The organism is Clostridium thailandense, from assembly GCF_019207025.1.
Taxonomy (GTDB): Bacteria; Bacillota; Clostridia; order Clostridiales; family Clostridiaceae; genus Clostridium_AM; species Clostridium_AM thailandense.
In genome coordinates this window covers 1-47,106 of record NZ_JAEEGC010000050.1, presented here as the reverse complement: position 1 = coordinate 47,106, position 47,106 = coordinate 1, and the positions used below count along the sequence as shown (strand labels likewise).

The 47,106-nt window shown below is 30.9% G+C and carries 42 protein-coding genes and 1 other annotated feature; of the genes, 34 read left to right on the top strand and 8 right to left on the bottom strand.

What is annotated here, in order from left to right; all coding sequences use genetic code 11:
* Positions 1–194: 194 nt before the first annotated feature.
* On the bottom strand, positions 195–572 hold the full coding sequence (locus I6U48_RS11900; RefSeq protein ID WP_218320685.1) for a desulfoferrodoxin: 378 nt from the start codon (positions 570–572) through the stop codon (positions 195–197).
* 218 nt (positions 573–790) lie between these two features.
* Positions 791–1,300, bottom strand: coding sequence for a ferritin (locus I6U48_RS11895; RefSeq protein ID WP_218320684.1), 510 nt, complete (start codon positions 1,298–1,300; stop codon positions 791–793).
* A 641-nt stretch (positions 1,301–1,941) separates the two neighbouring features.
* On the opposite strand from I6U48_RS11895, the gene I6U48_RS11890 reads away from it, so the two are divergent.
* Entirely contained in the window at positions 1,942–2,292 is a 351-nt protein-coding gene (locus I6U48_RS11890; RefSeq protein ID WP_218320683.1) for a hypothetical protein, read from the top strand.
* Between the two features lie 205 nt (positions 2,293–2,497).
* Here I6U48_RS11890 and I6U48_RS30085 read toward each other — a convergent pair whose 3' ends face one another.
* Complete coding sequence (locus I6U48_RS30085) at positions 2,498–3,325, bottom strand: methyl-accepting chemotaxis protein (protein WP_281421815.1); 828 nt, start codon at positions 3,323–3,325, stop codon at positions 2,498–2,500.
* A gap of 137 nt (positions 3,326–3,462) precedes the next feature.
* Positions 3,463–3,779, top strand: a binding site (T-box leader).
* A 79-nt stretch (positions 3,780–3,858) separates the two neighbouring features.
* On the opposite strand from I6U48_RS30085, the gene trpE reads away from it, so the two are divergent.
* The 18 genes from trpE to I6U48_RS11795 all read left to right on the top strand — a co-directional run bounded on the left by trpE (position 3,859) and on the right by I6U48_RS11795 (position 27,105).
* A complete protein-coding gene (gene trpE / locus I6U48_RS11880; protein ID WP_218320681.1) occupies positions 3,859–5,289 on the top strand; it encodes an anthranilate synthase component I in 1,431 nt (476 codons plus the stop codon).
* The gene (locus tag I6U48_RS11875) at positions 5,289–5,879 is read left to right on the top strand and encodes an anthranilate synthase component II (protein ID WP_218320680.1); all 591 of its coding nucleotides are present in this window, start codon (positions 5,289–5,291) and stop codon (positions 5,877–5,879) included. Before trpE ends, I6U48_RS11875 begins: the two co-directional genes overlap by 1 nt.
* Positions 5,860–6,879 carry an anthranilate phosphoribosyltransferase gene (trpD, locus tag I6U48_RS11870; protein WP_218320679.1) on the top strand — a complete coding sequence of 340 codons (1,020 nt, stop codon included), beginning with the start codon at positions 5,860–5,862 and terminating at the stop codon, positions 6,877–6,879. Before I6U48_RS11875 ends, trpD begins: the two co-directional genes overlap by 20 nt.
* 62 nt (positions 6,880–6,941) lie before the next feature.
* Positions 6,942–7,721: an indole-3-glycerol phosphate synthase TrpC gene (gene trpC, locus I6U48_RS11865; protein ID WP_218320678.1), complete on the top strand. Its 780-nt coding sequence runs from the start codon at positions 6,942–6,944 to the stop codon at positions 7,719–7,721.
* 10 nt (positions 7,722–7,731) lie between these two features.
* Positions 7,732–8,388, top strand: a complete 657-nt coding sequence (locus tag I6U48_RS11860) for a phosphoribosylanthranilate isomerase (protein ID WP_218320677.1) — start codon at positions 7,732–7,734, stop codon at positions 8,386–8,388.
* The gene (trpB, locus tag I6U48_RS11855) at positions 8,388–9,563 is read left to right on the top strand and encodes a tryptophan synthase subunit beta (protein ID WP_218320676.1); all 1,176 of its coding nucleotides are present in this window, start codon (positions 8,388–8,390) and stop codon (positions 9,561–9,563) included. Before I6U48_RS11860 ends, trpB begins: the two co-directional genes overlap by 1 nt.
* The gene (trpA, locus tag I6U48_RS11850) at positions 9,563–10,360 is read left to right on the top strand and encodes a tryptophan synthase subunit alpha (RefSeq protein ID WP_218320675.1); all 798 of its coding nucleotides are present in this window, start codon (positions 9,563–9,565) and stop codon (positions 10,358–10,360) included. The genes trpB and trpA overlap by 1 nt, the downstream gene beginning before the upstream one ends.
* A 167-nt stretch (positions 10,361–10,527) precedes the next feature.
* Positions 10,528–11,454, top strand: coding sequence for a M15 family metallopeptidase (locus I6U48_RS11845; RefSeq protein ID WP_218320674.1), 927 nt, complete (start codon positions 10,528–10,530; stop codon positions 11,452–11,454).
* A gap of 48 nt (positions 11,455–11,502) precedes the next feature.
* On the top strand, positions 11,503–12,618 hold the full coding sequence (locus tag I6U48_RS11840; protein WP_218320673.1) for an amidase domain-containing protein: 1,116 nt from the start codon (positions 11,503–11,505) through the stop codon (positions 12,616–12,618).
* A gap of 145 nt (positions 12,619–12,763) precedes the next feature.
* Positions 12,764–13,582 (top strand): glycoside hydrolase family 25 protein, encoded by an 819-nt coding sequence (locus I6U48_RS11835; protein ID WP_246615306.1) that lies wholly within the window; start codon positions 12,764–12,766, stop codon positions 13,580–13,582.
* Between the two features lie 149 nt (positions 13,583–13,731).
* Positions 13,732–15,060, top strand: a complete 1,329-nt coding sequence (locus I6U48_RS11830; RefSeq protein ID WP_218320672.1) for an FAD-dependent oxidoreductase — start codon at positions 13,732–13,734, stop codon at positions 15,058–15,060.
* Positions 15,061–15,471: 411 nt separating this feature from the next.
* Positions 15,472–16,950: a 4-alpha-glucanotransferase gene (gene malQ / locus I6U48_RS11825; RefSeq protein WP_218320671.1), complete on the top strand. Its 1,479-nt coding sequence runs from the start codon at positions 15,472–15,474 to the stop codon at positions 16,948–16,950.
* A gap of 7 nt (positions 16,951–16,957) precedes the next feature.
* On the top strand, positions 16,958–19,333 hold the full coding sequence (locus I6U48_RS11820) for a glycogen/starch/alpha-glucan phosphorylase (RefSeq protein ID WP_218320670.1): 2,376 nt from the start codon (positions 16,958–16,960) through the stop codon (positions 19,331–19,333).
* Positions 19,334–19,474: 141 nt separating this feature from the next.
* Positions 19,475–20,296 carry a hypothetical protein gene (locus I6U48_RS11815; protein WP_218320669.1) on the top strand — a complete coding sequence of 274 codons (822 nt, stop codon included), beginning with the start codon at positions 19,475–19,477 and terminating at the stop codon, positions 20,294–20,296.
* A gap of 128 nt (positions 20,297–20,424) precedes the next feature.
* Positions 20,425–23,418, top strand: a complete 2,994-nt coding sequence (locus tag I6U48_RS11810; protein ID WP_218320668.1) for a diguanylate cyclase — start codon at positions 20,425–20,427, stop codon at positions 23,416–23,418.
* A 132-nt stretch (positions 23,419–23,550) separates the two neighbouring features.
* On the top strand, positions 23,551–23,715 hold the full coding sequence (locus tag I6U48_RS11805; RefSeq protein ID WP_218320667.1) for a hypothetical protein: 165 nt from the start codon (positions 23,551–23,553) through the stop codon (positions 23,713–23,715).
* Positions 23,716–23,855: 140 nt separating this feature from the next.
* Entirely contained in the window at positions 23,856–25,589 is a 1,734-nt protein-coding gene (locus I6U48_RS11800) for a sigma-54-dependent Fis family transcriptional regulator (protein ID WP_218320666.1), read from the top strand.
* Between the two features lie 265 nt (positions 25,590–25,854).
* Entirely contained in the window at positions 25,855–27,105 is a 1,251-nt protein-coding gene (locus I6U48_RS11795) for an NAD(P)-dependent oxidoreductase (RefSeq protein ID WP_218320665.1), read from the top strand.
* A gap of 276 nt (positions 27,106–27,381) precedes the next feature.
* Here the strand turns inward: I6U48_RS11795 and I6U48_RS11790 are convergent, their stop codons facing one another.
* Genes I6U48_RS11790 through I6U48_RS11780 form a run of 3 tightly spaced genes read right to left on the bottom strand, consistent with a single transcriptional unit; the run spans position 27,382 to position 29,722 of the window.
* Positions 27,382–27,996 (bottom strand): ABC transporter ATP-binding protein, encoded by a 615-nt coding sequence (locus I6U48_RS11790; protein ID WP_218320664.1) that lies wholly within the window; start codon positions 27,994–27,996, stop codon positions 27,382–27,384.
* Positions 27,997–28,008: 12 nt separating this feature from the next.
* Positions 28,009–28,752, bottom strand: coding sequence for an ABC transporter permease (locus tag I6U48_RS11785; RefSeq protein ID WP_218320663.1), 744 nt, complete (start codon positions 28,750–28,752; stop codon positions 28,009–28,011).
* The gene (locus I6U48_RS11780) at positions 28,724–29,722 is read right to left on the bottom strand and encodes an ABC transporter substrate-binding protein (RefSeq protein WP_218320662.1); all 999 of its coding nucleotides are present in this window, start codon (positions 29,720–29,722) and stop codon (positions 28,724–28,726) included. Before I6U48_RS11780 ends, I6U48_RS11785 begins: the two co-directional genes overlap by 29 nt.
* A gap of 464 nt (positions 29,723–30,186) precedes the next feature.
* Here I6U48_RS11780 and I6U48_RS11775 point away from each other — a divergent pair, with 464 nt between their 5' ends.
* From I6U48_RS11775 to I6U48_RS11755, 5 genes are all read left to right on the top strand, one after another.
* Positions 30,187–31,047 carry a sensor histidine kinase gene (locus I6U48_RS11775; protein WP_218320661.1) on the top strand — a complete coding sequence of 287 codons (861 nt, stop codon included), beginning with the start codon at positions 30,187–30,189 and terminating at the stop codon, positions 31,045–31,047.
* Between the two features lie 142 nt (positions 31,048–31,189).
* Entirely contained in the window at positions 31,190–31,690 is a 501-nt protein-coding gene (locus I6U48_RS11770; RefSeq protein ID WP_218320660.1) for an NfeD family protein, read from the top strand.
* Positions 31,691–31,742: 52 nt separating this feature from the next.
* On the top strand, positions 31,743–32,735 hold the full coding sequence (gene floA / locus I6U48_RS11765; protein ID WP_218320659.1) for a flotillin-like protein FloA: 993 nt from the start codon (positions 31,743–31,745) through the stop codon (positions 32,733–32,735).
* 6 nt (positions 32,736–32,741) lie between these two features.
* Positions 32,742–33,104, top strand: a complete 363-nt coding sequence (locus tag I6U48_RS11760) for a hypothetical protein (protein WP_218320658.1) — start codon at positions 32,742–32,744, stop codon at positions 33,102–33,104.
* A gap of 5 nt (positions 33,105–33,109) precedes the next feature.
* Positions 33,110–33,853 (top strand): LytR/AlgR family response regulator transcription factor, encoded by a 744-nt coding sequence (locus I6U48_RS11755; RefSeq protein WP_218320657.1) that lies wholly within the window; start codon positions 33,110–33,112, stop codon positions 33,851–33,853.
* 127 nt (positions 33,854–33,980) lie between these two features.
* Here the strand turns inward: I6U48_RS11755 and I6U48_RS11750 are convergent, their stop codons facing one another.
* The gene (locus tag I6U48_RS11750) at positions 33,981–35,390 is read right to left on the bottom strand and encodes a sigma 54-interacting transcriptional regulator (RefSeq protein WP_218320656.1); all 1,410 of its coding nucleotides are present in this window, start codon (positions 35,388–35,390) and stop codon (positions 33,981–33,983) included.
* 162 nt (positions 35,391–35,552) lie between these two features.
* Between I6U48_RS11750 and I6U48_RS11745 the strand changes: the two genes are divergently transcribed.
* Genes I6U48_RS11745 through I6U48_RS11730 form a run of 4 tightly spaced genes read left to right on the top strand, consistent with a single transcriptional unit; the run spans position 35,553 to position 38,586 of the window.
* The gene (locus I6U48_RS11745) at positions 35,553–36,131 is read left to right on the top strand and encodes a 2-oxoacid:acceptor oxidoreductase subunit gamma family protein (protein ID WP_218320655.1); all 579 of its coding nucleotides are present in this window, start codon (positions 35,553–35,555) and stop codon (positions 36,129–36,131) included.
* Positions 36,128–36,436: a 4Fe-4S binding protein gene (locus tag I6U48_RS11740; protein ID WP_218320654.1), complete on the top strand. Its 309-nt coding sequence runs from the start codon at positions 36,128–36,130 to the stop codon at positions 36,434–36,436. The genes I6U48_RS11745 and I6U48_RS11740 overlap by 4 nt, the downstream gene beginning before the upstream one ends.
* A 12-nt stretch (positions 36,437–36,448) precedes the next feature.
* Positions 36,449–37,630 carry a pyruvate ferredoxin oxidoreductase gene (porA, locus tag I6U48_RS11735; RefSeq protein WP_218320653.1) on the top strand — a complete coding sequence of 394 codons (1,182 nt, stop codon included), beginning with the start codon at positions 36,449–36,451 and terminating at the stop codon, positions 37,628–37,630.
* A gap of 14 nt (positions 37,631–37,644) precedes the next feature.
* Positions 37,645–38,586 (top strand): thiamine pyrophosphate-dependent enzyme, encoded by a 942-nt coding sequence (locus I6U48_RS11730; RefSeq protein WP_218320652.1) that lies wholly within the window; start codon positions 37,645–37,647, stop codon positions 38,584–38,586.
* A 165-nt stretch (positions 38,587–38,751) separates the two neighbouring features.
* Here I6U48_RS11730 and I6U48_RS11725 read toward each other — a convergent pair whose 3' ends face one another.
* A complete protein-coding gene (locus I6U48_RS11725) occupies positions 38,752–39,291 on the bottom strand; it encodes a methylated-DNA--[protein]-cysteine S-methyltransferase (RefSeq protein WP_218320651.1) in 540 nt (179 codons plus the stop codon).
* 226 nt (positions 39,292–39,517) lie between these two features.
* Between I6U48_RS11725 and I6U48_RS11720 the strand changes: the two genes are divergently transcribed.
* From I6U48_RS11720 to I6U48_RS11695, 6 genes are all read left to right on the top strand, one after another.
* Complete coding sequence (locus tag I6U48_RS11720) at positions 39,518–39,982, top strand: helix-turn-helix transcriptional regulator (protein WP_218320650.1); 465 nt, start codon at positions 39,518–39,520, stop codon at positions 39,980–39,982.
* 129 nt (positions 39,983–40,111) lie between these two features.
* On the top strand, positions 40,112–40,822 hold the full coding sequence (locus I6U48_RS11715) for a lysophospholipid acyltransferase family protein (protein ID WP_218320649.1): 711 nt from the start codon (positions 40,112–40,114) through the stop codon (positions 40,820–40,822).
* Positions 40,823–41,613: 791 nt separating this feature from the next.
* Positions 41,614–42,288, top strand: a complete 675-nt coding sequence (gene deoC / locus I6U48_RS11710) for a deoxyribose-phosphate aldolase (RefSeq protein ID WP_218320648.1) — start codon at positions 41,614–41,616, stop codon at positions 42,286–42,288.
* A 208-nt stretch (positions 42,289–42,496) separates the two neighbouring features.
* Complete coding sequence (deoR, locus tag I6U48_RS11705; RefSeq protein WP_218320647.1) at positions 42,497–43,456, top strand: DNA-binding transcriptional repressor DeoR; 960 nt, start codon at positions 42,497–42,499, stop codon at positions 43,454–43,456.
* A 207-nt stretch (positions 43,457–43,663) separates the two neighbouring features.
* Positions 43,664–46,093: an EAL domain-containing protein gene (locus tag I6U48_RS30315; RefSeq protein ID WP_218320646.1), complete on the top strand. Its 2,430-nt coding sequence runs from the start codon at positions 43,664–43,666 to the stop codon at positions 46,091–46,093.
* 258 nt (positions 46,094–46,351) lie between these two features.
* A complete protein-coding gene (locus I6U48_RS11695; protein ID WP_218320645.1) occupies positions 46,352–46,822 on the top strand; it encodes a hypothetical protein in 471 nt (156 codons plus the stop codon).
* The last annotated feature ends 284 nt before the right edge of the window (positions 46,823–47,106 follow it).

Here is a 47,106-nt window from a genome sequence, read left to right as displayed (position 1 = left end):
TAGATAACCACACCAGACACTTAACTTATACTCAGGGATATATTTACATTCTGGAAGACACATTTAAATACTTTTGCTACAAGTCTTAGCTTTTTCAAAAATATGGGCTTTAGACTTGTCAAAAGTATTTATGGTGCCGGAAGAATGCCAATATATTCTGGAGCATAAGTTAAGTGTCGGCTGTGTTTCCTACACTATTCTTTTTTCCATAATCCGTGTAAATTGCAATATGCTCTAGCGCATACTATATCTTCATCTGTTTTAAAAACAGCTTCTGGTTTTTCACCTGGCTTCAAATATTTTTTATAGGTACATTTGTCTGTTTGTAATTCGATCCACTCTATATAATGTTTTTCTTCCATTGGATGATCTACACTTCCAACCTTAACCAATACATCGTTTCCTGTCTTTTCTATTACAGGAATATGTTTTTCTTGTGATGCATCAACAGTATTTTCTTCTTGTAAAGTCATAGGTTGTCCACAACAAACTAATTGTCCTCCACTTGCATGAGTTACCTCTACAATGTTTCCGCATAAAGCACATTTGTACACTTGATTTAATTTAGTCATTTATATTACCTCCAAAAATAAAGTATTTTTATAATATTATAGCATTAAATGTCAAATAAATATATAGAAAATTTAGAATATATTGTGAATTTAAGATAGAATATTATTTTTATAGATAACTACACCAGATATTTAACATATCCCTGCGTATAAGTTAAATATCGACCGTTTTTGCCTATAAAACTGTTAACAGCCTTCAATTTATGTAACTATGAAATTTACGCTGTAACTGGTGGCACAAATACTCTTGCAGCTAATTCAGTATCTAACATGTATAGAGCTGCCATATCATTTTCTATTCTCTTCAGCTTTTTAATAACTGTATTGAGATTTCTCTCTTCTTCAACTTGTTCATCTATAAACCATCTTAATAGACTTAAAGTAGCATGCTCTCTTTCTTCCATTGCAATATCGGAAAGATTGTAGATTCTTTTACTTACAATTTTCTCATGCTCTAGTGATTTTTCAAAGGCATCTAAAGGTGAATCAAAGTATACAGGAGGATTTTCAAAGCCTTTTAGCAATACTCTTCCTTCCATTTCATTTACATAATTATAAAACTTCATTGCATGGAATTTCTCTTCTTCAGCTTGAACTGTAAAAAAATTTGCAAAACCATCTAGATCAACAGATGAGAAATAAGCTGCAACTGATAGGTAAAGGTGTGCAGAGTAGAATTCAAAATTGATCTGATCATTTAAAGCTTGTGCTAAGTTTTCACTAAACATATAATTTTCCCCTTCTTTCATTTATAGTAAAAATTATTTGAAAAATTTTTAAAGATATTAAATATTTTCTATCATGTCTATTTTTTATAATAATATTACAACAAAACGGTTAAATAGTCAATATCAATTAATAATTTTTATTAATTAATTGCTTTATCTGAACATTAGCCATTAGGAGAAAAATAGGTATGTATGTTTTTAAATTTTATAAGATTTTGTCAACTTTTCTTTTCTAGAAAAGTAAGTTCTTAATCTATATTTGGCAGAATAACTAGAAATTTTTTAACATTGTAATAATACTGGGTATTTTGTAACAATGTGCGATAATTAGTAATTGAAAATATTAGTTGGTAATAATATAATTAATATCAATACATGTATTAAAATTCAAAAAACTTATCTAAATAAATCATCTCGCAATAATCAGAATGTTCTAATAATGACGGATCTCACTTTTTATTTATAGCTTAATAGTTCTAGATTATAAAAATTAATAGTATAAATACTATTAAAAATTCAGGTATTTTAGTATAGATTTTCACTATTAAGAAAACATAAGTGGACAAAATGTGTATTCGAATAATTGAATTAAGTCCGAGCTAGAGGGGAGTGTTTTAAATAAGGAGAGGGAGGTATATAAAATGTTTAGATTAAAAGCAGATATAATTTTAAGAGGAAGATATAGTAAGTTTATTAATAAAAAAGAAATTAGTAAGTATTTGGAACATGTTTTTATGAAATCTGTAGATGAATCTATAGATGATTATAACGCTGGAATAGATAATAAAATAGATTTTATTATCTGCAAGGATAAAATTAATTGTCACATAAGTTGCAGCTCTTATGAGAAAGTTTTACAAATAGCTCAAGTGGTATTGAAGCTAGACAACTTAAATTTTTTAGATTATGAATTTGAAGTTAAATCATTAGAACTTAAGGAACTAGAAGAAACTGATATAAGTAATAGTATTGTTAATTTTGGAACATATTAGAACACGAAAAGAATATTGAATAGATTATAACAGATCTTTACTTATTTTCTTTATAATTCTTTAACTAAGCACTGGCATCGCTACCAGTGCTTTGCATGAAAAGAGTTGTAATGTTGCTAGGTTTTATTTCATTAGTATATCTATTATTATAAATAGCCATTGTTATGTTTGTGTTGCATTATTGTTAAATAAAAATATAATTTATCTATACATTGTCTATTTTTGTGCTATGTACAAGAATTTCTGCTGCTGCGGATATTTCTTCTGCAGCTGTAGCAAGTTCCTTAAACTTTGTGTATTGATTATGAGATATTTCTAAAATATTGTCTATTTGCTCTTTGATAAATTCTATAGATTTTTTCATTTCGCTTAACTCTATATATACGCTTTCACTGGATTCTTTGCTTGTTTGAGAAAGCTTTCTCATTTCTGAAGCTACAATAGAAAATCCACGTCCATGTTCTCCAGCTCTTGCCGATTCAATTGCTGCATTCAAAGCTAGTAAATTACTTTGTTGTGCTACATTTTTAATCATATTTATTGTTTTATCTGAATCTGAAATTTTTGTTTCGGTATCTTTTGCTGACTCGTTTATGCTGTTAATCATATTGGTTAACTTCTGAATATCTTCAAGAGATTCTTGAATGCTTGCAGTGGTTTCTTCAATTGCGCTATACATATTTTCTGATGCTTCACTAATTTTGAGGTCATCTTCAATGTTCTTTGCATATCCAATTGCCCCGATAACGTTTCCTTCTGAATCTGTTAATGGATAAGTAACTGCTTTAAAAGAAAATCCATAAACCTCTTTAGGAATTATTGCAGATATTATTCTATTTTCTTCTATTGTTTTTTTTAAAGGATCATTATCTGGTATAGACGAACCAATTTTTAGATTCATATTCATTCTATCTCCCGGAAAATAACCTATAAATTTTTCAGTATCAGTTATTGAAGTCATAACATCTTCTTGCACTATGTTCTTTAGATGTGGTAATACCTCCATAAATGATTCTAATGTTTTTTGTGTCATGTCCATCCCCCATTTCAACTTTTATCTACATATTTCAGGGTATATAAACAATATTTGCATATACCTATACTTTATTATATTACATAATTTTATTGTTGACAAAGCATAAAAAAGTGTATACAATTAAGAGCAAGTAGTTAAAGCCTATGACAAGAAAGAGTAAATATGGGAATTTAGTTTAAGCGAGTTTGGAGTGGTGTGAGCCAAATACTGTAGCCTGTGTTGAATGGGTCTTGGAGGTGTGATGCGAAATGATAGTAGCAGTAACCGGTAGTCTACCGTTAAAAAGACAGGGTATCGAGTAAAATCTGTACCCGGAAGAGATAGTTTTGTACTTAGGTGGTATAACGAAATTTAGCATTTCGTCCTTTGTGGATGAGGTGTTTTTTATTTCTCAAAATACACCATAAGTGCGAACTAATTTGGGTGGCACCGCGGTCATTTCGTCCCATTTTGTGGATTGAATGGCTTTTTTTGCATTTAAATTTACTTTGCTAGCATTAATTTTACTTGAAAAGAAGGAGGATATATAGATGATTAATATATCAGAGAAAGAATTTTATTATTATAAAAGTTTAAAAAAAGCCTTCCCAGTATTTAAAAAGATTAGTGGAGATGAAGTTACACCTATAAACATTTACTATAATCTAGAGGGAAAATACAAGTTTTTACTCGAAAGTGTATATTCGGAAAAGGAAATGGGAAGGTATTCCTTTGCTGGAGTGAATCCTCATAGGAAAGTAAAAAGCTATAGAAATAATATAACTATAGAAGATGAGAAGGGAGTAACAAACATACAGGGAAGGGTATTAGATCATATAAAAAAATATTTAGATATTCCCTATGAACCCCTTGGACTTTCTGTACCATTTACAGGAGGAGCTGTAGGATATGCAAGTTATGATGTAATAAGGCAATATGAAAAATTACCAAACGAAAATGAAGACACTATAAAGACTCCAGAAGCTTATATTATGTTTTATAAAACTTTTATTTGTTATGACCACTTTAAGCATGAAATTTATTTAATCTATAATGTGTTAGAAGATGAGGATGAGGAATATGAAGCTATAGTTATGGAATTAGAAAACTTAAAAAATATGATAATTACAGGAAGTATAATTCATAAGCTTCCAGAAGCAAATAGAGAAAAAGCTTTTGCCTCTAACGTTACAAAGGAAGAATACTGCAATATGGTAGAAAATGCTAAGGAATATATAAAATCAGGAGATATCTTTCAGGTGGTCTTATCACAAAGACTGCAGTTTAAAAATACATCAAAGTCCTTTGATGTATATAGGAGATTAAGAGCGAAAAATCCTTCACCATATTTGTTTTATATGGATTTCGAAGAGTTTCAAATAGCAGGCTGCTCACCAGAAAGTTTGGTATCAGTGAAGAACGGTAAGGTTATGACTAACCCGATAGCAGGAGCAAGGGCTAGAGGGAAGAGCTTAGAAGAGGATTTAAAATTAAAAGAAGAATTGCTTAGTGATGAAAAAGAAAGAGCAGAACACTTGATGTTGGTAGACTTAGGAAGAAATGATATAGGAAAAATAAGTGAGTTTGGTTCTGTAAAAGTAGATGAATTTATGAAAGTAGATTTTTATTCCCATGTTATGCATATAGTTTCTAAAGTTTCAGGAGAACTAAGAAAAGATTTAGGCTACTTAGATGGTTTAATATCTTGCTTGCCTGTGGGTACTGTATCAGGGGCTCCTAAAATAAGAGCGATGGAAATAATTGATGAGCTAGAAAACACTAGAAGAGGAATCTACGCAGGTGCAGTTGGATATTTTTCACTTAACGGAAATATGGATACTTGTATTGCAATAAGAACCATATTATTTAAGGATGAATATGCATATGTTCAGGCTGGAGCAGGTATTGTATATGATTCAGTTCCAGAAAATGAATATCAGGAAACATTAAATAAGGCTATGGCTATGATAGAGGTGATATAATGATACTTTTAATAGATAATTATGATTCTTTTACTTACAATCTTTATCAATATATTGGTGAAATATATGAAGATATAAAAGTCATTAGAAATGATCAAATATCTATAGAAGATATAAAAAAACTAAATCTAGAAGGGATTATATTGTCACCAGGACCAGGAATACCAGAGGATGCGGGTATATGTATAGAAGTAATAAAAAATTTTGGAAGCAGTATTCCAATCCTGGGTATATGTCTTGGACATCAAGCTATTGGCTGTGCTTATGGAGGTAGGGTAATAAGAGCCAATAACATAATGCATGGTAAAACCTCCTACATAGAAATTAAAAAAAATAAATTATTTGAAGACTTAAAAGATTCTATACAAGTTATGAGATATCATTCATTAATAATACAAAAGGATACATTGCCTAAAGAGCTCATGATAACTGGAGAAAGCTTAGATGACAGAGAAATAATGGCAGTTAAACACAAAGAATACGAAGTTTATGGACTTCAATTTCATCCGGAATCAATACTTACAGAGCAGGGAAAAACCATGATTAAAAATTTTGTGGAGGGGATATGTCATGTTGAAGGAAGCAATTAAAAAAGTTGCAATTAAGGAAAGCTTAACAGAAAAAGAAGCTTACTCCGTTATGAATGAAATAATGGAAGGGAAGGGAACAAATTCTCAAATAGGAGCATTTCTTATGGGTCTCAGAATGAAAGGTGAGAAGGTAGAAGAAATAACAGGCTTTGCAAAAGCTATTAGGGATAATGCTGTTCCTTTAAAATTAAAAGCAGATTATGTTATTGATACCTGCGGTACCGGTGGTGATGGAGGAAAAACCTTTAATATATCCACAGTTGCCTCCATAATTGCTGCTGCTGCAGGAGTTAAAATAGCAAAGCATGGTAATAGAGCAGTTTCGAGCAAAAGCGGTAGTGCTGACGTGCTTGAAGAACTGGGGTTTAATATAAATTTACAGCCGGAAGAAGCAAAAAAATGTATTGATGAAAAAGGAATGGCTTTTCTATTTGCTCAAAAATACCATAGTGCCATGAAAAATGCAGCTATGCCAAGAAAGGAGCTTGGCATAAGAACAGTATTTAATGTGTTAGGTCCACTTACTAATCCATCCTTTGTAAAGGGTCAGATGCTAGGTGTATATGATAAAAAATTGACCAATCCAATAGCACAGGTGCTTTTAAATTTAGGTTGTGAAAGGGCTATGGTGGTTTCAGGAGGAGATGGATTAGATGAAATAACAACAACAACTATTACACATGTGAGTGAATTGAAGGAGGGAAAAATAATAGATTATACTATAAATCCAGAAGATTTTGAAATTAAACTTGCAAGTATTGAGGATATAAAAGGTGGGAGTGCAGAAGAAAATAGGAAAATAATACTTGAAGTACTTAAGGGTAGTAAAGGTCCTAAGAGAAATATTGTGGTGCTTAACAGTGCAGCTGCATTATATGTTGGTAAGGTAAGTGAAAGTATTAAAGCAGGTGTAAAGCTGGCAGGGGAACTTATTGATTCAGGTGCTGCTTATAATAAATTGAAGGAATTAGTAGAATATAGCAAGAGTCTTTCAAATTAAATAAAACAGTCCTCTGTCCTCTAAAAAATGCTAAAAGTTCAATGAAAGGGGTGGTGCGAATAATGATATTAGATGAAATAGTAGCGTACAAAATACAGCAGTTGAGATTAGAAAAAGAAGAGATTTCTTTGGATAAGCTGATGGAAGGGTGCAACAAAGAGATTAAAAGAGACTTTAAAAAATCACTTAGTAAAGAAAAAATATCAATCATTGCGGAAATAAAAAAGGCATCTCCTTCAAAAGGAGTTATCTTAGAAGATTTTAATCCAATTAAAATAGCCAAAATATATGAGGATATAGATATAGATGCAGTGTCTGTTCTTACTGAAAAAAATTTTTTTAAGGGAAATGATTTATATATAAGGGAAGTTAAAAAAGTTAATTCAAAACCTATTTTAAGAAAAGATTTTATAGTTGATCCTTACCAGATACATCAATCAAAGGCTATAGGTGCAGATGCAATTTTACTTATAGTGTCCATATTAAAAGATAAACTAAAAGAATACTATGATTTAGCCTGTAGCATTGGACTAGATTGTTTGGTAGAGATTCATGATGAAGAGGAATTAAAAATAGCATTAAATAGTGGTTGTTCTATTATAGGTATAAATAATAGAAATCTTAAGGATTTCACAGAGGATTTAACAAACACAGAAAGGCTTATAAAAAATATACCATCTGGAATTCTTGTAATATCCGAAAGTGCTATAAAAACTCCAGAAGATATCAATTACTTAAATGGTTTGGGGGTGAAGGCAGTACTTATAGGGGAAACTTTTATGAGGAATATAGATAATATTAAAAAGATTAGAAACTTCGCAGCAAAGGCAAAGGGGGTTTAAAAAAGAGCATATGACTTTAGTAAAAGTATGTGGTTTAACTAGAGAAGAAGATATAAAATACGCAAACGAACTTCTTCCAGATTATGTTGGTTTTGTATTTTGCAAAAGCAAGAGACAGGTGAGTTTGGAGCAGGGTAAAAAGCTCATAATAGATAAGTTAGATAAAAGAATAAAAACTGTAGGAGTTTTTCAAAATGATGATATAGAGAAAGTAAAATGTATAGCAGTTAATTTAAAGCTTAATGTAATTCAATTACATGGTATTGAAGATAAAAACTATATCCAGGCACTTCAGGAATTTAAATTGTGGAAGTGTATGAGTATAGATGTGGCCAGTTCTTCTCAAGAAGACTTGAAAGAGGCTATAAAAGGATATGAGGAAAAAATAAATGATATAAGTAAATACAATATAGAAGCTATGCTTGTAGATAGTAGTGCTAAGGGAAGTAGTGGAGGTTCTGGTATGAGTTTTAATTGGAACATATTAAATAACTTAAAAATAACAAAACCTTTAGTGATGGCAGGCGGGTTAAATCCTGGAAACATAGAGGAAGCCTTAAGGAAGGTTAAGCCTTATGCAGTAGATGTCTCTAGTGGTGTTGAAGAAAATGGAGTAAAAAATTTTGAAAAAATAAAAAGTTTTATAGAGAAAGTGAGGAATTTTTAATGAATGGAAGATTTGGAAAATTTGGAGGACAGTATGTACCAGAAACTATAATGAGTGCAGTAATTCAGCTGGAGAAAGAATATAATGAAGCAATAAATGACGAAAAATTTATGGAGGAGTACAGATACTATCTTAAGGAATATGTAGGAAGAGAAAACCCACTATATTTTGCCGAAAAGTTAACTGAAAAATTAGGTGGAGCTAAGATATACCTTAAGAGAGAAGATTTAAATCATACTGGAGCACATAAAATAAATAATGCATTAGGACAAATACTCTTAGCTAAAAGAATGGGAAAAAAGAGAATTATAGCTGAAACAGGGGCAGGACAACATGGAGTGGCAACGGCAACTATAGCAGCAATGTTTGGTATGGAATGTGAAATATATATGGGTGAGGAGGATGTAGAAAGACAAGCCCTTAATGTGTTTAAGATGAAAATAATGGGCTCAAAAGTCAACTCTGTAACTACAGGAAGCCGTACTCTTAAGGATGCAGTAAATGAGGCGATGAGAGATTGGGTTACAAATGTTGACACTACTTTTTATGTAATAGGCTCAGTAATGGGACCTCATCCTTATCCAAGCATAGTTAGAGATTTTCAAAGGGTAATTGGAGATGAAGCGAGAAAACAAATTTTGGAGAAAGAGAGAAGACTTCCAGACTATGTAGTAGCTTGTGTAGGTGGTGGAAGTAATTCCATGGGAATATTCTATCCATTTGCAAAAGATAAGGATGTAAAGTTAGTAGGAGTAGAAGCAGCAGGCTTGGGTGTTGACACAGATCAACATGCAGCTACTATAACTAAGGGTTCAGTAGGAGTAATTCATGGTATGATGACCTATGTACTTCAAGATGAAGATGGGCAAATACTTCCTGCTTACTCAGTCTCAGCGGGACTTGATTATCCAGGTGTTGGACCAGAGCATTCCTATTACAAGGAAATAGGACGGGCACAATATGAAGCGGTAACTGATAAAGAAGCACTAGATGCATTTACTTATCTTTCTTGTGCAGAAGGTATAATTCCGGCTCTAGAAAGTTCACATGCCGTTGCTCATGTCATGAAGCTCGCGCCAACTCTTCCTAAAGATAAGATTATAATTGTGTGCTTATCAGGAAGGGGAGATAAAGATATAAATACTGTAGCAAAAATAATGGGGGTAGAACTATAATGGAAAATAGAATAGGTTTAAAATTTAAAGAGTTAAAAGAAAAAGGAAAAAAAGCAGTAATACCATTTGTAACAGCAGGATATCCTAATTTAGATGCAACCTATGATTTAGTTCTTGCAATGGAAGAGGCAGGTGCTGATATAATTGAACTTGGGATACCTTACTCAGATCCTATTGCAGACGGTGTAGTTATACAGGAAGCATCCAATGTAGCACTGCAAAATGGAGCTAAAATAACTAAAATAATGGCCACGGTGAAAAAAGTCAGAAGAAAAACTGAAGTGCCTCTTGTATATATGTTGTATTATAATTCAATATTTAAATATGGAATGGAAAAGTTCATGAGTGAATGCAGTGAAGTGGGTATAGATGGAATAATAATACCAGATTTACCTTTAGAAGAAAGGAAAGATATTATAGCTATTGCAGATAAGTATAATGTATACTTGATACCATTAGTAGCGCCAACTTCTAAAGAACGTATAGAGGCTATAGTAGAAGGTGCTAAAGGTTTTATATATTGTGTATCAACTATGGGAGTTACAGGTGCTAGAAATGAAATAAGCACAAACATAGAGGAATATATGAAAGTAGTGGCAGAGTACACAGATGTGCCTAAGGCTTTAGGTTTTGGTATATCAAGTGCAAAAATGGCTGAAGAATTAAAAACTTATTGTGATGGTGTTATAGTTGGAAGCGCCGTTATAAAAAAGATAATGGAGGCAGAAAACAAAGAAGAAGTTATAGAAAATGTGAAAAAGTTTATAAATGAACTTAGTACAGCTTGCAAAAAGTAAGTTTAAAAAGAGGCTGTCGCACTATAGTGCGACAGTTTCTTTTATATGTAAATTTTTGCATATAAATACAATTAAAATAAAAAAATATGTAATTCGGATTACTGAGTGAATAATTATATTGAAAATCAGAGAAATTAAATTAATAAGTAAGAAAGGTGATCATATATATGAAAAAGAAATTTATTTATATAGTAACTTTTTTTCTATTGGTTAACTCAACAAATATAGTAAAAGCTTCTAATTCTAGAGACTTAAATGCCTATGAATATGATGTTAAAATGAAGCAGGACTTGTTATGTTTAATGATGGCTTATCCAGAATATATAAAAGACATTAATTGTGCTGACAACAATTATGTATATTTAATAATGAAATCTGGCAAAAAAATTTTATATGACGATAAAAAAGTAAAAACCTTCGAGGAAAAACTTGAAAATGCAGATTTGCAAGATACTATGGAGCAGCCTTATCCATTAACAGATATCTATAAATTAATGGATAAAAATCATGATCCTGGTAGATACAGATCTTATGACTTATTAAAAGAAGTTTATGGATCTTCTAGGCAACAGATAGAGAAAAATCTTAAAAGTGTAAATTTAAAATATACACGCGTTCTTTTTAATAATAATAACAGAGCTGCAGAAGCACTTGAAACCGCTATGGAAAATCTTGTACCTCTTTCAAAAGAAAATCAAGTTGTTAGGAAATGCTTGTTCCCTTGTAGTGGCACTTTTAACTATCGATTGGTTGCAGGGACCAATCGCTTAAGTCCTCATTCCTTTGGTATTGCTATAGATCTTGCAAGTGATAGAAGGGATTATTGGAAATGGTCTTCAGCTAAAGAAGGAGAAGAACGTTTAAATTCATACTCCAAAGAAATAGTTGAAACTTTTGAAAAAAATAACTTTGTATGGGGAGGAAAATGGGGACATTTTGACATTTTACATTTTGAATATAGACCGGAAATTATTCTGAAAGCTAAATATTTTACGAATATTAATGATGATAAATCATTATGGTACAAAGGAATTAACTTAGAAGAGGCTTCTACTAAAGCATATATTGAGAAAATTAATCAATTATTAAAGTAATATTAGAATAAATATATTTTGTATTAAAAAGTAGAGGAGAATTAGGATATGAAATTTTATATGATAAAAAAACATAGAAAAATAGCTATAAAAATTATATTATTAACTACTCTATCTTTACTAATACATATATGTCATACCAATCAAGTACTAAGTAAGAATCTTAATGCTAATGAAGAACTTACTAATTCAATACAAAAGATTTTCGAAAATAGAAATAAAGCTATATTAAATAAGGATTTAGAACTGATAGGATCTATTTTTGATAAAAGCACTAGATTTGGAATGTGGGCTTATGAACATGAAGAGAAAAAGGTAAAGTATATTCACAATTGGGAAGAAAAGCAAGGAGTTAGATTTACTGATATTTTACCTAAAATAGTAATCAGGAACGTTAAAGGCAGTGGAGATAAATATACAGTAAATTTGTTGTGTTCAACAGAGTATAAGTATATATATGAAAGTCAACCAGAATTAGTGAATACATGTAGAATAGGAACTCATCATATATTAGACATTGAAAATAAAAATGGAGTATGGATAATTAAAAAAGAATGGTATGAAGATCCTTTTGCAGATTCCCTGAATTTAGAAAACTTGAAATTTGATTCAATTAGACAATATATATTATCTAAGCAATCAAGAGATATTTCGAATATAAGTAAAAGAAGAGTTAAGGCTGTAGAATATGCCAATAAATATTGTGGAGCAGCTAGTGAGGAAGAATATGGATTTAAATATAATAAAAAATACAGAGACTACAATCCTCAAGGAGGAAATTGTGCGAATTTTGCCTCTCAAATACTATTTGAAGGAGGAGGATTTAGAAAAAACTACCTTTGGAACTATAATAGCAAGGATGCAACGCGTGCATGGTTAAATGCTGATGGATTTAAAGAGTATATGATCTATAGTGGTAGAGCATCGATTATTGCATATGGTAATTATGAAAAGGTATATAAGAATTCTTATCAACTACTTCCAGGAGATTTTGTTGCTTATGAAAATAAAGGAGATATTACACATATTTCAGTTGTAACAGGTGTTGATACAAAAGGATATTCTTTAGTTAGTTGTCATAATGTGGATAGAAATAGAGTGCCTTGGGATCTTGGATGGAGTGACAAAAATATAAAGTTCTGGTTGATTCGAGTGCATTATTAATATAAATTAAATGAAAGTGTATTTATGCTATCCATGAGTACACTTTTCTTATTTATGATAATAATTTTTATTTTATAACCAATAGTAAAAAATTGCACATATAAGGTTTGTCAACATAACATTTACTAGAGGGAGAGTGATATATTTGGAAGGAATAGATATAAGTAATTTGAATGGTAATGTTAATATGAGCCTAGTTAAAAAGGATGGAAAGAGTTTCATAGTTGCTAAAGCTACTGAAGGCACTACTTTTGTTGATTCGTATTATAAACAAAATATAACTAATGCAAAGGATGTAGGGCTAATTGCAGGAGCATACCATTTTGCTAGATTTACAGATGTATCAACAGCTATAAAAGAAGCTAATTTCTTTGTAAATAACTGCAGCAGCGTAAAACCAGATTTTGTTGCATTAGATTTTGAACAACAATGTAGTGGAGATATGACAGAAGCTTGTTTAGCTTTTTTAGACATTATATCTAATGTTGCAGTGGCTGTAATTTATTGCAATCCAAGCTATATAAATTCTTATTTGAATGCAGCTATAACTAAATATCCATTATGGATAGCAAATTATGGAGTTTCTAGTCCAAGCACGCCTCTATGGGGAAGTTATGTTATATGGCAGTATTCAGAAAGTGGTCAAGTATCAGGAATATCAGGTAACGTAGATTTAGATGTTATGACAGATGCCTTTTATAACAAGCTAATAGGAGGAAATATTGTGGAAAATATAGTATGTTTTAATAATGGAGTTGATGAAAGAGCAGCAGAGTACCTGGCAGATTATTTAAAGTGTTCTACCATAGATAACAATAGACCTTATGATTATTCAAACATTAAAAATGTTTATTGTGTAGGTGCTGGAAGCTTCACTTCTTATTGTACTAAATTGATAAAAGGCGCAGATAGATATGCGACATGTCAGGCTGTATTAGATTTTATTGCAAATGGAGGAAAATAACTTAAATTTGGGCTGTTGTAACAGCCCATTTTTTCTACATTCAAGAGTTCACAATATTACGTAAAAAGGTAGTCAAAGGATTTTGAGTAAGACATAGAAATCAAGGGTATCATATACAATATCAAAATTGTATTAAGGGGGCAGTGTAAATGAAAATAGTTGTTATAGGATGCACACATGCTGGAACTGCAGCTATAGTGAATTGTGCTAAATTATATCCTGATGCACAGATAACAGTATATGAGAGAAATGACACAATTTCATTTTTATCTTGTGGAATAGCATTATATGTTGGTGGTGTAGTCAAAGATCCTAAAGGGCTATTTTATAGTTCGCCAGAAAAACTAGCAGAATTAGGAGTAACTACGAAAATGTCTCATGATGTAATATCTGTTGACATAGACAAAAAGAAGCTTGAGGTTCATAACTTAAAAACCAGTGAAGATTTTGAAGATACTTTTGATAAATTAATAGTAACCACAGGTTCATGGCCAATATTACCTAAAATTGATGGAAGTAATTTAGAAAATATATTGATATCCAAGAACTACTATCACTCAAATGCTATAATTGAAAAATCACAAAAGGCCAATAATATAGTAGTTATAGGAGCAGGATATATAGGTGTAGAGCTAGTGGAAGCTTTTCAAATGAACGGTAAGAATGTAACATTAATCGATAGTCAAGATCGCATTTTAAGTAAATATTTAGATAAAGAATTTACAGATAAAGCAGAAAAAGCTTTAGCAGAGCACTCTATAAAGCTAGCCTTAGGTGAAACAGTTACGAGATTTGAAGGAGTAGATGAAAAAGTATCAAAAGTGGTTACGAATAAAGGCGAGTATGAGGCGGATTTAGTAATACTTTCTATTGGCTTCAAACCAAGTACAGAGCTTTTTAAAGGGCAGCTTGAAATGTTAGGTAATGGTGCTATTATAGTAGATGAATATATGCAAACAAGTAAAGAAGATGTATATGCAGCTGGAGATAGCTGTTCTGTTATGTACAATCCGATAGGAAAGCAAGAATATATTCCACTTGCTACAAATGCAGTTCGTATGGGAACATTAGTTGCTAGGAATTTAGTTAAACCAACTATTGAATATATGGGAACTCAAGGCACCTCTGGAATTAAAATCTACGATTATAACATAGCTTCTACAGGATTAACTGAAAGTTCTGCTAAAACATATAAAATAGATATTAAAACCGTAATGGTTGAAGACAACTACCGTCCAGAATTTATGCCTACTTATGATTTAGCGCAACTAAAAGTAGTTTATGAAAAAAAATCTAAAAGAATTTTAGGTGCTCAGATTATTTCAAAAGCAGATTTAACGCAGTCTATAAATACAATGTCAGTATGTATTCAAAGTAGAATGACTATAGATGAATTAGCTTTTGTTGATTTCTTTTTTCAACCACATTATAACAAACCTTGGAATTTATTGAACTTAGCAGGTTTAAGTGCAGAATAACATTAAAATTAATATAAGATATCTCGTTTGATTATGAGATATCTTTTTTTATGATATGATAAATTTTTTTATAAATGTAAAAGTATTTATTTTATACATATATTTGAAATTCTGAAAGCAATCCTGTCTTTAGAGTAAAGTTAAATAGCTAATCTATTCTCAAAAATGGTTGAGAAGAATAATAATGTTCTAAATTAAGTGCTCAAAATGCCAATTAGGTAATTTTATTTTGACTATAAAGAGGAGTATAATTGAAATTAAAGTTTGGAAGGCATTGCAAGAAAAGGGGAAAATACCTTTAGGAAAGATGCATTACAATTATTATTGTCGAAATCGAAGTTGTGAATATAACTGCGTGACTATAAGAAGAAAGTAATGTAAGAAGATAATTATGGATAAAGGAGAGTGGTCATGATTACAAGAAGTAGTGGTATTTTGATGCATATTATATCTTTGCCTAACCCATATGGAATTGGAACTTTTGGCAAAGAAGCTTACGAATTTGTAGATTTTTTAGTAAAAGCAAGACAAAGTTATTGGCAAATATTACCAATAGGGCCGACAGGAGCAGGAGATTCACCATATCAATCCTTTTCAACCTTTGCAGGGAATCCATATTTTATAGATTTAGATTTACTTAAAGAACAGGAACTTCTTAAAAAAGAAGACTATGAAAATGTAGATTTCGGTGATGATCTTGAAAAGGTAGATTATGAAAAGATGTTTAACAATAAGATGCCTATTTTAAGAATTGCTTTTGAAAATAGCAAGGGAAAGTATAAGAAGGAAATAGAAAATTTTAAAGTTCAAAATAAAGCCTGGCTTGAGGATTATGCTTTATATATGGCTATAAAATTAGAATTTCATTTAAAATCATGGCAGGAATGGGATGAAGATATTAAGTTAAGAAACAAAAAGGCATTAAATTATTATAAAAAAGAATTGAAAGAGGAAATAGAATACTGGGTGTTTTTACAATACGTGTTTTTTTATCAATGGAAAAAGTTAAAAAAATATGCAAATCATAATGGTATAAAGATTATTGGAGATATTCCGATCTATGTAGCGGAAGATAGTGCAGATACCTGGGCGAATAGCGAAGTATTTATGCTTGATGAAGAAAAGAAGCCTGCTATTGTTTCTGGGTGCCCTCCGGATGCTTTTTCGGATACAGGACAATTATGGGGAAACCCTGTATATAATTGGAGTTATTTAGAGAAAACAGGCTATAAGTGGTGGATTGAAAGAATCAAAGGAAATGCTACATTATATGATGTAACAAGAATAGATCATTTCAGGGGCTTTGAATCTTTCTGGCAAGTGCCTTATGGTGCACCAACGGCAGTAAATGGAAAGTGGGTAAAAGGTCCAGGAATAAAATTATTTAATGCAATAAAAGAAGCCTTGGGAGAAGTAGAAATAATTGCAGAGGATTTAGGTTATTTAACTCAGGAGGTTATAGACTTTAGGGATGCAACTGGATATCCTGGAATGAAGGTATTGGAGTTTGCTTTTGGTACGAGAGAAGAAAATGATTATTTACCTCATAATTATGAAAAAAATTGCATAGTTTACACAGGAACCCATGATAATGACACCGTTATGGGGTGGTTTGAAAATGCTGAAAAGGGCTCTATTGAATTTGCAAAGAGATATTTAAAATTGAATAAAAGAGAAGGTTATAATTGGGGATTTATAAGAGGGGCATTAAGTTCTGTATCAAAATTAGCCATAGCACAAATTCAGGATTACTTAGGGCTTGGAAGTGAAGCGAGAATGAACTTACCATCTACGGTAGGTGGAAATTGGATTTGGAGAGTAAAAAAGGAGTATTTAAATAATAGGTTAGCAAAAAAAATTAATAAGATTACGAGATTATATGGAAGGTAGAGGGAGTATGCTGAATACTAGGGAGTTAAAAGCAAATATAAAAAGAATATTAAGAACTGATTATATTAAAACCATAGATAAGGCAAAAGATTATGAAAAATATAATGCATTGTCTAAGGCAATTATGGAATTAACAATTGATAACTGGGATAAAACTATTGAAGTATATTCAAATAGTAAACAAGCTTATTATCTATCTGCTGAATTTTTAATGGGAAGAGCCTTAGGCAATAATTTATTGAATCTAGGAATTTATGAAGAAGTAAAGGAAGTACTAGAAGAATTAAATATAGATATAAATGATATTGAGGAGATAGAGGAAGACGCAGGACTTGGAAATGGAGGATTAGGTAGACTTGCGGCCTGCTTCATGGACTCGGCAGCTACTAAAAACTTACCTTTAACGGGATATGGCATAAGATATAGCCATGGTCTATTTAAGCAAAGCTTTAAAAATGGTTTTCAAGTTGAGAAAGCAGATAATTGGCTCAAGTATGGAGATCCTTGGTCAGTAAGGCGTGATGAGGATACAGTAATTGTAGAATTTGCAGACTGCAGTTTAAAAGCTGTTCCTTATGATATGCCTGTTATTGGCTATAAAACTAGCAATATAAATAAGCTTAGATTATTTAAAGCTGAGCCTTTGGAGGATTTTGATTTTGAACTATTCAATTCTCAGGAATATAATAGGGCAGTAGAGAAGAAGAACAGAGCGGAGGATGTTTCCAGAGTATTATACCCAAATGAGTCTACAGCAGAGGGAAAAACATTAAGATTAAAGCAACAATATTTCTTCGTTTCAGCAGCCCTGCAAGATTTAGTCAGAAACTTTAAAAAGTATCATGGAAATAATTTTGACCTATTTAAAAAATATAATGCAATTCAGCTTAATGATACACATCCGGTGATTGCCATACCAGAATTTATGAGAATCCTTATAGATGAAGAAAAAGTTGAATGGAAAAAGGCATGGGAAATTACTGTAAATACCTTTTCATATACCAATCATACTATATTAAGGGAAGCCCTTGAAGAATGGGACATCGAACTCTATAAAAAGTTGTTACCTAGGGTTTATGAAATAATTAAAATCATAGATGGAAGATTCATAAGAGAACTAGGAGAAGAAGGTTATAGCTACAATAAAATCAACTCTATGAAAATAATATATAAGAATAAAATTCATATGGCATGGCTTGCAATTCATGGTACTCACGCTACTAATGGAGTAGCAAAGCTACACACTGATATTTTGAAAAATCAGGAATTAAAAGATTGGTATGAGCTCTATCCAGATAGATTTTTAAATAAAACTAACGGTATTACTCCAAGAAGATGGCTTGCATTATGTAATAAGGAATTATCAGGATTTATAACAGAACTTCTTAGTAGTGATAGTTGGATTACAGATCTAAAGGCCTTAAAGGAACTAGAAAAGTTTGCAGGAGATAAATCTGTTTTAAACAAGCTTTTAGATATTAAACAGTTAAAGAAGCAGCAGTTATCAGAGTATATTAGAATTAATGAAGGAGTTGAAACTAATCCCAATTCTTTGTTTGACATTCAAATAAAAAGATTACATGAATACAAAAGGCAGCTTTTAAATGCATTTGGTATATTAGATTTATATTTTAGATTAAAGGAAAATCCAGATCTCGATATTATACCAAGAACCTTTATTTTTGGAGCTAAGGCAGCACCAGGATATTTTAGAGCCAAGGGAATAATAAAATTCATAAATGAAATAGCTAATCTAATCAATAATGATGAGTCTATCAGCAACAAAATAAAGGTAGTCTTTATACAAAACTACAGAGTTTCCTATGCAGAAAAGTTATTCCCAGCAGCAGATATTTCAGAGCAAATATCCACAGCAGGTAAAGAAGCTTCTGGTACTGGAAATATGAAATTTATGCTTAATGGAACACCAACTATAGGAACCTATGATGGGGCTAACGTTGAAATGGTTCAGGAAGCAGGAGAAGAAAATAATTTTATATTTGGTGCAAGGATGGAAGAGTTAGAGAAAATAAAGGAGACTTACGATCCAATTGAATATTATGACTCTGTAAAAGGATTAAAAAGAGTAGTAAATACGCTAATTGATGGAACCTTTGATGATGGTGATACTGGAATGTTCGAGGATTTATATAATTCACTACTTGAAGGCGCGAGCTGGCACAGGCCGGATAACTATTTTATACTTAAAGATTTTGATGAATATAGGAAAGCTCAGGATAAAGTTGATAAAGCATATAGAGATAGACTAGGGTGGGCAAGAAAGTGCCTAATGAATCTTGCATATGCAGGTAAGTTTAGTAGTGATAGAACTATTATGGAATATGCTAAAGAGATTTGGGGTATAGAGGCAAAAAAAATTTAAGGGTATTATCGAAGGGGACTATTTTATGTATTTAATTTTCAAGTGGTAAAAAAAGTTGCATTGTGATATTATGAATATAAAATAAAAATATTACTTTTTTAGCATAATTAAGAATTTTTGTATATCAATTGGGGGATAAGTATGGAAAATTTAGAATTGAAGGATCTTAAACCATGTGATGTTTTATTATGCAGAGGAGAAGGATTTATTTCTGACATGATTGTTCTTTTTGATGAGGGTACATATAGCCACTCTGCATTATATGCAGGAGAGATTGATGGCAAGCATTGCATTATACAAGCAACTGCAAGAGGTGTTGTTTGTGATCCTATTGAAAAAATCACTGAAGAAACCTTTACTGATGTATTTCGTTTTAAAAAGGATGGACATAATTTAGGAGATGCAGATTATCCTTTTGCTCCTGTCCAAAAAGTAGGTTTGGATTATGTAAATGCAGGTGTTAAATATGCTTATGATCATTTAATATTACTTGCTGTAGTTGCGGCAACACACAACATACCTTTAGATCCTTTCAGCAAAAAAATATTGAGAAGTATTTTGGATAACGCAGCAGAATTTATTTTTAAATTAATTGATGAAGGCAAAACTCCTATGGTGTGTTCAGAAGTTGTATATAGGTGTTTTGATGAAGCTGATAGTAATAAAAAGTATCAATTAAACATATCAGAGGAAGCTGCAAATTGCTTATTAGCAAATGTACAAAAAAGTTTTAAGGAAACAGATCTAGATGATAACCAGGATCTTCAGGTAGATAAAGATCTTCAGAAAGCAAAAGAAAAATTTGTAACAGCATTGAATAAGGCAAATCAAAAGAAACAGCTATCTGCAGCACCAGAACTAGAAACAGATAATGCATTGTCCGTTGTTTCAGCTTGTGTCACTCCAAAAGATTTAGAAGAATGTAAAGACTTGATTAAGCTTGGAAGGCTAACTATAAGTTAAAAGTAATAAACTAAGAAGGAATTTGAGCTTTGAAGACTAAGCAAAGATAAATATATTTTGCTTGGTTTTCTTAATATTAAATTAAAAAATATAATAATATGGTTTTATCAATAATGGAGAGGAAAAAAGTGAATTTTAAAGTTGTTTTAAATAAACTAGAAAAATATTTTGCATATACAGTTCTATTTATTGGTATAGTTGCACTAATTATGCTGTTTATAGATAGGGCCAATTTAAACATTAAGAAAATGCCTAAAGCTGAAAAAGGAATTTTAAATCTTACAGATTGGAATTTTGAAAAAAATCACAAAATTATGCTTAGTGGTGACTGGGAATTTTATTATGGTGAACTTTTGACTTATGAGGATTTTCATAATAAAGAAACCAAGCCTCATATGTCTGGATATATTAAAGTTCCTGGCAAATGGAATGGGTATTTTGTGAATGGAAAAAATATAGATGGAATGGGATGTGGAACTTATAGATTAAAAGTGAAACTTAATGATGACAGTGAGGATTTAATGAAAGGTATAGATATATACTATAAAACACTTTCATATAAGTTGATGATTGATAATCAAGTGATATGCATAAATGGAATTGTAGGAAAAGATAAAGCTAGTTCATCTCCGGAAATGAAAAAGAGAGTTATAGGCTTTAAACCACCAGAAAAAGAATTTGAGATTATTTTACAGGTATCAAATTTTAATTTTTCAAGTGGAGGCATACGTTATCCAATATATATGGGTGATTATGAAAATATAGCTCATGACGACAGGAATTCCTCTTTAAAAGATATGTTTATATTTTCTTGTCTTGCAATAATGGGATTGTATCATATAGCCCTATATATATTCTTACCGAAGAAAAAATATACTTTATATTTTGGTTTAATTTGTATAATAGGAGCAATAAGAACTATATTTATAGGTGAAGCATTATTGATTCAAAATTTTTTACCAATGTCCTATGAATTATATCAAACAGTCAATTATGGGGCTACTTGTGCAGAAATACTAGCTGCAGTAAGATTTTTTTATAAAATTTATCCAGAGGAGTTTTCAAAAAAAATTTTAGCAATTATTAATGCATATTATATATTGTTTATATTGTTTTTGATTATTTTTCCATATGAAATTATTGTAAAAACCGCTGATATAAATAATATTATTTTAATAATTAATGGACTATATTTTTTAAAGGTTCTTGTAAAAACTGCTTTAAATAAGAGAGAAGGCTCATACATGATTTTGGGTGGCATGGGAATTTTATTTATTACTGTTTTAAATGATGTTTGTTATGCCAGCAGCAGAAGCAGTATGGGAGCTTATGGATTAAGTTCTCTCGGAATAATGGCATTTATATTTATAGTAGCAATAATGCTTTCCAAAATTTTTTCTGGTGCTTTTTTAAAAGTTGAAAATTTATCAGAAAAACTTATATCCTTAGACAAACTTAAGGATGAATTTTTAGCAAATACATCTCATGAATTAAGAACACCTCTAAATGGAATAATTGGAATATCAGATTCTTTGACTTCAGGAATTGCTGGAGAATTATCACCAGTTTTAAAAAGAAATATTGATATTATTTCTTCTAGTGCTAAAAGATTAAGCAGCCTTGTAGATGATATCTTGGATTACTCTAAGCTTAAACACAAGGATATAGAATTAAACATAAAGGAAATAAATCTCTCCAATATTGTAGATGGGATATTGACAGTTTTCAATACATCAATGCTGCATAAGCAAAAAGAACTATCTCTTCAAAACAAAATACCTGAAAATAGTTCAAAAGTCTATGCAGATGAGGATAGACTTCAACAAATACTTTATAATTTGATAGGTAATGCTATTAAGTTTACTGATAAAGGAACAATTTCTGTAAATGCAATGGAAAAGGGTGATTTCTTGGAAATTTATGTTTCTGATACAGGAATAGGTATATCAGAAGATAAATTGCAAGACATTTTTAAATCTTTTGAACAGGTAGACTCTTCTATTTCAAGAGAATATGGTGGAACTGGTCTTGGTTTGAGCATAACAAAACGGTTGATAAACCTTCAAGGAGGAGATATTTACTGTCAATCAGAACTTGGAAAAGGATCAACTTTTATATTTACTATTCCACTATGTAAAGAAGAGAATGCCATTAATTCGAATTATAAAAATTTCAAAAAGAATAAAGTTTTTAAGTCTACAGAAGAAAATACAATTGATTTTAATTTTGGACTACAAAGTAGGAGGAATAATTTGAAAATCCTTGTAGTAGATGATGAAACTATAAATTTACAAGTTATGATCAATTTGCTATATCTTTACGGATATTCAGTAACCACTGCTTCAACTGGAATGGACGCATTAAAAATTATTAAAAGTGAAAAATTTGATCTTGTAATATTGGATGTTATGATGCCGAAAATGTCAGGCTATGAAGTATGTACAATTATAAGAAAAAGATTTTCTCTTGTAGAACTTCCAATTATAATGCTTACAGCTAGGAGTCAGCTTTCAAATAAATGTATGGGATTTCAGTGTGGTGCCAATGATTATGTAATTAAACCTTTTGAAAAAGAGGAATTATTGGCTAGAATAGAAACTTTAATAACTATGAAGAATGCTGTTAAGTTATCAATAATGGATGGACTTACAGGGGTATTTAACAGAAGACATTTTTTTGAACTTGCAGAAGAGATTTTAGAAAAATACAAAAGCGATAAAAATACATTTTCAGTTATAATGTTAGACATAGATCATTTTAAAAGGATAAATGATAATTATGGACATACTACAGGTGACAAAGTTCTAATAGAAGTGGCTCAAGAATGTAAAGAAATTTTAGGACAAGAATATATATTTGGACGTTATGGAGGAGAAGAATTCGCGGCAATACTTCCAGATACAAATTTATGTACTGCTGTAAAACTTGCTGAGACAATAAGAAAAAGGATATGGGAACATTCTGTTAAAGTAGATGGTTTAAGAGAAATAAAGGTTACTTTGAGTCTTGGAGCTACTGAGATAAAACATGAATCTGAGAAACTACAAGATATTTTAAAAAAAGCAGATTCAGCTTTATATGCTGCAAAAAGAAAAGGTAGAAACTGTACAGAAACCTGTTAAGATTATGAAGATTTTTCTCGCTATAGAAAGTAAAAAAATATAGACATTATCAGATGTATAAAGCATATATTTTAAATGGAATTGGAATAATAATAATATTAAAATTTATGCTATAGAGCTATGGAGGGTATTATGATAAGAGAAATGGTTGGATTAAAGACAATAACTTCAATGCTGGGAGGTAGAAGAGACAGAAGGGTTATGAGTACAACTATGATTGGAATAGTTGGAACTGCTGTAGGTTTAGGTGCAGCTTATATGATGAGAAAAAATAAGAAAATGGATGGCGATATGTAATATAAAAAGAATCTGGTTTAGCTAGATTCTTTTGTCTTTAAAAATTTAAGACTGACAAATTAATAAAATACTTATGTACTTATTAATTATATGATATATAATGTAAATAGAAAATTATAATAACAAAGTGGTGAGGTATTATGCATAGTTTAATGTATCAGATAAAGGAATTTATACAGAATTTAATAGAAACAACTAGTTCAGTCATTGAATTTGATATTTATGTTATGGACAATCATTTGATAAGGGTGGCTGGAACTGGCATATTCAAAGAAAGTAATGGAATAGCTCTCCCTAGAGGATGTGCAAATGACTATGTTATTAAAAGTGGAAAACTTTTAATTATTGATAATCCTCAAGAAAATGAAATTTGTAAGGAATGTCCAATGAGAGATTATGATAAATGTGAAGGAGAATATTCAATAATATATCCTATAAAAAATGAAGGAAAATGTATTGGAACTATAACAATAGCATCTCTAACACCTGAACTTAAGAATAAGCTGACTAAAATGACAGGTAAATTAATTACATTTTTAGAAAGACTTGGAGAAGCAATTATAACAAAAATAAAGGAAAAAAAGACTGAAGACAGATTAGTAACAGTTTTAGACTCTATAAGTGAAGGAATTGTATTAACTGATTTTTCAGGAACGATAATTAGATATAATAGTGCAATGAAAGAAATATTAAAAAGTACAAACAATATTAAAGATATATTACCAGAAAGCTATTTGGAAAATATAGTAGAGGACGCTAAAGAAAATAGTAATAAAGAGTGGGAAATAGATTTGAAAGCTTCAATTCCTAATAACAGAATGTTTTTAAGTGTTAAATTTATCAATAGCAATAATGAAAGGTCAGATATTCTTTTTAAATTTAAACATAAAAAAGAATTAAGTAATATAGCATATCAACTTCTAGCTGATGCCTCACATTTAAATATAAATCTTGATAGTATAGTAGGAAACAGTAATTTAATGAATAAGACGAAAAACCTTGCAGTACAAGCGGCTAAATATGAATCAAATGTCTTGATTCTAGGAGAGAGCGGAACTGGAAAAGAATTATTTGCTAGGGCAATTCATGAAATGAGTGAAAGAAAGAAGGAACCTTTTATAGCAATTAATTGTGCGGCTATACCTGAAAATCTTCTTGAAAGCGAACTTTTTGGATATGAAAGTGGTGCTTTTACAGGAGCGAATAAGGGAGGAAAGCCAGGTAAATTTGAACTTGCTAATGGTGGGACAATCTTTCTTGATGAGGTTGGAGATTTATCATTGCATTTGCAGCCTAAATTATTAAGGGTCATTGAATATGGACAATTGGAAAGAGTAGGCGGAGTAAAACCGGTAAAATTAGATGTTAGAATAATTGCAGCTACTAATAAAGATCTTGAAGAAATGGTTGGAAAAGATGAATTTAGAGAAGACCTTTTTTACAGATTATGTGTAATACCTTTAATTATACCTCCCCTTAGGGAACGACCAGAGGATATTATTCTATTAGCTGAGCACTTTTTAATTAAGTACAATGAGAAGTTTAAAAAGAATATTACTGGCATATCAGAAGATGTAAAAAAGCAGTTATTGTTATATGAATGGCCTGGGAATGTAAGAGAATTGGAGAATGTCATTGAATATTCAGTTAACATGGCAAATACAGATATGTTAACAATTTCATGTATTCCAAATAAAATTAGGACTGAGAAAAAAGACAACGAATATAAAAATCTGCAGTCAATACGAAAAAAGTGTCTTCATGAACTGTTAATTAAACATGGAAACACACTTAAAGGAAAACGAAAAATTGCAGAAGAGCTAGGAATAAGCTTGTCTACTTTATATAGAGATCTTAAAAAGTATAATTTGTAAGATTATATGCTTACTCAAAATGAAAAGTTTATTGTCAAAACGACAATAAGCTTTTTCTTATTTAATCTTCAATGAATGATTTAAATGATTTAACAGCCTGAAAGCAATGGATGACAATGCTTTCAGGCTGTTTACTTGTTTTAAGAGCAAAAATCGTAGTTTAATTAAAAGAAGCCTTTTGACTAGAGCTGAAAGTACTTTGGGAGTAAATTTATATAAAATAACCAATAATATACTGAAAGATAAAAAGAAGGAGTAGCTTAGTATGGATAAAAAGAATTTGTTATTAAACGAAGCAGATAGATGTTTATTGTGTAAGAAGCCTAATTGTAAAGACAGTTGCCCAATTTGTACACCAATACCAGAAATCATAAGCCTTTATAAAGAAGATAGGATTATGGAAGCAGGAAAAATCCTATTTAAAAACAACCCATTATCAGTTGTATGTTCTTTGGTTTGTGTCCATGAAGATCAATGTATGGGTAGCTGTGTAAGAGGGATTAAAGGCGAAGCTATAAAATTTCATGAGATAGAACATGAAATATCTAAAAGATACTTAGAAGAAGTTAGGTTTGAAAATGTAAAAAAAGATAAAGATAGAATTGCAATTGTTGGTGGAGGACCAGCAGGAATTACAATTGCATTTATACTTGCAGAAAGAGGATACAAGGTTACTATCTTTGATGCTCATGAAAAAATAGGAGGAGTGCTTAGATATGGTATTCCAGAGTATAGATTACCTAAAAAAATAATTGATATTATTGAAGATAGACTTGTAGAACTTGGAGTGAAAATTAGGCCTAATACACTTATTGGACCAGTCATATCTTTAGACAGATTATTTGAGGATGGATATAAAGCAGCGTTTATTGGAACTGGAGTATGGAATCCAAGGACTCTAAATATAAAAGGTGAGACTTTAGGAAACGTTCATTTTGCTATTGATTATTTAAAATCACCACAAACCTATAGATTGGGAGAAAAAGTAGCAGTAATAGGGGCAGGAAATGTAGCTATGGATGTTGCAAGAAGTGCTAAAAGACTTGGAGCCAAAGAAGTTACTATAGTTTACAGAAGTGACTTTGAACAAATGACTGCAACAAAACATGAACTAGAAGAAGCTAAAAATGATGGAGTTAAATTTGAATTGTTTAGGTCTCCAATAGAACTAACAGAAGAAGGCATAAGATTAGCAGTTACAGAAAATGTAGTAGATTCAGATGGAAAAATGCAGATAAAAACTGCTCAGGGAAAAGAAGAGTTTTTCGAATGCAATTCAATAATTATAGCTATAAGTCAGTCTCCTAAAACTAATATAGTATCTAATACAACAGAACTTAGTACCAATAAGTGGGGACTACTTATAACAGATGAAAAAGGCAATACAACTAAAAAAGGAACCTTTGCCTCTGGCGATGTTGTTACAGGAGCAAGAACTGTAGTAGAAGCAGCAGTTCATGCAAAAATAGTTGCAGAAACCATAGAGGAATACTGCAAAGCTGAACACAATATGTAAAGATATTAAAATATTTAAACAACTATAAAGTGAAAGAAGAAACTTTTTTCACTTTATTCGTTACACAATAAAAGACGAAAGCACAAAACGCATTCGTCTTTTATTTTTCTGTTACTGTCTCCTGTCAATTGTCCTCTAAAAAAATATTTAATTTGTGTTAACTGTTACCAATAAATATTTTTTATAAGTTAATTTTCGGCCGTGGATGTCTATATACAGAATAACAATATATAAATATTGGAGATTTTAATAGAATTTCTTTACATGCTTTTCAATTCAATCGGAGGAGAAAGAATAAATCACGTCTCCTAAAAGTTCCGCCTCTTTCATATCGTGAGTTACTAGTATAACAGTCCTCTTATCTTCCTTATAAATCTTTAAAAAGTATTCTATTATTTCTGATTTAAGTTTATCATCTAATCCTTTAAAAGGTTCATCCATTAAAAGTAATTCACTTTTGTATGCGAAGGCCCTAGCTATAGCAACTCTTCTTTTCATGCCTCCGCTTAATTTACTTGGAAGCTTATCTTTATACTCTGTTAGTTTAACCATAGCTAAATACTTATCTATGATATTTTTCATTTCTTCTTTCCGCATCTTTGATTTTAAAACAAAAGCAATATTTTCATAGACTGTAAGATGTGGAATAAGCCTATCTTCCTGAAATATGTAGGAAATATCTTTATTATTTAGGATTATCTCTCCACTGTCTTCTTTTTCAATTCTACTTATAATGTTGAGCAAAGTAGTCTTACCGCAGCCAGAGGGCCCTGTAATGACAGTAATTTTATTTCGGATAAAATCCATACTTAAATTATTTAGAACTTTGTGATTATCATAGGACTTATGTAGATTTTTAATTTGAACTTCAAAATTGTTTGTTGATTCCATACAATACCATCCTTAGTTATTGTTCTTCTTTATGTAGGATTTGAATATTAATTCAAAAATAAAACTCAATAAAACTACTACGATAGTCCACGCAAAAAGTTCTGCAGTTTCCAGAGTTGCTTTAGCATTTAATAGATTTAGGCCTATAGAATATCTGGGCATGCTTAAAACTTCTGAGGTTACTGTAACTTTCCAGCCGAGACCTAGACACATTAATACACCTGAAATAATAAAGTTTTTAATTGAAGGTAGATAAATATCTTTTATTATATATATGCCTTTTACATTATATACCTTTGCCATTTGTATTAATTGTATATCAACAGATTTTATTCCCTGAAGTACATTTGTATATATTATGGGGAAACAAACTAGTATTGCTGTAAAAATCGCTACATGAGAGGATTTAAACCAAACTAAAGCTAATATTACGATAGACATTACAGGAGTAGATTTTACACATACAATTAAAGGTTCCAAGAATTCTTCAAAAAATTTATTAAGACCTGCAGCAACGCCTATTACTATCCCTATACTTATAGATATAAAAAGCCCGAATATAACATTAGATATACTTGTAAAAATGCTTTTCCAAAAGGAAGCCTTGATCATAAGCAATATTAAAATCTTTGATACTTCAGTAGGAGAGGGGAGCAAAATAGGTTTATTAACAAAAAGGGAGCAAAGCTCCCAAATTAATATCCAAAATAATAATATGCTTATTTTTCTACTTACCTTTGTAATAGAAATTTTCATCTGGTAACTTTCCTCCAATAGATTTTGGATCATTTTCTTTCAAAATACTATAGAATTTATTTAAAGATTCTTTTCCATCTTGAGCGCTGATAAAGACTATATTGCACTTAGGAATGGCCATTTCTGCTAATTTAGCTTTTGGAAGAATTCCATTTTTTTCGATAAGCTTACTAGCTTCTACTTTATTGTTGTTTACAAAGTCTACAGAACTTTTATACTTAGCTAAAAATTCATCTACATCTGATGTTCTCTTAGTTATGAAGTCTTTTCTAAATACAATAGTACCCATTACTAACTTGCTATTATTCCCGGATACTTTCTCATATTCTTTAGTCAAGTCTATTGGAATTTGTAAGCTTGCATCTTTCATTTTCGCAGTAGTTACAAAGGGTTCAGGCAAGACTGCTATACTGATCTCTTTTGATGCTAAAGCTGTAGCTACGTCGCTGTGCTGGGCTTTATATTCAATTTTAACGTCTTTATCCGGTTCTAAGCCATTCTTTTTTAATATGTAATTTAGTACAAATTCAGGTGTAGAACCTTTTCCGCTTGAATAAATAGTTTTACCTTTTAAATCTTTGATATCTTTTATTGTATTACCATTTTCAACTATATATAGGATTCCTAAAGTGTTTATTCCTAGAAGTTGAACGCTGCCATTTGTTTTGTTATATAAAATTGGTGCTAAATTAGATGGGACAGCAGCACCATCTAGTTCGCCATTTACAATTTTAGATACTAATTGATCCGGTGAATCAAATAGAGTAATATCGTAAATATCTTTATTTTCTTCTATAAGCTTTACAATACCCATACCTGTAGGACCTTTTAAAGCAGCTATTTTGATTTTTTCCTTTTTAGTTTGCGGCTGATCATTAGCTTGCTTTGAATTACTTGAACAACCCACTGCGAACAATGATGAAATTATCAATGCAAGCATCATTAGCAGTGCGCCCATTCTCTTTTTCATAATAATAATCCCTCCATCACATCATATATTATAGATGTACACGGCCGACACTTAACTTATGCTCCGGGATATATTGGCATTCTTCCGGCACAATAAATACTTTTGATAAGTCTAAGGCTCAGTATTTAGAAAGTCTAAGAACAATTGATAAACTCGTACCTCAAACATATCAATAGTCCTAAGATTTTCTAAAATACTTCGCTAAGACTTATAACAAAAGTATTTAAATGAGCCTTCCAGAATGTCAATATATCCCTGCGTATAAGTTAAGTGTCTGATGTGTTTATCTATAAGTATCACTATTAAATGTTGATATATTTATAATTATATAACAAATTGTTCTATGTCGCCATCTGTGTTAAAATTTTATCAACGATTAGAGCTAAAATAGGTAGTTTTGATATTATTTTAAATATGTTAAAATAAAAGGTATTGATGGAATAAGAAGGGAGAACAAAGTGACAATGAAGAAAAGATTAGACATAAATAAAACAATCATAACAATAATTGCTTTGAGTATAATGCAGATAGGTACAATAGTAGCAGTGATAACATATAATTATTTTCATCAAAATCCTTTCGATTTTCAGCAGAAACTTTATAGCGGAGATTTGTTTATATATATAATTATATTTATAGGAATTATTAATAGTTTTTTTACTGTGAAAAATATACGATATCTTTATGGAAGAAGTTATGAATATGCTACCCTAAAACACACTTTGGAACAATTAGAAAACCTTAATAAAACTCTTCGAGCTCAAAGACATGATTTTATGAATCATCTGCAGGTAGTTTATAGTCTTATGGAGATGGAAGAATATCTTGAAGCAACGGAATATATAGAAAAAGTGTTTAAAGACATTCAAAAAGTAAATAAGATATTAAAAACTGCAAACCCAGCAGTTAACGCATTGCTTCAAGCTAAAACTTTATATGCAGAAAAAAGAGGAATTAGAACAGAAATAGCAATTACTACGTCCTTTAAGGACTTGAAAGTGCCATCTTGGGAGTTTTGCAGGGTGCTTGGAAATATTATAGATAACGCTATATATGCACTTCAGGAATCAAAAGAAAATAGAATTATACAAATAGAATTATTTGAAGATCTAAAAGCATATGGTTTCAGAATAAAGAATAACGGACCGGTTATTTCCCAAGAAATTATTTCTAAAATTTTTAAAGCAGGCGTTACTACAAAAGGAGAAAAAGGAGAAGGAATGGGATTAGCTATTGTAAAGGACATACTTATGGAGTACGGAGGCGATATTAAAGTGGTTAGTGATAAGACAGTTACTATATTTGAAGGATGGATTCCGCGATAAACAGAGATCCTCACCAGATAAACTTAAAATACGACATTTTGGACAAGGGTATGTATATCTTAACAGTTATGTATTAATGTTAAAACAAAAAAGAGGTATTATAATATCAAGAAGAATATATGATTTAAGGAGGTGACGGTGCTTGGAGTTGGTAAATTTTTTATCTAGTATAAGTTGGATTGCATTTTTGTGTTTTGGTTTTGGATTTTTGTTAGTAATTGTAGAAATGTTTCATCCTGGTTTTGGATTTCCGGGAATTTCGGGAGGAATACTTCTTATTATTGGAGTAATACTAACAGCTACAAGCGTGATGGAGGTATTAATTTTACTTGCTGTTATTATTTCGGTACTCGGAATAGCACTTACTTTGGTTTTAAAATCTGCAACTAAGGGCAGACTTTCAAAAATTTTAATTTTGCATGAGACTCAAAAGAAAGAGGCAGGATATACAGGCACAGAAGACCTTAAATATTTTATAGATCAGGAGGGAATTACCATTACAATTTTAAGACCAGCTGGCATAGCAGAATTTAATGGAATAAAGCTGGATGTAGTTTCAGAGGGAGAGTTTATTTCGAAGGATAAAAAAGTAAAAATTATAAAAGTCGAAGGAAGAAGAATTGTTGTTAGACAAATAGAGTAAATGAATTATTAAAAGTAAAAGATGAGTCTTACTCATAGGGAGGAATAATATTATGAATAATGCAATTCTAGTTGTAATAATTTTAGGCGGTATAGCTACTTTTCTGGCTCTATTTTTAACCTTTGTACCTGTCGGGTTATGGATTTCAGCTTTAGCCGCAAATGTAAGGGTCAACATTTTTAACTTGGTGGGAATGAGACTTAGAAGAGTTCCACCAAAAAAGATTCTTTTTCCACTAATTAAAGCCACAAAGGCAGGATTGGAAATAAGCGTAAATGAATTAGAAGCTCATTATTTAGCAGGTGGAAATGTAGATCAGGTAGTGGATGCACTTATTGCAGCTCATAGAGCAGACTTTCAGTTGCCTTTTGAAAGGGCAGCAGCAATTGACCTTGCAGGTAGGGATGTACTTGAAGCTGTGAAAATGAGCGTTAATCCAAGAGTTATTGAAACACCTAATGTATCGGGAGTTGCTAAGGATGGAATTGAGCTCTTAGCAAAAGCAAGAGTAACAGTAAGGGCTAATTTAGATAGACTTATAGGTGGAGCTGGAGAGGCAACAGTTCTTGCAAGAGTTGCAGAGGGTATCGTAACTACAGTTGGTACTTCAGTTTCTCATAAAGAAGTTTTAGCTAATCCAGATGCTATATCAAAAACAGTATTAGCTAAAGGGCTAGATGCAGGTACTGCTTTCGAGATATTATCAATAGATATTGCAGACGTAGATGTTGGAAGAAATATAGGAGCTCAACTTCAAACACTGCAGGCTGAAGCAGACAAGAATATTGCACAAGCAAAGGCGGAAGAAAGAAGAGCAATGGCAGTTGCAAAAGAGCAAGAGATGAGAGCTGCCGTTGTGGAAGCAGAAGCTGAAATACCAAGAGCAATGGCCACAGCACTAAGAGAAGGAAAATTAGGAGTAATGGATTACTATGATATGCAAAATATCATATCAGATACAAAGATGAGGGAGTCTATTTCTAAAGCTGGAAAGACAAAGAACCAGAAGAATTCTTATGGTACTTCTAGTAATACAAAGGAGTAGAAAATTATGATTAAAATTGATGGCCCCATAGAATTTATAATGAAGGTGCTAAAAAATGGTTTTATAGATTCTATGGTAGATTTTAATAAAAAAATTGCGAATATCGGCTCAAATATTAATGATTTAGATGTCAGACAAAAGTATGAGAACTATAAGACAAGTAAAGCATCAAATGTAAATAGAGATTTAGATGAATCCTTAGAACAAAGTGCAGAACCAAATTATAATAAAGAAGATACCTTAACCAAAAGAGATATATGTGACAATGAAAGTTTTTTTAATATTGATTTTGCAGAAGAAGACCTTATGAAAGCAATAGTTTATACAGAGATCTTAGGAGAGCCAAAGGCAAAAAGAAGAAGGCGGTGATATTATTGGAATTAAAGGTCTTAATTGGAGATGACGAAGAAGGCATGAGAATGGTCTTAAGAAAGGCTGTTGAAAAAATAGAGGGATTTAAGCTAATTGGAGAGGCGGAGGATGGGGAAGCTGTCCTCTCTAAAGTAGAAGAATTACATCCTGAAGTTATATTTTTAGATGTAGAAATGCCAAAGCTTAGTGGAATAGAGTGTGCTAAAAAAATAATTGATATAAATCCTAAAATAATAATTATTTTTGCAACGGCATATGAAATGTACATGTCTGATGCCTTTCAGCTTTATGCCTTTGATTATATTGTAAAACCTTTTAAACTTGATAGGATTTATCAAACTTTGAATCGTATAAAAACATTAAATGAACACAAGAATGAAGAGAATATGTATAAAATTATTCGACATGAAAAAGGCCTGGAAAAAATATTAGTTAGAAGTAAGGAAGGAATAAGTTTTATTGATATGAAAGATATAGTTATTATACAAAGAGAGGATAGAAATACGGTTATATACTCTATTGATAATAGCTATATTACCTCGGAGGGGTTAAGTGAATTAGAAGAGAGATTAGATAAAACTCAATTTTTCAGAAGTCATAAATCTTATATAATAAATCTCTCCATGATTCATAAAATATATCCTTATGGAAGATGGACATATATAGTAAAGCTAAAAAATACAGATAAAGATGCACTGCTAACACATGACAGGTATGAGGTGTTAAAAGAAATATTTAATTTTTAGAAGTAGGGGTGCCATCAGCTTTTAATTCATTGCTCATTATTTTTAAAATAAAATTTTAGGGATTATCTAATAAATTTAGACGCACCCTTACTAGAGTATTTGAGGATTTTTATATATGAATTTTGTATTAAGACTTTCTCTTTTTCTTCTTCAGATGGTAAGCAACCTTATAATATTCAATATTATATCCTTTCTCTTCAAGCTTTCTTGAAATCTTTCTAGGACCCAAACCTTGGAGGATAAGATCATTAATTATTTTATCAATATGATTATTAATTACGTTGTTTTCAACAGTATTTTGTTTATTGGAATTATGTTCATCAAAGATCTCAAAAGGTAAATGTTTCAATTCTACTTGTGTTATTATTTCCTCACCATCATGAATCTCCGAAATAAGAGGAGAAGCGGCATCGATACTTAAATTTATAACATCTCTCATCTGTCTTATGTTTCTAGGATAATGGACTTTTAATAGCGTATCTTTACACAAGGGACTTAAAATAACTTTATACTTAATATTATGATGACGCAGTACAGCATCTTCATATCTTTTTACAAAATGGTTAAGTAAATCTAGTTTTTCGTCTAAGCTGCGGTCTGACAGTGAAGGCAAAGTTAACTCATATTGTGCAAGTCTTTGATACAATTCCGGCAATAACTCATCCTTAAGATTTTTAGTTGATGCAGCAACAATAATTACATCCACATTGATTTCTTTACATCCACCAACCCGTCTTATTTTACCAGACTCTATTGCTTTTAGTAGGATATTTTGATATTGTTCTAAGGCATGAGCCTCATCTAAAAAGAGTATACCTCCGCTTGCTTGTTCAAAAAGTCCTTTTTTCTGCTTAGATCCAGTATAAGCGCCTTGTTCAGATCCGAAAATTTCAACTGCTGCAATATCTGAATTGGTATATTGGGCACAGTTGACTTCTACAAATGGAGCATTCTTATCAAGGACTCCTAGTCTAATAGCATAGCTGTGAATCATCTTTGCAAGCATGGTTTTTCCTGTTCCAGACTCGCCAATTATAATAGAATGTCTAGGTCCTGCGAGAGATCCAACTGTTCTTTTGGCAGATTTCAATACCTTTTCTAGAGAACCGTTATTGCCGATAATCGACATAGGATCTGATTCAATAGAGCTTAGTGCAAGCTGTAACTCCAATGTCTTTATTTTTTTGTTAAGTGCATCAATATCATTGACACTTTTAAAAATTGAATAAGCGCCAACAAATTCTCCTTTGATAAACATAGGAAAGGAATTTACCATATATTTTTTATCACCAACTTGGTGTATTTTCTTATCGTGAATTGGATGTTTATGTTTTAGTACAGAGAGCAGTACTGCTTTGGGATAGAAATCAGTGATCATTTTACCAATCATTAACTCTGGTTGTGCATTAACATAGAAAGCAGATACATTATTAGCAAAAATAAGCCGTCCATTAATATCGACAACATTAATTCCATCATTACAGCTATTTAGTATATCTTTTAAAATACCATTATTGATTAAATCTTCATATTGCATTATATCACCTTTATAACATTATTCTTCATTATAACACTGATTATAACATTTATTCTAACAAATTGACATAAAGTCTAAGTAAAACATAAGAAAAATGAGAAATTTATTCTTTGGCATGGCAATTGCTTAAACAATTAGTAAAGTAGTAAAGGAGGATTTAAAATGTCTAAATTAACTGAAATTCGTTGGCATGGCCGCGGTGGCCAAGGAGCTAAAACCGCATCATTGTTACTAGCAGATGCTGCCTTTAATACAGGTTGTTACGTTCAGGGATTTCCTGAATATGGTCCAGAGAGAATGGGGGCACCAATTACTGCCTATAACAGAATAAGTACGGAAAAAATAACAGTACATTCTAACATCTATGAGCCAGATTATGTAGTTGTAGTTGATGAATCATTATTAGAATCCATTGATGTTACAGCAGGACTTAAAGAAGAAGGCGCAATTGTTATAAACACAGAAAAATCTCCAGAAGATATAAAGAGTTCCCTAAGAGGTTATAAAGGTAAGGTTTGTACTATAGCTGCAGGGAAAATTTCTGAAGAAACTTTAGGTAAAAACTTCCCTAATACTCCAATGTTAGGTGCTATTGTTAAGGTAAGTGGAATTATGGAGGAAGAAGCTTTTGTAAAAGATATGGAAGCATCCTTTGCTCATAAGTTTGCAACAAAGCCAGAAGTACTTAAGGGAAATATGGAAGCATTAAAAAGATCAATGGAGGAGGTGAAGGGAATATGAGAAATAAAGAAGGAAAAATAATTAATGAAAGTATCACATGGAAGGATATAACTCCAGGTGGTGTAATATATGAAAGTGGTAGTGCAGAAAACTTTAACACTGGTGATTGGAGATCAATGAAGCCTGTTTTTAAAGTTGATAAATGTAAGCAATGCTTGCTTTGTGCACCAGTATGTCCAGACAGTTCCATTCCAGTTAAAGACGGGGTTCGCGGAGAATTTGATTTTAAGCATTGTAAAGGTTGCGGCATTTGCGTGAAAGCATGTCCTTTTGATGCAATTGATTTTATTAAGGATGAAAAGTAGAGGAGTGATATAATGGCTATTCGAGAAAGATTATCTGGTAATGAAGCTGTTGCTATAGCTATGAAACAAATAAACCCAGATGTTGTGGCGGCTTTTCCTATAACACCTTCAACAGAAATACCACAATATTTTTCACAATATGTTGCTAATGGACAAGTAGAAACTGAATATGTACCTGTGGAATCAGAGCATAGTGCAATGTCTGCTTGTATAGGTTCACAAGCAGCAGGCGCAAGAACAATGACTGCTACATCTTCTTGTGGTCTTGCATTAATGTGGGAAATGTTATATGTAGCAGCATCATCTAGATTACCAATTACATTAGCTTGTGTTAATCGTGCTCTTACAGGACCTATTAATATAAATAATGATCATAGTGATTCTATGGGAGCTAGAGACACTGGTTGGATTCAAATTTACAGCGAAACTAATCAAGAAGCTTATGATAATTTTATACAAAGTGTTAGAATTGGTGAACATAAAGATGTTTTATTACCAGTAATGATATGTCAAGATGGATTTATAACAAGCCATGCAGTAGAAAACATAGAGCTAATTGAAGATGATAAAGTTAAAGCCTTTGTAGGTGAATACGAACCAGAAGATTATATGCTAAATGTTAAAAGACCAATTTCAGTTGGACCATATGATACAGCTGCTTATTATATAGAGCATAAAAGAAATCAAGCAGAAGGTATGAAGAACGCTAAAAATGTTATTCTTCAAGTAGCGGAAGAATTTGAAAAGATGACAGGTAGAAAATATGGATTATTTGATACATATAGACTAGAAGATGCAGAGTATGCAATTGTAGTTATAAATTCTACAGCAGGAACTGCAAGAGCTACTATAGATGCAATGAGAGCTGAAGGCAAAAAAGTTGGAATGTTAAAAATAAGAGTTTTCAGACCATTCCCTATGGAAGAAATTGCAGATGCACTAAAGCATGTTAAGGCAATTGCTGTAATGGATAAAGCAGAAGGTTTCTCAGCAGCAGGTGGACCACTATTTGCAGAAGTAAGATCTGCTCTTTATGATGTTAAAGAAAGACCTATGATGATAAACTACATTTACGGTCTTGGTGGAAGAGATGTAAGAACAAGTGATATTGCCACTGTTTATGAGGATTTATTCCAGATATTAAAAGATGGACAAGTTAATGAAGTATATAAATATTTGAGTGTTAGAGAATAGGAGGTGCTACGATAATGAGTTATAATTTTAAAGAAGAAATGAATAAACCGGAAAGATTAACTGGTGGTCATAGAATGTGTGCTGGATGTGGTGCTCCTATAGCTGTTAGAGGAGTACTTAGAGCACTTAAAGCAGAAGATCATGCAATTATTGGAAGTGCAACAGGTTGTCTTGAGGTTTCAACTAACCTATATCCTTATACAGCATGGAAGGATTCTTTTATACATAATGCCTTTGAAAATGCAGGAGCAACTATAGGTGGTGTAGAAGCAGCATATAATGCCTTAAAAAGAAAAGGAAAACTTAAAGAAAATCATAAATTCATCGCTTTTGGTGGAGATGGTGGTACTTATGATATAGGTTTCCAATCCCTTTCTGGAGCTATGGAAAGAGGTCATGACATGGTTTATGTTTGTTATGACAATGGAGCATATATGAATACTGGTATTCAGAGATCCTCTGCTACACCAAAGTATGCTGATACTACAACAACACCTTTAGGTAAAGAAAGCTCAGGAAAGCAGCAGTTTAGAAAAGATTTAACACAGGTTATGGCAGCTCATGAAATTCCTTATGTGGCTCAAACAACTTTTATAGGAAACTTTAAAGATCTTCATGAAAAAGCTGAAAAAGCTATTTATACAAAAGGTCCAGCATTTCTTAATGTAATGGCTCCATGTCCTCGTGGATGGAGATATAATGCAGAAGATATTATGGAGATTTGTAAGCTAGCGGTTGAAACTTGCTATTGGCCTTTATTTGAGGTTATCAATGGTGAATGGAAACTTTCCTATAAGCCAAAGAAGAAGCTTCCAATTGAAGAGTTCTTAAAACCACAGGGAAGATTTAAACATTTGTTTAAAAAGGGCAATGAGCATATGATTGCTGATATACAAGCAAATGTTGATAAAAAGTGGAATGAACTTTTAATTAGATGTGGAGAAAAAGTAGAATAAATCAATTTAAAAGAGGTTTGAAAATGTTTTATTAAACTCATAAGTCTCAAGAAAAATTTCTTCGATTATTTCTCACTAGACTGCTTTCATAATGCTGAAAGCAGTCTGTAAAATATATTTATTTCTAATGAAACAACTTTTTTATTTTCCTGATTTTTAATTATATTAGAGTGCAGTACCCTTAGTCGGCCTAAACAACTTAGACATATCTACACCTTCTAATTCAAGCAATTTAATCTTCTTATCTAAACCGCCAGCATAACCTGTCAGGCTGCCATTTTTTCCTACGACTCGATGGCAAGGAATAATAATAGAGATTGGATTATGTCCCACAGCTCCGCCAACGGCTTGGCTGGACATGCGTTCCTTGTTCATCCGAGTTGCTACAATTTTTGCAATTTCGCCATAAGTTATATATTCACCATATGGAATTTCGCATAGAATATCCCATACAGCTTTACGAAATGTTCCACCATTAGGGGCTATGGATAATTCAGAAATAGCTGGCTTTTGCCCATCAAAATATCTGTCTAACCAATTCTTCGTATTACAAAATATTGGCAAATCAGATTTTTCAACCATTTCTTCCTTTATAGTGGAACCAAAGTACTTTTGCCCCTCTAACCACAGAGCCATAAGGCTTTCACCATTACTTGCTAATAGTATTGAACCTATTGGTGATGAATAACGTGTCGAATAAATCATATTTTACTCCTCCATTATATTTAATTTACAAGAAAATTAATAAATTTATTGGTATATAACTACGTCAGGGATAGCTAATAGTCTTCTAAAATTTAATATAGCACTTCTTTAGAATTTTGGCTATCACTGCATATAAGTTAAGTGTTGGCCGTGTTATCTATAACTCTATATTTACTTTTAAGTACTTATAGTATAAAATTACACTGTAAGTACAAGAGGTGATAAGATGACAAGAGCTGAATTTATTGAAAAAGTTACTTCAAAGTTAAAGCTGATAAGGAATGAGAGAAACTATACCCAAGATAAAATGGCTGAGATACTTGGCGTATCTAAAAAGACATTAGTTCAAATAGAAAAAGGAAGAGGATCTTTAGGATGGAGTGGAGCAGTAGTCGTATGTTCTTTATTTAAAGATAGTGAAGTACTCCAAATGATTCTTGGAGAAGACCTAGAGGACATAATAATTTCCTTAGCCTTTGGAAAAAGTGAAGGAAGTTATATGAGAACCATGGGTGGAAAAGTATGGTGGAAAGATGTAGAAGAAAAGGGTAATTATAAAGTTCAGCAAAATATAATATCTGGACATTATAGAATAATAGATGAGGAAAATAAAAGGATATGTTCTTCTTTTGAAGAGGATTACATAAGATTAAGAATAGATGAGTTGTATAATGACTATAAAAATAGTTGAGGGAAAGACTTCAACTATTTTTCTGCGAAATTTTAATTTGCCAAAACAGCAACATAAAATATATAATAATAGTCGGAGAAGATTAGTATTGTATTAAAATTGTAATTATAATTTTGGAAGGGGATTGAAATGATTAAATTGCTTTGGTATATATACTTTTCTGTATATCTTCTAATTAGTACAATAACAGGTAGAACTAAATTATTTTTTATGAAGAAAAAATCAAAAGAGTTAGCAGAAAAGTATGCATACAAAAAAATACAAGATATATCAAATCACGTTTTAAGAAAATCTAAAACTAATACTTTAGTAGAAGGAAGAGAAAATATTCCAGAAGGACCTTGTCTTTTTGTGAGTAACCACCAAGCAATTTTTGATGCCTTTCTTCTTATTGCAGGTATAGATAAGCTAACAGGATTTATTGCTAAAAAAGAAATAAAAAAAATACCTTTAGTCGGAAGTTGGTTAAGAGAAAATGAAACAGTTTATATAGATAGAGAAAATATTAGAGAAGGAATGAAGGCTATTAATAAAGGTGTAGAAAATTTAAAAAAAGGCCGTTCGATGATTATATTCCCAGAAGGGACAAGAAGCTTGAAATCCGAGATGGGAGAATTTAAAAAAGGTAGTATGAAGCTAGCATTAAAGGCAAATGTTCCTATAGTACCAATTACAATTGATGGCACCTATCGAGTGTTAGAGGTTGGAAATCAGGTGAGAGGAAACTCTATTAAGCTTATGTTTCATAAACCTTTATATTTAAATAATTTATCTGATGAGGATAAAAAGAATTTAGCACAAATTCTACATGATATTATTGAAAGTGGTTTGAAAAATTAATATAGAGATATACGGCCGAAAGTAGATTTACCATCCGTGGATGTTACCAAGCTTCGACACGATAAAAACTTTTTATATGTGCTTTCAGCTTTGGTAACATCTCACTGCGGGTGAATCCACTTTCTGGTATAGTTCTCTATATATAGATCTTTAATGTTAAAGCTGAAAATTTATATCAGTTTTAAATCTATGTTCCTGTAAGTTAGGGATTATGTGTGAATATCTATAACGTAATATTTTAAAAAAGGTTGCTCTTATTTCTGTGAATTAGGAGCAACTTTTTTTGATGTATAGAAAAGCAAAAATCTTTTACAATATAAAAAGGAGCATAAGATTTATTAACAAATATTCACTTGTCAATAACATTTGTTAAGATTTATGACTTTAAATTATAGAAATTAATTAAATGAAAGGTAAATTGGAAAATTTATTGCAAACAGTTTGAACAAATGTTAAAATCAAAATATCAAATGTTTAAAAATAAAATTTATAAATTTAAATATTATAGAGAACAATACCAGACACTTAACTTATACGCAGGGATATAGTGACATTATGGAAGGCACATTTAAATACTTTTGTTATAAGTCTTAGTGAAGTATTTTAGAAAGTCTTAGAGCCTTTGATATGTCTGAGGTACGAGTTTATCAAAGGTTCTTAGACTTTCAAAATACTGAGCTTTAGACTTATCAAAAGTATTTATTGTGCCGGAAGAATGTTACTATATCCCGGAGTATAAGTTAAGTGTCGGCCATGTATATCTATATTGTTCAATTACGGAGGTATTAGATATGAGTAATGAAAATTTAGCAAAAATGATTGATCACACATTATTAAAGGCAAATGCTACCCAAGAGGATATTGTAAAACTATCTCAAGATGCAAAACAGTATGGTTTTGCTTCGGTATGTGTAAATCCAACCTGGGTGAAAACAGCTCATGAAGTGCTAAAAGATACAACAGTAAAAGTATGTACAGTTATAGGATTTCCTCTAGGAGCTTCATCCTCAAGGGTAAAAGCTTATGAAGCAAAGGTTGCTATTGAAGATGGAGCAACAGAAGTAGATATGGTTATAAATATAGGGGCATTAAAAGGCAAATCATATGATGTTGTTGAGCAGGATATTAAAGAAGTAGTCGAATCCGCTAAAGGAAAAGCATTAGTAAAGGTTATTATTGAAACATGTTTATTAACAGACGAAGAAAAAGTAAAAGTTTGCGAAATAGCTGTTAAGGCAGGAACTGATTTTGTAAAAACATCTACTGGTTTTTCAACAGGCGGAGCTACTGTAGAAGACATAGCTTTAATGAGAAAGACTGTTGGACCTAATATAGGAGTAAAGGCTTCTGGAGGAGTAAGAAGTTACGAAGATGCAGCCAAAATGATTAAAGCTGGTGCAAGTCGTATAGGAACTAGTAATGGTGTTACTATAATTAATGGTGAAACAGCTAAAGAAAGTTATTAAATTTATAAGTATAGATAAACACGGCCGACACTTAACTTATACTATGAGAATTATCGGTAATAATTGGGAGATGCAAACATATTTCTAGAGGACAATTGACAAAGGACATATGACAGTTTTTGTGTTAACTGTTACCAATAAATATTTTTTATAAGTTAATTTTCGGCCGTGGATATTTATAATTATATGGTAAAATTGGAGTAATAGTATGGAAAAAAGTAAGCTTGAGAAAGTTATTGAAGCTGCAAAACTGTATTACTTATTGGATTATAGTCAGCAGGATATTGCAGATAAATTAGGAATATCAAGACCTTCTGTATCACGTCTCCTTCAACAAGCAAAAGAAGAAGGTATTGTTCAAATTAAGATTGTAGACCCGTATGAAGATAATGAAAAAATAGCAGATGAGCTGGAAAATAAATTAAACTTAAAAAAGGTTATGGTTGCTTCAGTTCCAAAATATGATGAAGAAACGGTTAAGAAGTATATTGGAGATATGGCAGCTTCTTACTTGAATAAAATTGTCAGTAATGAAGATATTATTGGGGTTTCCTGGGGAACTACAATCTATCAAGTTGCTAAAAGTCTTAAATATAAGCATTTAAAAGATGTAACAGTTGTACAGTTAAATGGTGGGGTAAGTCATTCGAAGGTTAATACCTATGCATCAGAAATTATGGGCTTATTTGGAAAGGCTTTCAATACTAATCCATATTATTTACCACTTCCTGCTATTGTAGACCATTTAGCAGTTAAACAGGCGGTAGAAGCAGATCGACACATAAGAAAAGTAATGGAACTTGCTAAAGATTCTAAAATCGCAGTTTTTACTGTAGGAATACCCTCTACAAATTCTGTTTTAATTCAGGCAAAATATTTTTCAGAAGAAGATCTTAAAATTATTCGAAATAATGCAGTAGGAGATATATGCTCAAGATTCATAAATCGTAGAGGAGATATTTTCTACGAGGATTTAAATAAGCGCACTATAGGCATAGAACTAAGTGAACTTAAAAAGAAGAAATGGTCTATTTTAGTTGCAGGAGGGCCTAACAGGTTAGAGGCCATTTATGGAGCAATTCAAGGTGGATATGCTAATGCTTTAATAACAGATAAAATTACTGCTAATTTGCTGCTAGATATTCATAAAGACGGAGAGAAGAAATAAAAGAAATACCACAAATGTTAAATATATACTACAAATGTTATATATATTTAACATTTGTGGTATATTTTTTGTAGATAAATATGGATTATTAATTAATTTTTAAATTTTTACTATCATATAGACAGCTAGTTACAAATGCTTTAAACTTAAGTAATGAAGAAAATTATGGTGTTTAATTTATATTTTAGCAAATGCGTGGAGGGAATTGTGAGAAACAAAACGATTTTATTTCTAATTTCATCTGTTATATTTGTAACAATAGCACTTTCTGCCCTTAATATTTTTAATACAGAAAGTGAAATTAAAAGTTTAACCTTAGAACAAAAAAGAGATGCTGTTGCTCATGCTACTGAACAAATTAATGAATTTGACATGTTTCTATACAGTATGAATAATGAGTTTTTGGAAAGTGAAAAAAATAGTATAATATACATTAATCAATGGTTTAAACAAAATAATATAAATCCTTTAGAAGTGCAGGACGAGACTTTAAAAAAACTTGTGAATAAATTAGATATTTCTCAAATATATATTATTGATAAAAATGGCCAAATTAAACGCACAAGTTTTGAAGCAGATAAAGGAATAAATTTAATCAATAAAAATAATTCTATGAAAAATTATTTAAGTATAATATACGGCAAAGGAACAATTAATAATCAGGGAATGAGCTTTTCAAATAAAATGGGAAAACTAAATAGATATACTTATTATAGTCCTATAAATAGTGATTATATTATAGAAGTATCTATTGATGTAAAAGAATATATTAAAAATAAATATGGTCAAAACTATTATAATTTCTTATTTAAAGATTTATTTGAGTTCTCAAAGTACTTAGGAAAAAGTAAGGTATCTATAGAAATTTATAATAGCAATGGTGATAATACATGGGCATTATTAGATGAAGGAAAAAAGCTGAATTTAACTGATGAAGAATTTAAAAAACTAGAAAATAACAACGAAATTATTAAAAATAAAGATGCAGTTAGTTATTATTATTATCAGCTTAAAGTACCTTATAAAAGTTTTATTAATAATCAAAAATTTTATGTAGAGATAAAGTATGATTCATCTGAGATATTAAGAACAGAGAAAGAAACAATACTAAAATCTGTATTAATTTCTTCATTTATAATAATTATTTTCTATTTTATAATTAGAAGATTTTTAAACAAATTTATTATAGAAAAAGTTGAGAAAATCAATGATGGACTTTTAGAGATTTCCACGGGAGAATATTCAAAGGATATATTAATTGGAGGAAAAGATGAATTTGCTCAAATTGCTTTAAATATAAATATAATGAAAAATCAAATCAAAGACAGAGAAAATAAGATTAGCACAATGGCATATTATGATCCAGTAACGGACCTACCTAATAAAGCATTTTTGCAAAGAGAATTAAATGATAGGATATACATGTTAGATGAATATAGTGGAATTCGGACTATGATTATCTTACAAATACATAATTTTGCTAAGATTACGGATATTTTGGGGCCTATCGCAGGGGAAGAAGTATTATTAACTATAGTAAGCTTTTTAAAATCTAAATGGAAAACTGCCTTCATAGCTCGTAAAAGTGATAACGAATTTGCCATGTTAGAGGATTTTGAAAATGAACAGGATATGAAAGAAAAAATGGAAAATTTAATGATAGAACTTGGAAAAGAAAATTTTATTTTAAGTAAAAGTATATACACTATTTTTAATGCTGGAGTTGTAATATATCCTGATCATGGTACTACAAGTGAAGAACTATTTAAAAATGGAGATCTTGCACTTCATAATATTGAAAATAGAGGTCATAATGAGTATCTTTATTATTCAGAAGAAATGGAGAAACGGCTAATAGATAGGCTAGTTATGGAAAAAGAGCTTAAAGAGGCTTTAATAAAAGATGAGATAAAAGTAGTATATCAACCTAAAGTTGATGTAAAAACAGGTAAAATTAAAAGTGCAGAAGCTCTTGTAAGATGGGAAAAGCAAAATGGAGAAAAGATATTTCCAAATGAATTTATTCCGTTGGCTGAAGAAACCGGGCTAATTATTGATATAGGAAACTATGTATTAAGGAAATCTTGTATGCAGATGAAAGAATGGAGAGAGAAAAATTTACCTAGATTAAAAGTTAGTGTAAATCTTTCTGTAGTTCAGTTTCAACAAAAGAATCTTCAAAATTTAATAGAAAATATACTAAAAGAAGCAGGATTAGAGCCAGATGCATTGGAACTTGAGATTACAGAATCTTTGCTAATAGAAGATATTTCAAAATGTAATAAAGTTTTAGAAGATATAAGAAAGAGTGGAGTTCATATAGCTTTAGATGATTTTGGTAAAGGATATTCTTCATTAAATTATTTGAAAAACTTGGGAATAGATACATTGAAAATTGATAAGGCCTTTGTAGACGACATTGTGAGCTTAAATGATAAACAAATTATTATTGATTCCCTAATCGAAATGGCTCATGGTTTGAACATTTCAGTAGTATCGGAAGGGGTAGAAAATTCTACTCAAGTAGAATACTTACAGGTGCAAGGATGTGATGAACTTCAGGGATATTTTTTTAGTAAACCTATAAGTGCTGAGGCTTTTGAACAAATTTTAATAAAAGATGCTAAATTACTATAAAGTACAGGTGATTGTCGACAAGTTTGTTTGAAAACAAACTTGTCGACAATCACCTAATTATATTTTATCATAAAAAAATCATAAAATGTTAATTAAAGTTAATATATTGACTAAAGTTGACATATAAGTCGTAATTATACTAGCACGGAGTAAGAATAATATATATCTATAAACTAAAACCTATATTTTATAGAAATAGTTATAAAATATAAACTTAGACTTGATACTCAAATAATATGATGAAAAGGAGAACAAGAAATGAATAGAAAGAAATTAATGAGAAAAGTATTACCTGTGTTAGTTACTGGAAGTGTACTTGTATCAACTGGAACTTTAACATTTGCGGAAGGCACTACACAAATACAAGATATATCACAGAAGCAGTGTACTAAAAACATAACAGATAACTTTAAAAGTAGACTTGATAAATTAGTTAATTCATCAATAATAACTCAAGAACAGGAAAATAGAATATTAGATTATATAAAACAGAAAGATGATGAAAGAAAAAAAGAGATGGATAAAGTTAAAAATATGACAGAAGCAGAACGCGAGGCATACTTTGCAAGTAATCCAAGACAGAAAACTGATTTGTTAAGTGACTTAGTTAAATCAGGGCTCATAACACAGGACCAGGCAGATGCAATTAAGAAAACTATGCCTAATAAACAAAAAAAGAATAATGAAAGAACTAGAGATAAAAGCACGAATTATACTACTGATAAGTAGGAAATTTTGATTATTTTAGAAGTTATTTTAAAATAGAGTTAAGGATATATAGACAAACACGGCCGACAATTAACTTATACTATTAGAGTTATTAGTAATGTTTGGAATATATAAATGTATTTCTAGAGGACAATTGACATAGGACAGTGAAGGTGAGTTTTCCTCCTTAAGTAGGAAAACAAATTTATATCGTGTGAATTCGTTTCGCTAAAGCGAAACATAATCGGTTTAATTAGGCCTAGCTTAATTAAACCTTATATACCAAACGTAAAACTCAAATAAAG

Coding starts and splice junctions, on each gene's coding strand:
- I6U48_RS11720 (WP_218320650.1), top strand. CDS start 39,518: ATGACAAGAGCTGAATTTATTGAAAAAGTTACTTCAAAGTTAAAGCTG.
- porA (WP_218320653.1), top strand. CDS start 36,449: ATGGCTATTCGAGAAAGATTATCTGGTAATGAAGCTGTTGCTATAGCT.
- I6U48_RS11715 (WP_218320649.1), top strand. CDS start 40,112: ATGATTAAATTGCTTTGGTATATATACTTTTCTGTATATCTTCTAATT.
- I6U48_RS11795 (WP_218320665.1), top strand. CDS start 25,855: ATGGATAAAAAGAATTTGTTATTAAACGAAGCAGATAGATGTTTATTG.
- I6U48_RS11750 (WP_218320656.1), bottom strand. CDS start 35,390: ATGCAATATGAAGATTTAATCAATAATGGTATTTTAAAAGATATACTA.
- I6U48_RS11820 (WP_218320670.1), top strand. CDS start 16,958: ATGCTGAATACTAGGGAGTTAAAAGCAAATATAAAAAGAATATTAAGA.
- I6U48_RS11745 (WP_218320655.1), top strand. CDS start 35,553: ATGTCTAAATTAACTGAAATTCGTTGGCATGGCCGCGGTGGCCAAGGA.
- I6U48_RS11740 (WP_218320654.1), top strand. CDS start 36,128: ATGAGAAATAAAGAAGGAAAAATAATTAATGAAAGTATCACATGGAAG.
- I6U48_RS11840 (WP_218320673.1), top strand. CDS start 11,503: ATGAAATTTTATATGATAAAAAAACATAGAAAAATAGCTATAAAAATT.
- malQ (WP_218320671.1), top strand. CDS start 15,472: ATGATTACAAGAAGTAGTGGTATTTTGATGCATATTATATCTTTGCCT.
- I6U48_RS11895 (WP_218320684.1), bottom strand. CDS start 1,300: ATGTTTAGTGAAAACTTAGCACAAGCTTTAAATGATCAGATCAATTTT.
- I6U48_RS11845 (WP_218320674.1), top strand. CDS start 10,528: ATGAAAAAGAAATTTATTTATATAGTAACTTTTTTTCTATTGGTTAAC.
- deoC (WP_218320648.1), top strand. CDS start 41,614: ATGAGTAATGAAAATTTAGCAAAAATGATTGATCACACATTATTAAAG.
- I6U48_RS11805 (WP_218320667.1), top strand. CDS start 23,551: ATGATAAGAGAAATGGTTGGATTAAAGACAATAACTTCAATGCTGGGA.
- I6U48_RS11790 (WP_218320664.1), bottom strand. CDS start 27,996: ATGGAATCAACAAACAATTTTGAAGTTCAAATTAAAAATCTACATAAG.
- I6U48_RS30085 (WP_281421815.1), bottom strand. CDS start 3,325: ATGACACAAAAAACATTAGAATCATTTATGGAGGTATTACCACATCTA.
- floA (WP_218320659.1), top strand. CDS start 31,743: ATGAATAATGCAATTCTAGTTGTAATAATTTTAGGCGGTATAGCTACT.
- I6U48_RS11900 (WP_218320685.1), bottom strand. CDS start 572: ATGACTAAATTAAATCAAGTGTACAAATGTGCTTTATGCGGAAACATT.
- trpA (WP_218320675.1), top strand. CDS start 9,563: ATGGAAAATAGAATAGGTTTAAAATTTAAAGAGTTAAAAGAAAAAGGA.
- trpB (WP_218320676.1), top strand. CDS start 8,388: ATGAATGGAAGATTTGGAAAATTTGGAGGACAGTATGTACCAGAAACT.
- I6U48_RS11780 (WP_218320662.1), bottom strand. CDS start 29,722: ATGAAAAAGAGAATGGGCGCACTGCTAATGATGCTTGCATTGATAATT.
- I6U48_RS11830 (WP_218320672.1), top strand. CDS start 13,732: ATGAAAATAGTTGTTATAGGATGCACACATGCTGGAACTGCAGCTATA.
- I6U48_RS11730 (WP_218320652.1), top strand. CDS start 37,645: ATGAGTTATAATTTTAAAGAAGAAATGAATAAACCGGAAAGATTAACT.
- I6U48_RS11815 (WP_218320669.1), top strand. CDS start 19,475: ATGGAAAATTTAGAATTGAAGGATCTTAAACCATGTGATGTTTTATTA.
- trpE (WP_218320681.1), top strand. CDS start 3,859: ATGATTAATATATCAGAGAAAGAATTTTATTATTATAAAAGTTTAAAA.
- deoR (WP_218320647.1), top strand. CDS start 42,497: ATGGAAAAAAGTAAGCTTGAGAAAGTTATTGAAGCTGCAAAACTGTAT.
- trpD (WP_218320679.1), top strand. CDS start 5,860: ATGTTGAAGGAAGCAATTAAAAAAGTTGCAATTAAGGAAAGCTTAACA.
- I6U48_RS11760 (WP_218320658.1), top strand. CDS start 32,742: ATGATTAAAATTGATGGCCCCATAGAATTTATAATGAAGGTGCTAAAA.
- I6U48_RS11890 (WP_218320683.1), top strand. CDS start 1,942: ATGTTTAGATTAAAAGCAGATATAATTTTAAGAGGAAGATATAGTAAG.
- I6U48_RS11800 (WP_218320666.1), top strand. CDS start 23,856: ATGCATAGTTTAATGTATCAGATAAAGGAATTTATACAGAATTTAATA.
- I6U48_RS11775 (WP_218320661.1), top strand. CDS start 30,187: ATGAAGAAAAGATTAGACATAAATAAAACAATCATAACAATAATTGCT.
- trpC (WP_218320678.1), top strand. CDS start 6,942: ATGATATTAGATGAAATAGTAGCGTACAAAATACAGCAGTTGAGATTA.
- I6U48_RS11695 (WP_218320645.1), top strand. CDS start 46,352: ATGAATAGAAAGAAATTAATGAGAAAAGTATTACCTGTGTTAGTTACT.
- I6U48_RS11860 (WP_218320677.1), top strand. CDS start 7,732: ATGACTTTAGTAAAAGTATGTGGTTTAACTAGAGAAGAAGATATAAAA.
- I6U48_RS11785 (WP_218320663.1), bottom strand. CDS start 28,752: ATGAAAATTTCTATTACAAAGGTAAGTAGAAAAATAAGCATATTATTA.
- I6U48_RS11725 (WP_218320651.1), bottom strand. CDS start 39,291: ATGATTTATTCGACACGTTATTCATCACCAATAGGTTCAATACTATTA.
- I6U48_RS11875 (WP_218320680.1), top strand. CDS start 5,289: ATGATACTTTTAATAGATAATTATGATTCTTTTACTTACAATCTTTAT.